The sequence below is a fragment of the Streptomyces sp. CA-181903 genome, from assembly GCF_050937075.1.
In the GTDB taxonomy this organism is placed as follows: Bacteria; Actinomycetota; Actinomycetes; order Streptomycetales; family Streptomycetaceae; genus Streptomyces.
In genome coordinates, this window is the sequence record NZ_JBNJLY010000001.1 from 3,489,802 (window position 1) to 3,546,905 (window position 57,104).

Here is a 57,104-nt window from a genome sequence, read left to right on the forward strand (position 1 = left end):
GAATCGGTGGTGGTGATACGTACCGGACAGTGGTGGTGGCACGTCCGGAATCAGCGGTTGTGAGACATGCCGAGTCACACGAAACCCCTGACGAGCCTCGGCAGTTCCGCGCCCCCACAGCCCAGCGGCGGAGGTCACCGGCCCCGTCGGAGCCGGGCCGGTGACCTCCGCCGCGCAACCCACCCGTCAGACGAGTACCCCGGCGAGCGCCGCCGACGCCTCCGGCGCCGCGTCCGCGGGTGTGAGCCCGAGCACGGAACGGGCGATGGCGTCCGCGTCGGCGAGCGTCACCGAGTCGACGCCGGGGCGGGTGCCGGCGGCCGTGACCCAGTGGACGGCCTCCGTCGGGACGCCGTAGGCGAAGCGGCGCGGGTGCGCGGTGCCGTCGGCGGCGACGACGCGGTACGGGCGTTCGGTGACGGCGAGTCCGCCCGTCTCGTACGCCGGCCCGTCCGCCGCCGGGATCCTGTACGGCGCGCACTGTCCGGTGTCGAGCAGGTGCCGGAGCAGCGGGTCCTCGGTGCGCCGCAGGTCGGGTTCGGGGAGCCGGGCCTCGATCAGCACCCGGGCCCGTACGGGCTCCCCCGGCACCCGCGGCGACGACGCGGTGAACGCGCCGGCCGCCGGGTCGAGGCGTACGTCGGTGCCGGGCCCGGTCACCTCCAGCACGCCGGCCTCGACGAGCGCGGCCATCTCCTCGATGCGGGAGGCGGGCGGGCCGATGGAGAGGAAGGCGTTGAGCGGCGTGTACCAGCGTTCCAGCTCGTCGCGGTGGGAGGCGCCGTCGAGCCCGGCGTGGTCGACGGCGAGCCGGATCTCGTTGCGGAGGTCGCGCAGCACGTCCAGGGCCGCCTTGAGCGGGCCGTCCACGTTGCCCTCGCGGGCCGCGCGCGCGTCGGCGCGCAGCCGGTCGAGCAGCCAGCGGCGGAACGCGCCGCGGTCGGCGAAGTCCCGGCCCTTGTGCGGGGCGGCGAGCCGCTCCCAGTCCCAGCGGTGGTGCGGGGCGATGCCGAGGGCGTCGAGGAGTTCCTCGCGCTCCCCGGCCGCTTGGGCCGCGGCTCCGATCCCGACCCCGGCCGCCTGGGCCGCGGGGTCGGATCCCACCGCCTGGGCCCCGACCCCGTCCGCCCGGGCCTCAGACCCGCGCCCGCCGGCCCCGCCCGCCCCGGCGGCCAGGTACCGCTCCGTGAACTCCGCGCGTTCCGCGTCCCGGCCGAGGGCGGTCAGCAGGGTGCCGTAGTAGACGCTCTCCACCTCGGCGGCGATCAACGGCCAGAGGTCGGCGGTGAAACGGACCGGCTCACCGCTCCGCGCGCGGGCGCGCAGCGCGTCGATGCGCTCCGGCGTGAGCAACCGGGGCAGGTACCTCCCGGAGGCGCCCTTCTGGTTGTCGCCACGCGCGTGGTACGGCACGCCGCGCCGCGAGAACGCGTACAGCCGCGGCTCGCGCCCGGAGGGCCGGTAGACCACAGCCCCGCCCTCCTCGCGGACGTAGGCACCGCCCCGCCCGGTCGTGAACAGGGCCATGTAGTCGAAGAAGTTGAGCCCCAGGCCGCGCAGCAGGACGGGTTCGCCGGGCTCGACGCCGTCCAGGTCGGCGTCGGCCGGGTTGACCGGCGGCAGGTAGGTGAGCCCGTGCAGCCGGGCCAAGTGGGCGGCGCGCGCCTCGGGGACGGTGGGCCGGGCGGGGACGTGCCCCTGCGCGAGGACGACGGCGTCGAGCCCGTCGAGCCGTGTGCCGTCGGCGAGCAGCAGGCTCTGCGGCCCGCCCGCCGCACCGAGCGCGTCCGCCAGCGCGACGGCGCGCGAGCGGTGCGTCCGCACGGTGAGGTGCGCGGGGGCGCCCGAGAGCACGCGCCGGTAGCAGTCGTGCAGATAGCGGCCGTAGAACGCGCGGGTGGGGTACGCGTCGGGGCCGAGCGCCCGCGCCTCGCGCAGCACCCAGTCGTCCTCGCCTGAGCACTCGCCCAGGGAGGCCACGTCCTCGGCCCACTCGTGGAGGGTGGGCCCCGGCTCCACGGGCCCGTCGATCCGCGAACTCCCGTCCGTGAACAGGGTGATCTGCGAGGCGACGGTGTTCATCAGCAGGTGCCGCGACTGGTCCGGGCGCCAGACGGCGCCCGCTCCCGGCAGCGCCGGGTCGACGAGGTGGACGGTGACCGCGCCGTGCGAGGGGCGGCCCGCTCGTTGGCACAGAGCCGTTCCAGGACGGAAAGGCCGCGTGGTCCCGCGCCCACCACGCATGTCTCGAAGGTGTCGGTCTGCGCACGGGGCGCACGGGCTGCCACGGAACGCGCTCCATTCGGTACGCCCGCGCGGGCCGGTCGGGCCCGCGGGGCAGGGGAGGGTGGGGGTGGGGCCGGGGGATCCCCGGCCCCGGATCAGACGGCCGACGTGTCCCCCGCGGCAGTGGCGGACGCGGCGGACTCACCGCCCTCACCGGAGGGCACGGCACCGGCTTCCGCACCGGCCTCGGCCGCCGTCCCGCCCCGCAGCCACACCAGCGCGACGACGGCGGAGAGCAGGCCGATCCCGGCGGTGAGCCACATGGTGGTCTGCAGGGCGTCGAGGAACGCGTCCGCCGCCCGGTCGAGGATGGTCCGGGCCGAACGGACGGCGGGCAGCAGCTCCTTGAGCTCCGCCTGCGACGCGGCGTCCCGGGCGCCCTGGAGCTCCCTCGCCCGCTCGGTCACCTCGTGCAGGGCGCCCGCCGTGCTGCCGAGGGAGTCCCCGGCCTGGTCGCGGACGGAGGCGGGCAGCGGGTCGGTGGTGTCGCCGAGCCTGTGGCGGTACACCGCGCCGAGGACGGCGCCGAGCACGGCGATGCCCAGGGCGCTGCCGACGTGCCGCGCGGTGTTGGCGAGGGCGCTGCCGGCGCCCGCCTTCTCCTCGGGGACCATGGCGACGGTCGCCGCCATCGCCGCGGAGAACGCCAGGCCGAAGCCGAGGCCGCCGAGGAACTGGGCGGCGCCGAAGCGCCAGATGGGCGTGGACGCGCCGAGCAGGCCGATCAGCCCCAGCCCGGCGGACATCAGGACCGCGCCCACCGCGATGGCGGAGGCCGCGCCGAACCGTTTCACCAGTCCGTCGCTCACCCCGGCGCTGATCATCGAACCGACGGCGAGCGGCAGCATCAGCAGTCCGGAGTCCAACGGGCTGTAGCCGCGCAGAATCTGGAGATAGAAGACGACGACGAAGCTGGCGCCCATCGCGGTGAAGAAGATGATCGCGAGGGCCCCGGAGCCCGCCGCGAACCGCGGCCTGCGCAGCAGCCCGAAGTCGACGGCCGGGTTGGCGGCCCGCCGCTCCACCTTCGCCAGGACGGCGTAGAGGACGACGCTCGCGACGAGCGGCACCCAGACGATCGCATCCGCGAGGGTGGAGCGTTCGCCGCCCTCGATGATGCCGAACACCAGGGCGCCGGTGGCCGCGGTGGAGAGCAGGACGCCGGGGAGGTCGATCCGGGCGGTGCTGTTGCCGCCGCGGTTCTCCGGCACGCAGAAGACGATCAGGCCGATCGCCACCAGCACGAACGGCACGTTCACCAGCAGGGCGGAGCCCCACCAGAAGTGCTCCAGCAGGGCGCCGCCGATGATCGGTCCGGCGGCGATGCCGACGCCGGCCGCGGCGGACCAGAGGCCGATGGCCTTGGCCCGCTCGTGCCGCGGCACGGCGGTGGTGATCACGGCCATGGTGCAGCCCGGCACGACGGCGGCGCCGACGCCCATCGCGGCGCGCCAGCCGATGAGTTGGCCCGCGCTCCCGGACCACGCGCCGGCGGCGGAGACCAGGGCGAAGAACACCAGCCCGGCGACCAGCACCTTGCGCCGGCCGTAGCGGTCGCCGAGCAGTCCGGCGGTGAGCAGCAGGGCCGCGAAGGTGAGGGTGTAGGCGTCCATCGACCACTGGAGCGAGGCGTTGGAGGCGTCCAGGTCCTTCTGGATGGAGGCCAGCGCCACGGTCAGGACGGTGTTGTCCATGACGGCGATGAACATGCAGAGCGACATCGCGCCGACGATCAGCCACCTGCGAGGATGGCCGGCCTCCGGCACCCCTGCCGCAGTACCGCCGCTCTCGGTCTGGGTTGTCATGTTTCCTCTCAGCGGGTCGGCCGGACGGACGGCACGGCGCGCGGAGGCGTCCCGGAGGAGTCCCGCGCGCCGCGCCCTCGCGGCCGGTTGACGTGACCGCTACGTCCAGGTGCCGTAACCGATGCCGTCGGCGTCCTCGAGCAGCTGCTCGCGGAGCATGACGCGGCGCACCTTCCACGTGGCGGTTCGGGGGAACTCCTCCCATCGGATGTGGATGGGCTCGGCCATCTCCGGCAGGTCCGCGGTGGCCGCGCACCACTGCGCCTCGGTCACCGGCTGGTCGAACTGGGAGCTGTAGACGGGCTGCGGCTTCCCGCCCGCGACGGCGAGGACGATGACCTCGGTGGTCCGCGGCAGCCGGTCCAGCAGCACGTCCTCGATCTCCAGGGCGCTGGCGCCGGGGATCCGGTCGACCTCGCGGTCGATGAGCCGGACGGCGCCGAGGCGGTTGATCACCGCCATGTCGCCGAGGTTCCACCAGTGGCCCTCGCGCTTGAGGTCGTGCCGCTCCTTCTCGCCGACGTAGGTGAGGCAGCGGCCCGGCGCGGAGAACTGGATCAGACCGACCTCGCCGCGGCGCACCGGCACGCCCGTGTCCGGGTCGACGGCGCGGAGCCTGCCGAAGCCGGGAACGGGCCAGCCGAGGACCTGGGTGGGCGGCGGCCGGTGGCCGCGTCGCTTGACCGAGCCGCGCGTGTACGGGCGGATGGCCACCGCGCCGGCCTCGGTCTGGCTCCAGGACTGCACCCAGACCGGCAGCTTCCGCTCGGTCGCGGCGAGGAAGGTGCGGACGGTGCGGGTGTGGATGGCGTCGAAGGAGTTGACGAAGACGCGGACGTTCGCGAACGGCTTCGCCGGGTCCTGCGCCAGCTCCTCCCAGGCGAGGAAGGCGTTGGGCAGCGTCTCGACGAACGTCGGCTTGTGCTCGACGAGCAGGTCGCGGACGACCGGCGCGAGCGGGTCCGACATCATGACGAGCTTGGGCGCGACGGTCGCCAGCGGCAGCAGCCCGGTGATGATGCGCTGGTGCGAGTACGGCTCGCAGAACGCGACGGTGTCGTCGTCCCGCAGCCGGAAGAACGGCCACCGCTCGGCCTCGACCAGGCCCAGCGAGTACAGCGACTCGGCCGAGTGCAGCACCAGCTTGGGGACGCCGGTGGTGCCCGAGGTGTGGGTGATGACCATCGGTTCTTCCCAGGCCCGGAGCCGGGGTTCGACGACCGGGCCGCCGCGCAGCCCGTCGAAGGAGACGACGTCGGGCCGGTCCTCCGGGGCGTCGTCGACGCAGGCCGTCTTCTCGGTGAGCCCGGCGACGGCCTCCTTGTCGAGGCCCATCCGCTCCAGCGCCTGCCGGTCCGTGATCAGGAACGGCTTCTCCAGCCGGCCGAGCATCACCGCGAGGGTGCGCGCGTCGTGGTGGTCGGTGATCAGCGCGGGCACGGCGCCGATCCGCGCGGCGGCGGAGGCGAGCAGGGCCACGTCGAGGTGGTTCCGCTTCACGACGGCGACCCGGTCCCACTCCCGCACGCCCAGGGCGTGCAGCCGCGACGCGAGGTCGTCGACGAGCGCGGCCCACTGCAGGTAGCTGCGCTCCAGCGGGCCGTCGCGGTCCACGTCGGGGGCGCGGTCGACGATGACCGGGTTGCGGGGGTGACGCTGGGCGGCGAGGTGCCAGACCTCGCCGATGCGGCCGGTGATGGGGACTCGGGAGAGGGGGGTGAGGCGTTTGCGGTAGCGGGTGGGGGTGTAGTCGGTGAGGAAGGTGGGGCGGGGGCGGGTGGCTTGTGTGGTTTCCGTGGTCATGGGTGCACCTGTGTTCGTGGGTGGGCGTGGTCGTGGGGGGTGGGGGTGCCCCGGCCCTCCCCCAGAGGGGGCACCCCCATTCACCGTTTCTTGCGGGAGGGCCCGCGCCCCCGGCATCGCGGCTTCGCCGCGAGGTCCTCAAACGCCGGACGGGCTGGACAGTCAGCCCGTTGGGGGTGCCCCCTCTGGGGGAGTTTGAGGACAACCGCGCGGAGCGCGGTTTCGGGGTCTGGGGCAGCGCCCCAGGAATCGGAGAAGGGGCGGGACTGGGGAACAACCCCGGCTCAGCCGGCCCGCACCCCCGTCTCCTCCGCGATGTACCGGGCCATCCCCTCCAGGGACCCGATCACCGCCTCGTCCACATCGTCGTCCCAGATCAGATCGAACTCGTCCTCGACCGCGACCAGGAACTCCATCAGCCGCACCGACGTCAGCCCGAGGTTCCGCAGCGATTCCGGGCCCGTCTCGGTGACCGGGCGGCCGCCCAGTTCGACGGCGGCGACCCGCTCCAGCAGGGCGACGAGCCGGCTCAACACCTCGTCCGTCATACCAACGCTCCGACCGCCCGCGGCACGAACGTCTCCGGGAAGCCGCCGCCCTCGACGGACGCCACGAACCGGGCGATCGCGTCCTGGAAGTCGTCCGGCCGCTCGAAGTACGGCAGGTGCCCGCACTCCTCGATGATCTCGACGGCGGCGCTCTTCAGCAGCCCCGCGACGTTCCGCAGCGTGGACTCCGTCGTCGAGAAGTCGTCGTCGCCGCTGAGCAGCAGCGTCGGCGCGGGGATCCGCTCCAGCAACTCGGCCTTGTCGTCCGCCTCCAGCGCCTCGCGCAGGTTGGCGGCGAGCTGGGCGGTGGAGTTCATGGCGAGGAAGCGCTCGCGCAGGGCGAGGTAGGCGCCGGAGCCGCCCTCGGCGATGGCCTTCTCGCCGAAGACCAGCGGGTAGATGAGGTCGAACAGGGCCCGCGGCCCGCCCGTCTCCAGCGCGTTCAGCCAGGACTTGGCGATGCGGCGGCGGCGCGACGAGCCCTTCGGGCTGAGCGGCGGGCCGACGAGCACCAGGCCGGCCACCCGGTCGGGGTGGGCGACGGCGAAGTCACGGCAGATCAGGGTGGAGATGGAGGTGCCGACCAGGTACGTCTTCTCGATCCCCAGCCCGTCCAGCAGCGACCGCAGGTCGTCGGCGTGCCGGGCGAAGTCCGCCGGCTTGCTCTCCGACGCGCCCTGGTTGCGCAGGTCGTAGGTGAGCAGCCGGTGGCCGTCCACCAGGGAACCGGTGAAGTTCCGCCAGGCCGTGCTGACCACGTAGATGGTGGAGACGAAGGTGACCACCGGGCCGCTCTCGCCGCGCATCTCGTAGTACAGCTTGCAGCCGTCCTCCGTCTCGTGGAGGTCCTGCTTGCCGTCGTAGGCGAGGTCCCAGGACTCGATGCCTTCGCGCTTCACGCGTTCTTTCCCTTCCGTGCGCGGTGGTGCTCCAGGTACCAGCCGATGAACTCGGCGAGCCGCTCGCGCGGCAGGGCGTGGCCGAGGACGTCGTCGCCGAGCAGCTTCTGCACGTTGGCGACGTCGAAGTCCTTGGTGCCGTTGACGTACGAGCGGTAGAACTCGACGCGCTCGTCGACCCGTTCGTCGATGAGCGTGAACTCGTCGGTGCTGTCGACATACTGCGGGTGCTTGATCGCGAGCTGGTCGCAGAGCTCCGCGAGGGTGTCGCCGACGGTCGGCTGCTCGGTGTTGGCCAGGTGATAGACGTCGGTGGGGCCGTCCGCCAGGGCCACGCCGACGGCCGCCGAGACGACGAGGTCGACGGGGATGAAGTTGACCAGCGCGTCCTCGGTGGCGCGGAGCCGCAGCGGGCGGAAGACGAGCATGTCGCCGAGGGTGGCGCGGACCTCCGAGCGGGCCTTCTGGAGGCCCTTCACAAAGCCGTAGAGGCCGGTGAAGCTGGTCGCCGCGAAGGTGCGGCTGTGGCCGATGACGATGCTGGGGCGGAAGATGCGGGTGCGCTCGAACCCGGCCGCGTAGACCGCCCGTTCGGCCTGGATCTTGCTGTGCTCGTAGGCGTTGTTGCTGACCACGCCCTCGCCGACGCGCTCGGCGGGGATGAAGCCGGTGCGGTCGCCCGCCACGTACGCCGTGGAGACGTAGTTGAACGTGGGCGACTTCAGCGCCCGGGCCAGCTCCAGGACGTGCTGGGTACCACCGAGGTTGTCGCGGAGGATCTCCTCCCGGCGGTGCTCCTCGTAGGCGAGCGAGGCGGCGACGTGCCAGACCTGCTCGACCTCGGGCAGCGCGGCCGCGTCGACGCCGCACGCCTCGGCGGTGAGGTCGCCGGCCACGGCGTGGCAGCGGGTGGCGATGGCCTCGTCGAGGTCCGTGATGCCGTACGAGGCGGCGGCCGTGGCCAGCGCGGTGCGCAGCCGGTCGTCGGCGGAGAGGTCCTCGCGCGGGCGGACGACGCAGTGGATCTCGGCGTCGGTGCGGGCGAGGAGTTCGAGGACGAGGGCGCCGCCGACGAATCCGGTGGCGCCGGTGACCAGGTGGTGGGGGACGTGCGTCATGCCGGGCTCCCGGGGGTGGGCAGGGCCGCGGCGAGCGCGGGCCAGTCGTTCAGGTCGTCGCCGTGGGCGTTGATCAGGGCGAGCGCGACGCGCTCCAGGCCGAAGGCGGCGCAGGCGCTGTGCGCGGTGCCGCCGCCGGGCAGCCGGACGGCGAACCGGGCGCCCAGGTGGTCCTTGTGGCAGTTGGCGGAGGCGATGGCCGTGCCGGGGTCCTCGGGGGACACCTTGGCCACGAACTCGTACTTCAGGTCCTGTTCCAGTTGGCTGGCGCGCATCAGGCGCCCGCCGGGCCCGAAGAACGGGTCGGTGGCCGACTTCACCTCGACGGCCACACCGAGCTCGGCGAAGAGCTTCTCGCCGCGCTCGATCCAGGCGTCCCGCCAGGCGGTCACCGGCTCCTCGGCACCGACGGTGACGAACTCGCGCATCCGGAACGTACGGAACCGGCCGAGCTCGCTGGTGGCCTCGTGGCGGTAGCAGTAGCCGGCCACGTCGAAGTGGGCCTGCTCCTCGACCGTGCCGTCCGCGAGCCCCGGGTAGACCGGGTAGCAGGCGGCGGGCGCGAGCACCACGCCGTCGGCGTCCTCTTCCATGGCGTTCACCGAGCCCAGCAGGTGCGGGAACGATTCCGCGTACTCGGCGCGGTCGATCAGGGGCCGGGAGAGCACCGGCGGGTGCCAGACCGGCCCCTCGGTGCCGCCCAGGGCGGTCAGCCGGGCCTGGAGGCCGGTGATCACCGCCTCGAACTTCGGGGTGAAGCGGTGGGTCCCCACCACGCCGGCGGGCAGCGCCCAGCCCCCGGCCGTCAGGTCGTCGGCGGCGCGGGCCGCCCGGGTGTCGATGCTCGTCATTCCTGTATCAGGTCCCCCGTGAGAAGCAGCAGTTCCGAATTGGCCAGCTCAAGGCGGCCGTTGGCGATCATCAGGCGGGCCGAGTAGAGGTCCCGCAGGTGGCGGGCGACGGAGTACGGACCGGACTCGCTGTAACCGGCCATCCCGCAGATCTCCAGCGCCTGCTCCACCACCCGCACCGCGTCCACCGACACGCCGGTCTTCAGCGCGTTGGCCCGGACCGTCATGGCGGTGGTGTCCGCGTCCTGGGCGGCCTCCCACACGGCGTAGTCGTCGGCGAACCGCGCCACCGTGTCCTGGAGCACCCGCAGGTCGGCGTAGGCCCGGCCGAGGCGCGGGTCGTCCTGCGTGCGCCCGGCCTTCAGCTGGGCGCGCATCCGGATCTTCGAGTAGGCCACCGCGCGGCGCACCGCGTCCGCGGCGACGCCCGTCCACACACCCGACCACAGCAGGTGCGAGAGCGGCACCATGCAGCGGGTGGCGGTCTCCCCGAACGGCTCGGGCAGCACCATGCCGGCGGGCACGGTCGCGCTCATCGTGAACGGCGGGCTGCACGTGCCGCGCATGCCCAGCGGGTTCCAGTCGCCGGTCCGCTCCAGCTCCGCGTGCTCGGCCATGACGAGCACCGCGACCTGGTCGGTGGGCGCCGCGTCGGGGCCCGAGCGGGCGGTGACGAGGAAGCCGTCGGCGTGCTCGCCGTACGAGACGGTGGTGGCCTTCTTGGTCAGCCGGACCGTGCCGTCGCCCGCCGGCTCCACGGCGGCGACGCTGCGCCGCATGTCGCCGCCGACGCCCACCTCGGAGGTGATGGAGGCGATCAGCAGCTGCCGTCCGGCGATGTCCGCCAGGGCCGCCGCGATCTCGGGCGAGGCCACGGCGCCGCGGGCCAGGCAGGCCACCTGGAGCTGGTGCATCGCCCAGATCATGGCGGTGGCGGCGCAGCCGCCGGCCAGTCGGGCGCCGATCCGGGTCAGGGTGCGCGGGTCGAGGCCGTGGCCGCCGTACTCCTTGGGGACGGCGGCGGACAGCAGGCCGTGCTCCCGGAGGGCGGCGACGCCGGCGGCCGGGAAGGCCGCGTCGCGGTCGGTGGCGGCGGCGTGCTCGGCCGCCGCCTTCGCCACCGCGACGGCCGCGTCCAGGGCCTGACGCCCCGTCAGCACGACGCGTTCGGGAGCGGGTGCGGTCATCGGCCGGCCCCCACGGCCTGGTCGCGGTCGCCCGTCAACTCGGTGAGGACGCCGGTGAGATGGGCGATCGAGGCGAACAGGGCGCGGCCGATGCGCTCCTCGGGGATCTCGACCGAGAGCCGCTCCTCCAGGGCGAGCATCACCCGCACGGACGCCAGCGAGGTGAGCCCGGCGGCGTAGAGGTCGCCGTCGGCGAGCAGTTCGTGCGCGGCGTCGCCGAGGTCGGAGTGCCGGGCGAGCGCCTCACGGACGGCCTGCTCGCAGGGTATTGCGCTTTCGGGCACGGGAAGTACTCCTAGCCTTACAGAGAGTGCTGATGCGCGAGTGCGCGAAGCAAAGGGTGGGAGAGTGGAAAGATCGGCCCAGGGAGCGGTCCCTCAGGGAACCGCCCTCGCGGGGTGGGCCGCTTGGGGACTACGCGTCCAGGGCGGCGACGGCTTCGTCGACGTGGGCCGCCAGCCGCTCTTCGCGGCTCCGCAGGTCGCGCAGCATGCGGACCAGGCGCCGCCGTCCCTCCGGCGAACCGCCGGACTCGCGGGACAGCGTGTGCACCAGGTACCAGCGCCGGGTGAGGGACGCGGCCTCGACGGCCACGGCCTCCAACTCCGGTACGGAAGCCGCGAGATGACGGAGGAGTCTGCCGACGAAGTGCCGCTCGGCGGCGGCGCCGCTCACGTCGAGGGTGCCGGCCTCCACCGCGTCGCACGCCTCGACGTACGCCGCGAGGGCCGCGGTGTCGCGCTCGCGGTGGGTGCGCCGGTCCTCGCTCACGGCCCGCGCCAGGTCGTGGGCGGACGGCTTGCGGGTGGGCCCGCCGGACAGCAGGAAGGTACGGAAGCCGTCGGCCGCGTCCGCCGAGCGCAGGGTCCGCCAGCGCTCCTCGGGGTACCGGACGGGCTCCGGGCGGTTCATGGGGTCGACGATGGTGACCCCGTCCGCATCCCGGCCGGTGAGCAGGACGCAGTGGGCGAGGTGTTCGACGCCCTCATACTCCGAGGGCAGCCAGTAGGCGTCGACGGCCGCGGCGAGCGGCCGCCCGGCGGCCAGTTCGGCCTCCTCCAGGGCGCGGAGCTCCTCGTAGGAGCCGAACCGCCGTTCCTGGAGCGGGAGTCCGTGGAGGCGGGCGGCCGCCGTCACCCAGCGGTCGCCGCCCCGCAGGACGGTTCCGCCGTCCCAGCCGAAGCCCCAGGTGGTGACGAGGACGTCCGCGGCGTCGGGCAGCCCGTACCAGGCGGCGAGGTTCGCCACGCACTGCTGGTAGCAGGTGCCGAACGGCGTGGTGCCGGTGTGGGCGGGTATGAGCTCTATGGCTAAACGGTTGACGTGATCGGTGTGCGGCACTGTGCTGTCTCCCCCGTTCCGCCCGGGGCGTCCCGGACGGCGGCGCACCGGCGGCGGTCCGCCGGCTCTGGTCGATGTGGAGCACGTTCCGTTGGTCGGTGGGCCCTGGCGTGACGCGGCACGGCGGGCCCGTAGGTCAGTCCGGCACCGCGAGGAGCTGGGCCCAGCTCTGGGTGTAATGCAACCTGCCGTCGAGAGTGACGGGGCGCATTCCGGACACCGGGCCGCCGGCCAATTCCTCGGCCAATTCGCTTTCGATGCGGGCCGCGGTCTCCGCCGGTGTACGCGCCTGTTCCAGCCAGGGCGCCAACGGCCTTCGGACGTCGATGACTTCGGTATTGCGGACATTGCCGCCGGCGGCGGCGAACAGCTCGGTGATCCGGTCGACCGTGAGCATCGCGCCGTGCGAGGGATCGCGCAGCCGCTCGATGCGGTCGGGGTCGCCGCCCAGCTCGGGACGGCGGACCATGTCGGCGACGACGATGCGCCCGCCGGGCCGGCAGACCCGTACCAGCTCCCGGACGACGGCCTCCGGGGAGGCCACGTGGTGGAGCGAGAAACGGGTGACGACCAGGGAGAACGAGGCGTCCAGGAACGGCAGCCGGGCGGCGTCGCCCTGCTGGTAGACGATCTGGGACAGCCCCTCGGCGTCGGCCTCGCGCTTGCCCGTGGCGAGCATCTCGGGGGTGGCGTCCAGCGCCGTCACATGCCGGACGTGGCCGGCGAGCGCCCTCGACACGAGCCCCGTGCCGCAGGCGACCTCCAGACAGACGTCTTCGAGCCGGGGGGCGGCGAACTCGACAAGTTCCCGCAACCGCATGGTGAACACGGTGTTCAGCCGCGCGTCCTCGAACGTACTCGCCTGACGCGCGAACTCCTGCTGATTACGTGCTAACTGGTCTTCGCCACCGCTCCGGAGCGACATGAAGTCGAGCCTTTCCCTGTACGGAGAGTCACAACTGTTTCACCAAGCACGTATGACCCTACTCGTCCGTAGCAAGCAATTGTCAATACCTGTTGGGAAATAGCTGTATCGAACGGGTTAATACCAACGGAACGCGGCGTCCCGGACCCTGACCCGCAAGGAATCAAGGGACCGGAACGCCGCGCTCCGGAAGGTTGGTTGGGCTCGCCCTGGGGCATTCCGGCCGATCAGGCCTTGGGGGCGATCCTGCTCAGCCCGTTGATCACACGGTCCATGGCATCACCATGCGTCGGATCCGTGAGATTCGCCAGGAGCTTCAGTGTGAACTTCATCAACATCGGGTGGGTCAGGCCGCGTTCGGTGGCCAGCTTCATGATCTTCGGGTTGCCGATGAGCTTCACGAAGGCGCGCCCGAGCGTGTAGTAACCGCCGTAGGTGTCCTTGAGCACCTTCGGGTAGCGGCGCAGCGCGAGTTCACGCTGCTCGGGGGTGGCCCGGCCGAGGGCCTGGACGATGACCTCGGCGGCGATCTGACCGGATTCCATCGCGTAGGCGATGCCCTCGCCGTTGAACGGGTTCACCAGCCCGCCCGCGTCTCCCACCAGCAACAGGCCGCGCGTGTAGTGCGGCTGGCGGTTGAACGCCATCGGCAGCGCGGCGCCGCGGATCGGCCCCGTCATGTTCTCCGGCGTGTAGCCCCACTCCTCCGGCATGGAGGCGCACCACGCCTTCAGCACCTCGCGCCAGTCCAGCTCCTTGAAGGACGCGGAGGTGTTGAGCACGCCGAGGCCGACGTTGCTGGTGCCGTCGCCCATGCCGAAGACCCAGCCGTAACCGGGCAGCAGCCGGTCCTCGGCGCCGCGCCGGTCCCACAGCTCCAGCCACGACTCCAGGTAGTCGTCGTCGTGGCGCGGGGAGGTGAAGTACGTGCGGACGGCCACGCCCATCGGCCGGTCGTCGCGGCGGTGCAGGCCGAGCGCGACGGAGAGCCGCGTCGAGTTGCCGTCGGCGGCGACGACGAGCGGGGCGTGGAAGGTGACCGGCGCCTTCTCCTCGCCCAGCTTCGCCTCCACGCCGGTGACCCGGCCGGTGCGCTCGTCGAGGATCGGCGCGCCCACGTTGCAGCGCTCGTACAGCCGGGCGCCCGCCTTGACGGCCTGCCGGGCGAGCTGCTCGTCGAAGTCGTCGCGCTTGCGGACCAGCCCGTAGTCGGGGAACGAGGCGAGGTCCGGCCAGTCCAGCTGGAGCCGGTTGCCGCCCGCGATGATGCGCAGGCCCTTGTTGCGCAGCCAGCCGGCCTCTTCCGAGATGTCGATGCCCATGGCGATGAGCTGTTTGGTGGCGCGCGGGGTGAGGCCGTCACCGCAGACCTTCTCGCGCGGGAACGCCGTCTTCTCCAGGAGGAGGACGTCGAGTCCGGTCCTGGCCAGGTGGTACGCGGTGGCGGAGCCGGCGGGGCCGGCCCCGACCACGATCACATCGGCGGTGTGCTCGGCAGGGGCGTCGGTCACGTCGGCTCTCCCGTTCGGGTGCGTGGAGGGGACTGCTCGGTCTCCGACGAGTCTAGGAGCCGGACGCGGCGGCCCGGCCGGTGGGCCGGTGCCCTACCGGAGGCGCGCCGGGGCCGGACGCGCGCCGGGGCGCGGGGACGGCCGCCGTCCTCACGCCCCGGGATGTCCCCTACGGGATCCGGCCGGTCCTCGCCTCAGTCCTTCCCGGCCGTCCAGTGGTCAAGCGCGGTGTCGAACGTCCGGTGCCAGCCGTCCTGGCCGCCCATGTCCTCACGGCCCTGGTAGAGGATGGCGTACTCGGTCCCGGAGGCGTCCACGTACGCCTGGTTGACGGCGTGCATGGTGCGGCCGTGGTCGTTCCAGGTCCACTCCCACAGGGCGCCGGGGCGGCCCTTGAAGGTGTTGCGGGTCAACTGGAGCCGCCGGTAGCCGTCCTCCTTGGCGACGGTCCGCTCCAGCTCGCCGAAGTGCTCGTACGCCGGCTGGTCCGCCTTCTTCACGATGCCGACGCGCAGGTGCTCGGGACCGGTGGGGCCGTGCCAGTCGATCTGGCCGCTGCCCTTGTCCTCGCGGCGCCAGCCCTCGGGGACGGCGAGCGCGAAACCTTCCGGGGCGGCGGTCAGCTCGTAGTACTTCGGCGCGGGACGGGTCGGGTCCGTCACGTGCTCGTGCGCGTCGGGCGCGGCGGTCCGGACGCCGGCGGGGACGTCCGGGGTACTCGACGGCGTCCCGGTGCCGGCCGGGTCGCCCGAGGCGGTCGCCGACGGGGTCGCCGGGCCGGCGGACGGGGAGTCCGACGGCGCGGGGGACGCGGAGGCGGCGGCGCGGCCGGCCTCCCCGTCCGGGCGCTGGTCGTGGCTCGCGGACTGCCGGGACGCGCGGTCGTCCTTCCCGCCGTCCTTGCCAGCGTCCTTGTTCACGAGCAGCACGCCGGCCGCGGCCACGCCGCCGACCACGAACGCCGCCGCGCCGACGGCGGCCCACCGCAGGGCCCGGCCGCGGGCGGGGGCCGGCGCGGCGGGGCCGGCGGGCGGGGCGGGGTCCACGGCGGTGGGGGGCTCGGCGTGCGCCGCCCCGGCGGGGCCCGCCGAGGGGCCGGCCCCACCGGCTGCGAGCGGCTCGACGGTGGTGGGCGGCTCACCGACGCTGGACTGCCCGACGGCGGTGGGCGCCTCGGAGGCAGTGGGCGGTTCGACGGCGGTGGGCGCCTCGGAGGCAGTGGGCCGTTCGACGGCGGTAGGCGCCTCGGCGGATGCCGGCGGGCCGGCCGCCGACGGCGCGCCCGCGGGTATAGGCGCGCCCGGGGACGTGGGCGCGCCCGCGGGCGGGGTGTCCCCGGCCGCGGCGCCCGCCCCCGTGCTCCCCGCCGGGGACACGGGCGCCCCGGCGGGCGGGCCGGCCGGAGGGACCGGCGGCGGTGTCACCGGCGGCGCGCCGGGAGACGCGGCCGGAGCAACCGGAGGCATCCCGGGCGCGGAGCCGGGGGCGCCCATCGGGGGCGCGTACGGCGCGTGGAGCGGCGCGGGGGGCCCGGGCGGCGGCCCGTACGGGCCCGCGAACGTCCCGCCGGTCCCGCGACCGCTGCTGAGCAGCACCGCGAGCAGCACCGCGCCGGCCGTCCACAGCATCCCGAAGAGGAACAGCTCGCCGCCGTTGACGCCGAGTTCGGTGTTGGCGAAGGTGCCGATCAGGGCGGCGTGGGAACCGCCCTTCAGCTCGACGGAGATACCGGCGGCGATTCCCAGCAGCCACATCGCCGCCAGGAAGAACACCCCGGACAGCACCTGCTCCTTGCGCCCCTCCCGGGACCGGCGCACGATCATCAGGGTCAGCGACAGGGCGCAGAGCACGCCCATGGCCACGATGCCCGCCTGGGCCCAGCCGCCCCAGAGGTCACCGGCGTCGGAGAGGCCGAAGTCGTGGCTGCGGCCGAAGCCCGAACGGCCGCTGGAGTAGCCCGGGTTCCCGTAGCCGAACAGCCCGTAGTCGTCGCCCCCGCCGGAATCCCCGCGCAGCCCGAACGTGGCGCTCAGGTCGGCGCCCCACGAGCCGCCGACACACACCAGCGCCGCGTTGACCACCACGGCCAGGAAGGTCACGAACGACCAGCCGCCCAGGCCGCCTTCCTTGTTGCCCAGGTAGACGAAGACGGCCAAGAGCGCGGCGGACCACAGCCCCACGGCCAGGGCGGCGGCGCGCAGCGCCGTTCCGCATGCCCGCAGGACCATCCGCGCGCCCGGGCCGAGCCGGGTGAGAACCGTGTCCCGGGCCAGGACGACGCCACTCAGCACGGCGGTGAGCGCGAAGGTGAACAGGGCGGCGAGCACCGGCGTGGTCGAGACCTCCGCGCCGTTCTCCTCCGGCTGCCCGTACAGGCCGAGGACCAGCACCGCGACGCCCGCCAGCAGCCCGATCCGCAGCGCCGCGTCGGGCCCGGCACCGGCCGGCCGGGCCCGGCGGAGCCACCGGGACCCCAGGATGACCGCGACGATCCACAGGACCGTCATGGTCAGCAGCCAGAACGATATGGACCCGCCGGCCTTGGTCGTCCCGAACGACGACCGCTGCGCCACCTCCAGGGTGCCGCCGAGTCCCTGGACCAGGAAGGCGATCACCACCTGGAACCGCCCGGACCAGGGCACACCGTCGTCGCCGGAGCCTCGGGAGCCGAACGTGTCGGAGCCGAAGAGGTCCGCATCACCCGAGCCCGAACCCGAGCCCCAGGACGGCACGGAGAAGCAGATCGCGAGAAGCAACAGCAGTCCCACGGGCCACAGGGCCGCCAGCGCCGAACCCGCCCAGTCGCCGGTGAACACCCGGCGCAGGAACACGGCCGCGGGCCCCGGCGCGGCCGGCGCACCCGGAGGGGCGGCGGGCGGCGGACCGTACGCGCCGGTGTGCGGGGCGTGCGATGCGTACGTGCCCTGAGCGGCGTACGGCGGCGCGGCCGGCGGCGGAGCGAACGGCGGGGGCGGCGCGCCGAACGGAGGCGCCGCGCCGGGCCGGGGCGGTGCGGCGGGCGGTGGGGGCGGCGCACCGGCCGCCTCCGCCGCGGGCCGCTCCTTGCCGCACGCCATGCAGAAGCGGGCATCAGCCACGAAGGCAGCCCCACAAGACGGGCAGAACGACGTCATACAAGCTCCGGTGACTCGGTGTCTCCCCGGCTCTGAACAGGGAAGCCGGGGCCGGAACCTTACCGAACGTCAGCTCGCGGAAGCGGCCGCTTTCCTGCCCCGGTGCAGGGCGACGATCCCGCCCGCAAGGTTGCGCCACGCCACGTCCGTCCAGCCGGCCTGCTGGAGCCGTCCCGCGAGCGCCGGCTGGTCCGGCCAGGCGGGGATGGACTCGGCGAGGTAGACGTACGCGTCCGGGCTGCTGCTCACCGCGCGCGCGACGGTGGGCAGCGCCCGCATCAGGTACTCGGTGTAGACGATCCGGAACGGCTTCCAGGTGGGGTGGCTGAACTCGCAGATCACCACGCGGCCGCCGGACTTGGTCACCCGCAGCATCTCGCGCAGCGCGGCGTCGGTGTCCTGCACGTTGCGCAGCCCGTAGGAGATGGTGACGGCGTCGAACACCTCGTCCGCGAACGGCAGCCGGGTCGCGTCACCGGCGGTCAGCGGCAGCCACTCGTGCCGCTTCTTCCCCTCGCGCAGCATGCCCAGTGAGAAGTCGCAGGGGACGACGTAGGCGCCGTCCGCGCTGAACGGGATGGACGACGTCCCCGTACCGGCGGCGAGGTCCAGCACCTTCTCCCCCGGCCGCCCCGCGACGGCCGCCGCCACGTACTTCCGCCACCGCCGGGCCTGGCCCAGCGAGATCACATCGTTGGTCAGGTCGTACTTGGCCGCCACGTCGTCGAACATCGCGGCGACTTCGTGCGGCTGCTTGTCCAGGGAGGCTCGGGTCACGTCCCCCATTGTTCACCTCCGCCCCCGGCCCCCGGACACAGGGGCCTCTGGACGGCCCGGCCGCTCCGCGACGACGTCACCTCCACGGCACGGTGAGCGCCCCTCCTGCGAGCCCCCGCGCCCCCAGGCCCACCGGCACGCCCCCCGGGACCCGCCACCGCCCGTCGACGGCCGCCGTCCCACACCGATGGCACACGCTCTTCCGACCCGCCGTCGGACGGCCGGGCCCTCAACTCCGCACCGCGGACGACCGGAGCGGCCGGCCCGCGGTGATCACTCTGCCGAGGAAAACGGAGGGGGTGGTTCTCCTTGACGGGCTACTGACGCTTCCGCCGCCGCCCGCTACGCATCCTTGACGGCAGCGCCCCCTCAGAGCTCGACCAGGCTCGCCAGGTCGATGACGACGGGGAACGGCCGGTCGGTCTCCAGCTTGCCCGTGTGCACCGGCCGGTCGAACGCGGAGACGTACTGCCCGGTCTCCTTGCGCAGCCAGAACTCGTGCACCTCCGGCATCCCGTCCTCGCCGCGCTCGACGCACCAGTAGTTCTTCACCCCGGCGGAGGCGTAGAGGGCGGGTTTGCGGACGCGGTCGTCCTGGCGGGAGCAGGGGGCGACCACCTCGACCATGAGAACGGCGTTCCGGGCAGGGATCTCGGCGTCCTCCATGAGGTCCAACCCTGACCTGTCGACGACGATGACGTCAGGCGCCGCCACGTTGCGCTCGTCGACGGGCACCCACTCCCGGGAGAGCACCGCGAGGGTCCGAGGAGCGACGTCCGCCAGGTGCCGGTGGATCCCCTGCCGGACAAGGTTGTGCCAGGGAACCATCAGTCCTCTGGGCGCGATCAGCCCGTCCACGAGCTCCCAGGCGAAGGGCAGCCACAGGTCGGCGACCTGGTCCACCGTCCAGCCGTCGGGCGGCGGGAACGCCCAGTTGTCCGCTGTCGCGGGCCTGTCCTGCCGACCGGCCGTGGTCACTGCTCCCATGAACGCGAGTGTGGACGCGCGTGCGGACCGCGGTCCTGAATACGACGGTACCGTCACCCGATGTGATGAGCGGGGCGCACCGCGCCGCCCTCTCAGGCGCCCCGGTAGACCAGCCGGCCGCCCAGTACCGTGGCCACACACGTACCCGCCCCCGCCGCCACGAGACCCGTCTCGTCCGGGACGTCGAACGCGGCCAGGTCGGCGCGGCCGCCGACGGTCAGGGGGGCGGGGATCACGTCGGCCAGGGCGGACGCGGTGCGGAACGGGTCGAGGTCCGGCGGCGCGGCGGTGATGCCGGGGGCCAGGTTCGACGGGACCTCCCGCAGGCCGGAGCGGGCCACGGCCGTGCGGACCACCGTGTCGCGGAAGGGGCCGCCGACCGCCGTCGTGCCGTAGCGCAGCATGCGCTGGAGGCCCCGGCGGACACTGCCCGACCTGCGGGTCTCCGGCATGTCCAGGGCCGCGAGGCGGTCGCCCGTCAGCGGGCGGTCGCCGAGTTCGTCGTACTCGCGCGGGTCCGGATGGTAGGCGCGGGTCAGCAGCCACAGGCCGTGCCACTGCCGGAGGCCGGGCGTCAGGACGCCCGGCCAGCGCCGTACGCGCGCGCCCGGGTACGCCGCCGTCACCTCGTCGAGCGGGCCGAGGGCCGCGACGGCCCCGCCGTCGACGAGGACCGCGCCGCCGGGCACGGGCTCCGCCGCCGGGTCGCCGGTCAGCAGCAGCCCGGCCGCGTGGATCGTCAGCACCGGAAGGTCCCGCCTCAGTCGGCGGCGACGAGCTTGAGCTCCGGGTGGGCCGTGCCGCCCTCGATCGCCGTGGAGGAGAGGTGCGAGACCACGCGGTCGTCGACCGGGTCGTTCGCCGGGTCGTCGTGGACCACGATGTGCTCGTACGTCGTCGTCCGCTGCGCCGGGACGCGGCCCGCCTTGCGGATCAGGTCGATGATCTCCTGGCGGTTCGAGCGGTGCTTGGCGCCCGCCGACGAGACGACGTTCTCCTCCAGCATGATCGAGCCCAGGTCGTCCGCGCCGTAGTGCAGCGACAGCTGGCCGACCTCCTTGCCCGTGGTGAGCCACGAGCCCTGGATGTGGGCGACGTTGTCGAGGAACAGCCGCGCGATGGCGATCATGCGCAGGTACTCGAAGATCGTCGCCTGCGTCCGGCCCTTCAGGTGGTTGTTCTCGGGCTGGTAGGTGTACGGGATGAACGCGCGGAAGCCGCCGGTGCGGTCCTGCACGTCGCGGATCATCCGGAGGTGCTCGATCCGCTCGGCGTTGGTCTCGCCCGTGCCCATCAGCATCGTGGAGGTCGACTCGACGCCCAGCCTGTGGGCGATCTCCATGATCTCCAGCCAGCGCTCGCCGGACTCCTTCAGCGGCGCGATGGCCTTGCGCGGCCGCTCGGGCAGCAGCTCCGCGCCGGCGCCCGCGAACGAGTCGAGACCGGCGGCGTGGATGCGGCGGATCGCCTCCTCGGCGGAGACGCCCGAGATCCGCGCCATGTGGTCGACCTCGGAGGCGCCCAGCGAGTGGATGACGAGTTGCGGGAACGCCTTCTTGATCGCGGAGAAGTGCTCCTCGTAGTACTCCACCCCGTACTCGGGGTGGTGCCCGCCCTGGAACATGATCTGCGTGCCGCCCAGTTCCACGGTCTCCGCGCAGCGGCGCAGGATGTCGTCGAGGGGCCGGGTCCAGACCTTGTCGCTCTTCGGCGGGGCGTAGAAGGCGCAGAACTTGCACGCCGTGACGCACGAGTTCGTGTAGTTGATGTTGCGCTCGATGATGTACGTCGCGATGTGCTCGGTACCCGCGTAGCGCCGGCGGCGCACGGCGTCCGCGGCCGCGCCCAGCGCGTGCAGCGGGGCGGACCGGTAGAGGACGAGCGCCTCCTCCGGGGTGATCCGCCCGCCGGCGGCGGCGCGGTCGAGGACGGCTGCGATCTCAGAGGGCGAGAGGTCGGCGTGCTCTGTCACCGTGCGTCCCTTCGGAGGGGGTTCGTGAAGTCCGAACCAGCCTACGCCAGGGGTCGGACAGGGCCGGGGGCGGCCGGGGTCAGCCACCGGAGCGGGTGAGGGTGGCGGTGGGCGAGCCGCCCTGCGCGTCGTCGGAGGCGTAGGAGAGCGTGCCGTCGGAGCCGAGGGTGTAGACGAGCGTCGCCTGGCTGCCGGTGCAGCCGACCGCCTTCGGCCCATCGGTCACCTCGGTGAGCGTGATCCTCGTCGCGGTGGCCGACCGCAGCGCCGCCTTGGCGCGGCACTCCAGGACGCCGAGGAGGTCGTAGCTGTTGCGGACGACGTACTCGCCCGTCCGCCCTTGGCTGATGACGGAGGTCACCGAGCCGTTGGCGGTGCCGTCGCGCTGCTTGATCTCGCCCGTCCACTTCCCGAGGAAACCGCGCGGGACGTCCCCTTCCCCAGGGGACGCGGACCCCCGGGACCCCTCCGCCCCGCCGCCGTGCCCGCCGCCCCTCTCGAACGGCCATACCCCCAGCCCCAGGAGCACGGCGAGGACGACCACCACCGCGCCGGCCGCCGGGAGGGCGAGCAGCAGGGCCCGGCGCCGCGCCTTCCGCTCCCCCGGCCCGGCCGGACCGGCCGATCCGCCCGGACCGGCGCCACGGTCCCCGTGCGGTCCCCGATCGCCGTACGGTCCGCGATCCTCGTACGGGCCACGGTCCCCGTAAGGTCCTCGGTCGCTGTACGGCCCCGCGCCCGGCCCGCTCCCCCACCGGCCGTCAGCCGCCGTCGGCGGCCCGCCGCCCCATTCCGTCGGCGCGTAGCCCGTCGCCGGGCCGAAGACGCCGCCGGACCGGCCGAAGGGTGCGCCGTCGGACCGGCCGAAGGGTGCACCGTCGGACCGGCCGAAGGGTGCGCCGTCGGACAGGCCGGACGGGACGCCGCCGCCCTCCAGCCCCAGCAGCTCCACCGCCTGCCGGCTCACCTGCTCCACCAGCGGCGCCGGCAGCCAGCCCGGCCCCACGAGGTCGCCCGCCGGGCGGCCGTCGGTGAGCCGGCGGAGGAGGTCCGCGGGGGCCGGGCGGTCGGCCGGGTCCTTGGCGAGGCAGGCCGTGATCAGCTCTCGGAGTCCACCGTCCAGCCCCGGCGCGAGCTCCGGATCGCCGTGGACCACGCGGTAGTTGATCGACGCGTGGTGCTCGCCGGGGAACGGCGCCGCGCCGCCGGCGGCGAAGGCGAGGACCGCGCCGAGCGAGAAGACGTCCGCCGCCCCGGTCAGCGGGCGCCCCAGGACCTGTTCGGGCGCCATGTACCCGGACGAGCCGATCACGACGCCGGTGGCGGTGAGCGAGGTCGTGCCGTCCATGGCCCGGGCGATGCCGAAGTCGATCAGCCGCGGACCGTCGAGCGGCAGCAGCACGTTGGAGGGCTTGACGTCCCGGTGGACGAGGCCCAGCGCGTGCACGGCGGCCAGCGCCTCGGCCAGCCCGGCGCCCACCGCGCGGACGGCCGGTCCGGGCAGCGGCCCGACGTCGGCGACCGCCCGGTCCAGCGACGGCCCGGCCACGTACCCCGTCACCACCCAGGGCACCGGCGCGTCCGGGTCCGCGTCCAGCACCGGCGCGGTCCAGGCGCCGCCGACCCGCCGCGCGGTCTCCACCTCGCGGCGGAAGCGCGAGCGGAACTCGTCGTCGAGGGCGAGCCGCGGGTGCACGACCTTCACGGCCACCGTCCGGCCGCCGGGATTGCGGCCCACGTAGACCCGGCCCATGCCGCCCGCGCCGAGCACCCCCAGCAGCCGGTACGGGCCGACGGCACGCGGATCTTCCTCCAGCAACGGCCGCATCGGGACCTTCGCCTCCCCCGGGAGGGGCCGTACGCCCCCGTCAAACCCCGATTTTCAGCCTATGACTCAATTCATGGGCTGTCCCAGGAACCCGCCTCCCCGGTTTGCCCATCCACTAGGGAGGAACAAACCGTCATGTCCTTCGGGGCAGCAGAATCGTCCGGAGCGACGCGATGACGCACTCGAGCGGGACCTACCGGTCTCAGGGCCGCCGGCGGGCCTCTGGCCGGAAACGCTGGATCATAGTGGTGGCCTCCATAGCCGTCCTCGGCCTGATAACCGCCGGTGTCATGAAGTACATGGAGATCGGCCCCTTCTCCCGGAAGGGCGAGCCGGTCAGCTTCGGCCAGGACGTTCCGGCGGGCGGCGGTCAGGCCGGGGGGAACGACGGCGGGAAGGGCGCCCAGCAGGCGTCCGACTCCAAAGTCGCGATGCCGACGGGCCCCGCGGCCCCGTTCAAGAACGCCAACACCCTGAGCGACGGCACCGAGATCGGCGTGGTGACGTACCACGGCAAGAAGTCCGGCTTCACCGGCAAGGTGTGGGTCTGGGCCCCGAAGCAGTACAAGGACCCGAAGTACAAGCACAGCGGTTTCCCGGTGCTGATCGCGCTGCCCGGCGGCCCCGGCTTCCCGATGAACTACTGGATGGGCACCGACCTCGGCCTGGAGTCGAGCGTCGCCAAGTGGTCCGAGGAGGGCACGGGCAAGCCCTTCATCATCGCGATGCCCGTCCTCAACCCGCAGAACGCCGACCCGCTGTACTGGGACGGCAGTGACATCCCGGGCCAGCCGAAGATGGGCACCTGGCTGACCGAGGACGTCCCGCAGCTCGTCAAGGAGAACTTCCGGACGATCAAGTCCCGTGACGGCTGGGCGTTCATGGGCTCCTCCACCGGCGGCTTCGCGGGCCTGAAGGCCGTGCTGAAGCACCCGGACAAGTTCAAGGCCGTCATCGCCTCCGGCCCGGACATCGTCCCCGACTCCCGGCTGTGGCAGGGCCACCAGAAGGAGATGGACGCGAACAACCCCGAGCTGCTCTCCAAGAAGCTGATCGCCAAGGGCGGCCCGGACGTCTACCTCGCCTTCCAGTACGGCACCCTTGAAGGCACCGTGAAGGGGAAGGTGGACAAGTACATCGCCACCTACGGCAACAAGGGCCCCATCCACACCCACCTCCAGGTCATCCAGGGCGGTTCGCACAACGCGAAGTCCTATGTGAAGGGGATGGGCGAGGGCAGCATGAAGTGGATCAGTGAGCACATCTCGGGGCCGGTGGACGCCTCCTGACCACCGCCGTGGGGCTCCGCCGGGGCCCCGCGGCGGCACCGCGTCCGGCCCACGCGGCGACGGCCGCGCCCATACGGAAACGACCGCCATGTCCTTCGGGACAGCAGAAACGTCCAGAGGGATCTGAGGGACAGGATGAGCAACTCAGCCAACGGCGCCTACCAGTCACGCGGCCACCGCAGGGCCAAGCGGGCGAAGCGCTGGTTCCTGGTCGCGGTGTGCATAGCCGTGCTCGGGGCCGTCGCCTATCCGGTGCTGAACTACTTCGACGTCTTCTCCGACAAGGGTGACCCGATCTCCTTCGACGACGGGTCCGGCGGCAAGAACGGCGGCGGGAAACCCGGCGCGAAGGCGCTGATGCCGACCGGCCCCAAGGCCGACTTCAAGATCTCCGGCACGGTGCAGGACGGCAGCAAGATCGCCGTCACCACGTACCAGGGCAAGAAGTCCGGCTTCACGGGCAAGGTATGGGTCTGGGCGCCCGAGGAGTACAAGGACCCGAAGTACAAGGACAGCGGCTTCCCGGTGCTGATCGCGCTGCCGGGCGGCGCGGGGTTCCCCAACAACTACTGGATGGGCGCCGACCTCAAGCTGGAGGACTCCGTCCAGAAGTGGGCGAAGGAGGGCAAGAGCCTCCCGTTCATCATCGCCATGCCGGTCCTCAACCCGGAGAACCACGACAAGCCCGGGGACAAGACGCCCGGCCGCTACTGGGACGGCAGTGACATCCCCGGCCAGCCGAAGATGGGCACCTGGCTGACCGAGGACGTTCCCCAGCTGATCAAGGAGAACTTCCGGACGATCAGGTCCCGCGACGGCTGGGCGTTCATGGGCTCCTCCACCGGCGGCACCGCCGGCCTCAAGTCGGTGCTCCAGAAGCCGGACAAGTTCAAGGCCGTCATCGCCTCCGGCCCGGACATCGTCCCCGACTCGCTCCTCTGGAAGGGCCACGAGAAGGAGCAGGCGGACAACAACTCCAAGGTCCTCGCCCAGCGGTTGATCGCCAAGGGCGGCCCGGAGGTCTACCTCGGGCTCCAGGTCGGCGGGAACGAGCCGGTCAAACCGCCGATCGACGCCTTCGTCGCCAAGTACGGCAACAAGGGTCCGGTGAAGACGAAGTACCACGTCATCCAGGGCGGCGAGCACAACGCCAAGACGTATGTGCCCGCCATGGAGGCCGGCGGCCTGATCCAGTGGATCAGCGAGCACATGCAGGGGCCCGTCGCCTGACGCACGCGGCCCGGCGCGGCCGGCGCCCGCCGGCGCCCGGCCCCCGCGGACGCCGGGTCCCCGCGGACGCCGGTCCCCGCGAACACCGCGCCCCGCGAGCGCCGGACCCCACGAGCATGGAGCCCTGCACCCCTCCCCCAAGGGGTCAGGGCTCCAGCAGTTCCACCCGGACGTCGGCGGGGAAGCCGGTCGTCGGCCCGGTCAGGCGGGCGAACTCCGTGACGCCCTCCAGCTGGCGGGGGCCGAAGCGGAAGTCCAGCGTGGTGAAGTAGCGCTCCAGCAGCTCCGCGTCGAACGCCTCCCAGCGCGCCGCCTGCTCCGCGACCTTCCCGACCTCCTCCAGGGACAGGTCCCGCGAGGCCAGGAACGCCTGGTGCACCTTGCGGACGGTCTCCGGCTCACGGGCCAGGTAGTCGCGGCGCACGGCCCACACGGCGAAGACGAACGGCAGCCCCGTCCACTCCTTCCACATCCGCCCCAGGTCGTGGACCTCCAGGCCGAGCTTGGGCGCGTAGTGCAGCGAGGCGCGCAGCGCGGCGTCGCCGATGAGCACGGCGGCGTCGGCCTCGCGCATCATCAGGCTCAGGTCGGGCGGGCAGGTGAAGTACTCCGGCCGCACCCCGATCTGCTCGGCGAGCAGGAGCTGCGCCAGGCGCACGGAGGTGCGGGAGGTGGAACCGAGGGCGACGCGCGCCCCGTCGAGCTCCTTCAGCGGCACCTGCGAGACGATCATGCAGGACATCACCGGGCCGTCGCAGCCGACGGCGATGTCCGGCAGCGCGACCAGCTCGTCGGCGTGGCGCAGGTACTCGACGAGCGTCACCGGGCCGATGTCCAGGTCCCCCCGGATGAGGGCCTCGCTGAGCCGCTCGGGGGTGTCCTTGGACAGGTCCAGGTCGAGCAGGGCCCCGGTCCGGGCGAGCCCCCAGTACAGGGGCAGGCAGTTCAGGAACTGGATGTGGCCGACCCGGGGGCGGCTGCGCCGCCTGGGGTGGGCGCCGTGGTCCTGTGCGTCGCCGTGGGAGGACGCGTCACGGGCCGGCGTGTCGCAGGCCGGTGCGTGGGCGTCCGGGGCGGCGGGGACTGGTGCGTCGGATGCTGAATTGTCCACATCCGGAGGCTAGCCCCGCGGCGTCCGGGCCACCCGTCCGGGGGGTCGGCTCGGGCTCGTGCCCGACAGACGAGTTTTTCCTGCTTTGGCGGACCGAAAACCCACCTTGAGCGTGATCTACGACTCTTCCATCGCGAGAAGGCTACGTGCTACGCTCGCCGCAAGTTGCAGTTTGGTTTCCCTTGCAGTACAGAGCCTGCGGAGCATGTAACCCGCAGGCTTTCGTCGTTTTAGGACTTCTCGCAGGTTCTGGAGCAGGGCAACCCTTTGGGCCCAAGGAGGGCTTTATGGCTACCGGAACCGTGAAGTGGTTCAACGCTGAAAAGGGCTTTGGCTTCATCGCCCAGGACGGCGGGGGCCCCGATGTCTTCGTCCACTACTCCGCGATCAACGCCGCCGGCTTCCGCTCCCTCGAGGAGAACCAGGCCGTGACCTTCGACGTCACCCAGGGTCCGAAGGGCCCGCAGGCCGAGAACGTCACCCCCGCCTGACCCGGGGCCGGCCTCCGGGCCGGCAAGCGGTGACCGGCCGATCGCGGTCGACACACAGCACCACCAAGGAGCCCTGCCCCGCCGTTTCGACGGCGGGGCAGGGCTCCTGCCTTTGCCGGGCCCGGCCCCGGCGTCAGCCCCGCCCCGGCTCCGGGCCGCCGGGCGAACCCGGATTTCCGGATTTCCCCAGTCCCGGGAGCCTCTCCCGTCGCAAAACCCCCACGACGTTCTATTTAACAAATTCTTAACCCCACACATCCATACGCTGTTCGTACAGTGCGTCGATTTCCCCCGCATGCCGTTCGAGGATTACCGAACGGCGCAGTTTGAGGGTGGGCGTCAGCTCCCCGCTCTCCACCCCGAAATCACCCGGCAGGATCGCGAACGCCCGGATCCTGGCCGGCCCCGCCGAGCGGGCGTTCACCGCGTCCACCGCCTCCTGGCACAGTCGCCGTACGGCGGGGTGCCGCTCCGGCCCGTCCGGGCCCAGGTCGACGCCCTCCCGGGCCGCCCAGGCCGCGATCTCGGCCGCGTCCAGGGTGAGCAGCGCGACGGGGTACGGGCGGCGGTCGCCGGCCAGCACCGCGTGGGAGATCCAGCGGGACTCCCGGAGGGCGGCCTCCGGGAGGGCGGGGGTGATGTTCTTGCCGTTCGAGGTGATGACGAGGTCCTTCTTGCGGCCGGTCACCGTGAGGAACCCGTCGGCGTCCAGCGTGCCGAGGTCGCCGGTCCGCAGCCAGCCGTCCGCGTCCAGGACGGCGGCGGTGGCGGCCTGGTCGCCGTGGTAGCCGGGGAAGATCCCGGGCCCCCGGGCGAGGATCTCGCCGTCGGGCGCGATGCGCACCTCGCAGCCGGGCACCGGCCGGCCGACCGTGCCGGGCCGGTACGCCCCCGGCCGGTTGAGCGAGATCACTCCGGCCGTCTCCGTCATCCCGTACCCCTCGTGCACCAGGACGCCGCACGCGCGCAGGAAGTCCAGGGTGGCCGGAGCGATGGGCGCGGCCCCGGTCAGGGCCCAGCGCAGCCGCCCGCCGAAGACCTCCCGCACCGGGGCGAACACCCGCTCCTCGGCGGCCTCCCAGGCGGCCCGCAGCGGCCCCTCGGGCTCCTCCCCGCGCTCGCGCAGGGCGGCGGCCCCGAGCCCCGCCCGTACGGCCGCCGCGAGCCGCGCCCGCCCGTCAGGCCCCTCGGCGTCGGCGAGGGCCAGCGCCATGCCGTGCACCTTCTCGAACAGGCGGGGCACCGACGGCAGGTGCGTCGGCCGGGCGGCGGCCAGCCCGGCGACGATGTCCTCGTTCCGGCCGGCGTGGTAGCAGAGCGTCGCGCCACGCAGCAGGGCGCCGAACTGCACGAGCTGGGCGAGGAGATGGGCGAGCGGGAGGTAGAGGTACGTGCTGTCGCCGGGTGCGTACGTGATGAAGCCGGCCGTCGCGTCGTGGGCGGCGGCGAGGTTGCCGTGGGTCAGCCGGCAGCCCTTGGGGAGGCCGGTGGTGCCGGAGGTGTAGATGATGCCGCAGAGGTCGGAGGAGGTGACCTGGTCGGCGCGGTCGAGGAGTCGGGAGAGGGAGGCGGTGGCCTCGATCCCGGCGAGCGGCGTACCGCCTCCCGCGCCGTCCATGACGACGACGTGCCGGAGGGCGGGCAGCCGGGCGCGGAGGGCGGCGATCCGGTCGGCCTGGGCCGCGTCCTCGGCGACGGCGACGCTCGCGCCGGAGTCGGAGAGCACCCAGCCGAGCTCGTCGTCCCCGGCCGTCGGGTAGACGGGCACCACGACGGCACCGGCGGCGAGCGCCGCGAGCTGGACGTACGTCCACTCGGGCCGGGTGCGGGCGAGGACGGCCACCCGGTCGCCGGGCCGCACCCCGAGGGTGAGCAGGGCGCGGCCCATGGTCCGTACGGTCCCGCGCAGCTCGTCGAAGCCGACGTCCGTCCACCTCCCGTCGTCCGGCCGGCGGAAGCGGAGGGCCGGGCGGCCGGCGTACCGGTCGGCCGTCCACTCGGCGAACAGGGCCAGGGTGCGGGGTCGGTCGGGCATGGCGCCTCCGGCGGTCGGGGTGGCGCGGCCCGTCGGGGAGCGGCCACCGGGCCCTCCGGACCGCGTTCCGGAACCCTACGCACACCGCCGCGTCCCCGGGATTGACCGGAACGCTCGGCACCCCCGTCCGTACCGCTCGGCGCACGATGCCTCCATGCATGAACTCGCCTTCTGCACTACCCCGTTCCCGGCCGGCGGGCCGACGATCGGCGCGCACTTCGTCCGGGCCGCCCTCGCCGGCGCGGTCCGCCTCGGCCACGACCCCGTCCCCCTGCTCCAAGCCGCCCGCATCCCCCCGCTGCTGCCGGGCGACGAACGGGCGCGGGTGACGCCCGAGCAGTTCACGAGCCTGGTCCGGGCGGTGCGCCGGACGACGCGGGACGAGTTCCTGGCCCTGGGGACGGCGCCCAGCAGGCCCGGCACGTTCGCGATGATGTGCCACGCGTGCGTCGGCTGCCCGGACCTCGGCGCGGCCGTCGACCGGGCCGCCCGCTTCTACGGCCTCTTCCCGGGCGGCCCCGCCCTGGCGCTGGAACTCGGCGCGGAGGAGACGGTGTTCGCCTTACGGAACGACCTCCGCCGGCTACCGGAAGGCCGCTTTCTCGCCGAATGCGCGCTGGTCGTCTGGCATCGGCTGGCGAGCTGGCTCATCGGCCGGCGCATCACCCTGAGCTGGGCGGAGTTCACATACCCGGCGCCGCCGTACGCGGCGGAGTACGGACGGATGTTCGGCTGTCCGGTGCGGTTCGGCGCCCGCCGGACGGGCGTCGGGCTGGCCCGGCACTGGCTGTCCGCGCCGCTCCTCCGCGACGAGGCGGGCCTGGCCGACCTCCTCCGCCGCGCCCCGGCCGATCTGCTGCTCCGCCGCGACTACGGCACGACTGTCACCGAACAGGTCCGCAGGGCCCTGGCCGGGGCCCTGCGCGAGGACCGCCGCCCGACCCGCCTCCCGGAGGCCACCGAGACGGCGGCCCGCCTGGCGGTGAGCCCGGCCACCCTCCGCCGCCGGCTGGCCGCGGAGGGCACGTCATACCGCCGCGTCAAAGACCAGGTCCGCCGCGACGCGGCCCTGGCCTCGCTGGCCGCGGGCCGCGAACCGACCACGGAACTGGCGGCCCGCCTGGGCTTCTCGGAGGCGACGGCCTTCCACCGGGCCTTCCACCGCTGGACGGGCACGACACCGGGCACGTACAGACGTCAGACGCCTCCTCCCGCCCCAGCCCCCTCCAGCCCGTCCGGCGTTTGAGGACAGCGCGCGCAGCGTGCTGCGGGGGTGCGGGGGCGCAGCCCCTGCAAGAAACGGTGAGAGGGCGGGGCAGGGGCACCCCCACCCACAAAACGAGCACCCCGGCCACCGAACCCGAGCACCCCGGCCAACCCCATACTTACCAGTCGGTCACTACGGTGCGCCCAACAACCCCTACCAGCCCATCAGTTGGGAGCGCCCCATGCGCCTCCGCACCGCAGCCCGCACCGCGGCAGCCGCACTGACCGCGACCCTCACCTTCACCGCCACGGCGGCCACGGCAACCCCGGCCGCCGCCCAAACCACCAAGGCGGCCACCACACAAACCCCCGCCCCCGGCGACATCCTCACCACCACCCCACCACCTTCCACCCCTCCCCGCCCAGCCCACCCCCACCCGCGCCTGGCACATCACCTACCGCTCGACCACCGCCAAGAACACCCCCAACACCGTCTCGGGCACAGTGATCGTCCCGAGGGACGGCAGACCCGACCGTGACCGCCCCCTGATCACGTACGCGGTGGGCACGGTCGGCCTGGCCGACCACTGCGCCCCCTCAGCCGGCTTCCCGCGAGGCACAACGGTCGAGGCCAATCTCATCCAACTGCTCACCGCACGCGGCTGGGCCGTCGCCGTGACCGACTACGAGGGGCTGGGCACCCCGGGCGACCACACCTACGTCGTCGGCCGCTCGGCGGGCCACGCCGTCCTCGACGCGGCCCGCGCCGCGCTGCGACTCCCCGAGGCGGGCCTGTCCCCGGACGCGCCCGTCGGCATCATGGGCTACTCCCAGGGCGGCCAGGCCACTTCCTGGGCGGCGGAACTGCACGGCAGCTACGCCCCCGAGCTGAACGTGAAGGGCACGGCCACCGGCGGCGTCCCCGCCGACCTCCTCAGGGTCGCGGACTTCGACAACGGCGGCATCGGCGCCGGCCTGATCCTCATGGCGGCGGCCGGCCAGGACGCCGCGTACCCCGAACTCCGCCTGGACGACTACCTCAACGACCGCGGCCGCGCCTACATCCGCTTCTTCAAGGAGCAGTGCGTCGTCGCCGACGTGGCGGCCGGCCTCTTCAAGAGGATCTCCGACGTGACCGTCCGCAACCCCCTGTACGAGGCCGACTGGCAGCGCGTCCTGCGCTCCTCGGACCTCGGCACGCACGCGCCCGACCGCCCCGTGTACCTCTACCACGGGACGGTCGACGAGCTGATCCCGTACGACGTGGGGCAGCGCCTGCGCGCGGACTGGTGCGAGCGGGGCGCGGACGTCCGCTGGACGCCACTGCCGCTCACGGAGCACGTGGGCGGCGCGGTGATCCAGGCGATCCCGGCGGCGAACTGGCTGGCGGAACGTTTCGCGGACCGCCCGGACCGGGGCAACTGCGCCTGAGCCCCAAGGAGCCTCAGCCGGGCGGTACCACTCCGGTCCCGGACGCCGCCTCCCAGCGCCGACCGCTCACCAGGTTCTGCAGCCCCACCCACGCCACGTTCATCAGCGTCTCCGCCGTCTCCTTCGCCGAGGGGACGGCGCCGGCGGGCCCGTTCGCCCACCCGGCGAGCGACTCGGCCGCGCCGACGAGGGCGTGCGCGAGCCCGACCGCCTCCCGCCCGTCGAGCGGCACCCCGCCGGCCGCCTCCCCGGCGGCGTCCTGAGCGGCCTCCTCGATCAACCGCACGACGACCTCCACGATCTCCTCGCGCAGTTCGTCCACCACCCGGTCGAACGGTTCACCGTGCGTACGGGCCCGGCAGCTGAGCACCGCCCACCCCTCCGGGTGCGCCGCGGTGTGCGCGAAGAACGCGCGCAGCCCGTCCCACAGCCGGCGGTCCGCCGGGGCGTGCGGCTCGACGGCGGACCGCACGGCGCCGAGCAGCGCCTCCGCTTCCCGCCGGATGCAGGTTCCGAACAGGTCCTCCTTCGAGTGGAGGTACAGGTAGATGAGCGGCTTGGACGCCCCGGCGAGCTCGGCGATCTCGTCCATCGAGGCGGCGCTGTAGCCGCAGCGGGCGAACACCCGCACGGCGGCGTCGATCATCTGCCGCTCCCGCACCTCCCGGGGCATCCGCCGGACCCGGGGTTTCGCCACCCCGCCCGACCCGGACGCCTTGCCACCGGCCCGGCTCCTGACAGCGTCGGTCTGTGCAGTGGTCACAACAAGCATCCCTCCGCCCCCGCTACAGTACCGGCAGGTAACATCACGCCCGGCGTACCCGTCAAGGCCCGCCCTCCGGCCATGCCGGGCCCTCCCCGCCGAGCCGAACGGCCCGTGGCACCCCACGGCAGGCGACGGCGTACGAGGCGTCGAACGGGCGCGCCACCCCGCGTGACATGCGAAGGCGCCCACCCGGGAGCCGTGCGGGACGATCACGCCGCACCCCGGATCGCCGACGCGACGGCGGGAGCCCCCGGCCTCGTTCGTCCACGAAGGCCGGGGGCTCCCGCCGTCACATGCCGGTCGCCCGGGCGGCCGCGTCAGGCCGCGCTCAGCACCGGCTCCTGCTCGTGGGCGCGCTCGCGCTCCGGCTCGCCGTCGAGCTTGGAGCCGTCGGCCGTGGCGTACGCCTCGCGGTCGAGGATGCCCTCGCGGGAGGCGACGATGATCGGGACGACGGACTGGCCGGCGACGTTGGTGGCGGTGCGGATCATGTCGACGATCGGGTCGATCGCGAGCAGCAGGCCCACGCCGGCCATCGGCAGGCCCAGCGTCGAGAGGGTCAGGGTGAGCATCACGGTGGCGCCGGTCAGGCCGGCGGTCGCGGCCGAGCCGATGACCGAGACGAACGCGATCAGCAGGTAGTCGCGGACCTCCAGCGGCACGTCGAAGACCTGGGCCACGAAGATCGCGGCGATGGCCGGGTAGATGGAGGCGCAGCCGTCCATCTTGGTCGTCGAGCCGAACGGCACGGCGAACGACGTGTACTCCTTCGGCACGCCCAGCCGCTCGGTGACCCGCTGGGTGAGCGGCATGGTGCCCACGGAGGAGCGGGAGACGAACGCGAGCTGGATCGCGGGCCAGGCGCCCTTGAAGAACCGCAGCGGGTTGACCTTGGCGACCGTCGCGAGCAGCAGCGGGTAGACGCCGAAGAGGACGATGGCGCAGCCGACGTAGATGTCCGCGGTGAAGGTCGCGTACTTGCCGACCAGGTCCCAGCCGTACTTGTGGATGGCGTGGCCGACGAGGCCGAGGCTGCCCAGCGGGGCGAGCCGGATGACCCACCACAGCACCTTCTGGAGGAGCTCCAGGACGGACTCGCTGAGGGTGAGCAGCGGGCGGGCCTTCTCGCCGACCTGGAGGACGGCGACACCGGCGACGGCGGCCATGAAGACGATCTGGAGCACGTTCAGCTGGGTGAACGGCGTGATGACGTCGGTCGGGACGATGCCGGTGATGAAGTCGAGCCAGGAGCCCTTCTTCTTGGGGTCGGCGCCGTCGGCCGCGGTGAGGCCGGTGCCGGAGCCCGGGTCCGTGAGGAGGCCGATCGTCAGGCCGATGGTGACGGCGATCAGCGACGTGATCATGAACCAGAGGAGGGTCCGGGAGGCCAGCCGCGCGGCGTTGGAGACGTTCCGCAGGTTGGTGATCGAGACCAGGATGGCGAAGAAGACCAGCGGGGCCACCACGACCATCAGCAGCTGGACGAAGATGTCACCGATCTTGTCGAGCGTGGTCTGCAGCCAGCCGATGTCGCCGCTGCGGGCCGCCCAGCCGAGCAGGGCGCCGAGGACGAGGCCGAGCAGGATCTGTGCCCAGAAGGGCACCTTGGATATCCGGCCGAGGGTCGCGCGGACCCCGGAGGACGGGGTCGCGGGGGAGGGGGGCGTCGAGGACAACGGATTCTCCGGGGACAGACGGGGGGGTGAAGAGGGCGCGAGGCGCCAGGAGGTCCGTACGTACGGGATCTCCGGCCGCGTCGGGGTGATCGGCGAGGAGCGATCAGCGGCGGCGACAGGCCGCGGACAGACAGCGGCAAAGATCGACGTGCAGGCGCGCCACGAGGCCGGGGCCCGTGGGGATTCGGTGCGCTGCTGCTGTCTTCATGTCGACACGTTAACACTGGAACTTTGAGGAACCCAAAGAGTTTCTTTGAGCTGGGGGGTCCCAGGAGCGCCGCAAGGCGCACAAAAGCGCCGCACGTCCCCCCACCGGGCGGTGGCCCGGCGGCGGAACGTGCGGCGCTATGTGACGAAAACTACCCTTGGCGGCGATGGCCGCCCTTGGCGTGAGTTGTCCGGTCGTGCCCGGTCAGGCCCGGTCCTCCTGCCCCGCGTTCGCCTGCAGCCGCTCCCGCGTCCGCTCGACGCGCTCGGCCACCTGCATCGCCATCGCGTCCCGCTGCTTGCGCAGCAGCACCCAGCTCAGCGGCGCCGAGATGACCAGGGCCAGCAGGATCATCCACACGAGGTTGGAGCCGTTCCTCCCGAGCGGGATGGCGCGGAGGTAGCAGAGCACCCACACGACGGCGAAAGAGGCGACGAGCAGGCCGAATCGCAGAGCGGTGTATCGGAGCGAGGCGTACTTCTGGCTACTCACGGGACGGACCTTCTTCTCAACGGCAGCCGAAAGGGTCCCTACCAGTCAAGCACGAGCGCGAGTGGATCTATCCAGAGGGAGCCGCATCGGCCCGGAACGAGCCGTGTCCACCCGAAACGTGGCCCGCCGGCGTGGAACGAGCCACGCCGGCCGGACCGGGCCGCGGCAGTCCATCGGGAGCCGCATCAGTCCAGCGGGAGCCACATCTGGACGTCGTCGCGGTAGTCATCCGCCGCCAGCCGCAGCCCGCCCGGCACCCGGCCGACCTCCTTGAACCCGAGCCGCCCGTAGAAGCTCTCCAGCCCCATGCCGCCGCGCACCTCCAGCCGCAGCGCCTCCAGGCCGGCGTCGCGGGCCATGTCGACCGTCTCCCGCATCAGCCGGAGCCCATGGCCGCCGCCCTGCAGGCCGGGGTCGAGCATCACCAGGACGACCATGGACCAGTGCCGCGTCTTGAAGTCGGTGTGGAGCCGGAGGAACGCCGTGCCGACCAGCCGCCCGCCGGTGGCGTCGGCGCCGGACTCGCCGTCGCCGGCGTACGCGCCGAGCATCCGGTGCTCCCCGGCGGCCACCCGCGCGAACTGCGCGCCGGCAGCCGCGCGCACCTCCTCCTCGGTCACCGAGGGCACGAACCCCACCGACCCGCCCGCGCGCGACACGTCGTACCAGAGGCGGGAGAACTCCTCCCGGAGCCCGGGGGTCACCTGCGGATCACGCACGAAGGTAAGAGACATACGGCCGATGCAAGCATTACGCCCTACGCCCCGGCAAGAGAAAGAGCCCCGGTGAGGCGCGTGCCTCACCGGGGCTCCGGGACCTGCCCGAAGGACGGGACTCGGGAACTCAGACCCGCATCGCCTGCGGCACCTCGCGCCGCGCCGGGTCCGGACCGTCGTACTCCCGGATGATCTCGTACCGCGTGTTCCGCTCCGCCGGGCGGAAGCCCGCGTCGCGGATCAGCTCCAGCAGGTCGTCGCGGGTCAGCTTGTTCGGCGTGCCGTAGTTGTCCGCGTCGTGCGTGATCTTGTACTCGACGACCGAGCCGTCCATGTCGGAGGCACCGTGCTGGAGGGCGAGCTGCGCGGTCTGGAGGCCGTGCATCACCCAGAAGACCTTGACGTGCGGGACGTTGTCGAAGAGCAGCCGGGAGACGGCGAACGTCTTCAGCGCCTCCGCGCCGGTGGCCATGGAGGTCCGCGCCTGGAGCCGGTTGCGGATCTTGCCGTCCTTCATGTCCACGAAGTCGTGCTGGTAGCGCAGCGGGATGAAGACCTGGAAGCCGCCGGTCTCGTCCTGGAGCTCGCGCAGCCGCAGCACGTGGTCCACGCGGTGGCGCGGCTCCTCGATGTGCCCGTAGAGCATCGTGGACGGGCCCTTGAGGCCCTTCTCGTGCGCGAGCCGGTGGATGCGCGACCAGTCTTCCCAGTGGGTCTCGTGGTCGACGATGTGCTGCCGGACCTCCCAGTCGAAGATCTCCGCGCCGCCGCCGGTCAGCGACTCCAGACCGGCGTCGATCAGCTCGTCGAGGATCTCGGAGGCCGGCATGCCGGAGATCTTCTCGAAGTGGTGGATCTCGGTGGCGGTGAACGCCTTCAGGGAGACCTGCGGCAACGCTTCCTTGAGCGCCTTCAGCGACCGCGGGTAGTAGCGCCACGGCAGGGTGGGGTGCAGGCCGTTGACGATGTGCAGCTCGGTGAGGTGGTCGTTCTCCATCGCCTTGGCGAGGCGGACGGCCTCCTCGATGCGCATGGTGTACGCGTCCTTCTCGCCCGGCTTGCGCTGGAACGAGCAGTAGGCGCACGACGCCGTGCACACGTTGGTCATGTTGAGGTGGCGGTTGACGTTGAAGAGGACGGTGTCCCCGTTCTTCCGCGTCCGCACCTCGTGGGCCAGACCGCCGAGCCAGGCGAGGTCGTCGGACTCGTAGAGGGCGATGCCGTCCTCGCGGGTCAGCCGCTCACCGGCGCGCACCTTCTGCTCCAGCTCGCGCTTGAGTCCCGCGTCCATGCGATCGCCTCTCTGGTATGTCCGGAGTACGTACGTCCGGTTTCCTCCGCCTGGCCCGGTCGAGCCTACTCCCCCGCCGGAGACGGCCGTCAGACGCCCTCGGGCCTCGGCCCGCCACCCGTCAGATGTCCTCGGGCAGCTCGCCCACCCGGTTCTCCCACTTGGTGGAGAGCACGATCGTGGTGCGGGTGCGGCTCACGCCCTTGGTCCCGGACAGCCGGCGGATGGTGCGCTCCAGGCCGTCGACGTCGCCGACGCGCACCTTGAGCATGTACGAGTCGTCGCCGGCGATGAACCAGCAGTCCTCGATCTCCTCCAGGTCGCGCAGCCGCTGCGCCACGTCCTCGTGGTCGGCGGCGTCCGAGAGCTGGATGCCGATGAGCGCCGTGACGCCCAGGCCCAGCGACGCGGCGTTGACGGTCGCGCGGTAGCCGGTGATGACACCGGCCGCCTCCAGGCGGTTGATCCGGTCCGTGACGCTCGGGCCGGACAGCCCGACGAGCCGGCCCAGTTCCGCGTACGAGGCCCGCCCGTTCTCCCGGAGGGCCTGGATGAGCTGCCTGTCCACCGCGTCCATGGCTGGAACCTTTCAATAATCAGCGAACTTGCCGTCTTGCATGTAGAATCTAAGGCATTGAAGGGCTGACGCCCCGAAAATCTTTCACCGAACGCTTACGGCACCAACGATCCTTCAGGAGTGAGCCCCGTGTACACGATCGAGATGGCCTACGCCCGCATGCGCGAGCTGCAGGACCTGGCCAACCGCTCGCGTGCCCATCAGTCCGTCACCGCCGCCCGCCGCGCCGAGGCCGCAGGGGCCCCCGCCGCGCGCGCCACGAAGAAGCGCTAACTCCCCTCCGGGGCCCGGCCGCCGCCGAGCTCCCCCTTCCACCTGCGGTAGTACCGGTGCGGCACCCCCGCCGCGTCCAGTACCCGCCCGGCGACGAAGTCCACGAGATCCTGGATGTGCGTCGCCCCCGCGTAGAACGCCGGAGAGGCGGGCAGCACGATCGCGCCCGCCTCGTCGAGCGCCACCAGCTGGCGCAGCGTCTGACCGCTCAGCGGCGTCTCGCGCACCGCGACCACCAGCGGCCGCCGCTCCTTGAGCGTCACGCTCGCGGCCCGCTGCAGCAGGTCCTTCGACAGCCCCAGCGCCACACCCGCCACACAGGCCGTGCTCGCCGGGACGATCAGCATCCCCTTCACCGGGTACGAACCCGACGACGGCCCCGCCGCCAGATCACCGGCGGCCCAGTACCGCACCCGGGCGAGCTCCGCGTCGCCCACCTCGAACGCCTGCGGCTTCCCGTCCGCCCCCATCGACAGCCACTGCCGCAGGTCGTCCCGCCAGTGCGCGTCCCGGAACGAGACCCCGGTCTCGTCCAGCAGCGTCAGCCGCGAGGCCCGGCTGACCACCAGGTCCACGCCCTCCCCCGCCGCCAGCAGCCCGCGCACCACGGCCGCCGCGTAGGGCGTCCCGGACGCACCGGAAACACCGACCACCCAGGGCCGGCGCTCGGATCGTTGCGTTGCGTGTTCGTACGGCTCCACGCCCCCGAGCCTAGTCGGCCGGGGTGACTACACCCCCAGCCCCCGCACCCCCAGATCCAGCAGCGCGCACACGAACAGGGCAATCCCGATGAAGCCGTTGACCGTGAAGAAGGCGCGGTTCAGGCGGGACAGGTCGTGCGGGCGGACGATCGAGTGTTCGTACAGGAACGTCGCGACGACCACCACCAGGCCGGTCCAGAAGAACACGCCCGCGTGGGTGGCCACGCCGTACCAGGCCAGCAGGGCGGAGGTGATCACGTGGCAGACGCGGGCGCCGTGGAGCGCGGCCGGGACGCCGAAGCGGGCGGGGGTCGATTTCACGCCATGTACGCGGTCGGCGGCGACGTCCTGGCAGGCGTAGATCAGGTCGAAGCCGCCGATCCAGACGCCGACCGCGAGCCCCAGTATCACCGCGTCCCAGGACCAGGAACCGGTCACCGCCAGCCAGGCGCCGACCGGGCCCATGGCCTGCGCCAGGCCCAGGATCGCGTGCGGGAAGTCGGTGAACCGTTTCCCGTACGGGTAGACCACCATCGGGATCACCGCGATCGGGGCCAGCGCCAGGCACAGCGGGTTCAGCAGGCCCGCGGCGCCCAGGAAGATGACGACGGCCACCAGCGCGCCCGTCCACGCGGAGCGGACGGAGACCGCGCCGGTGACGATCTCGCGGTTGGCGGTCCGCGGGTTGCGGGCGTCGATCTCGCGGTCGATGATCCGGTTGCAGGCCATCGCGAAGGTGCGCAGCCCGACCATCGCCACGGTGACGAGGAAGAGCTTCCACCAGTGGATGCGCCCGTCCTCCTGGTACATCGCCGTGAACGAGGCGATGTACGCGAAGGGCAGCGCGAACACCGAGTGCTCTATCAGCACCAGGCGCAGGAACGCCCGGGTGCGCCCCGGCTGCGGGACGGCGGCGGCGGAGGCGCTCATCGGCGCCACCCCCGGCCACCCGTGCGAACGGCGGCCGTAGACGTCACAGCCCGTACTCCTTCCAGCGCTTCGTCACCCGGGCGGCGGTCTCCGGGTCCGACTCCACCATCGACGGCCAGCCGCCGTCCCGCGTATAGCCCTCCTCGGGCCACTTCGCGGTGGCGTCGATGCCCGCCTTGCCGCCCCAGAACTGCTGGTACGACGCGTGGTCGAGGTGGTCGACCGGGCCCTCGACGACGGTGAGGTCGCGCGCGTAGTCGACGTTGCCGAACGCGCGCCAGGACACCTCGTGCAGGTCGTGGACGTCGCAGTCCTTGTCCACGACCACGATCAGCTTGGTCAGCGACATCATGTGCGCGCCCCAGACGGCGTGCATGACCTTCTGCGCGTGCTTCGGGTACTTCTTGTCGATCGAGACGATCGCGCAGTTGTGGAACCCGCCGGACTCCGGCAGGTGGTAGTCGACGATGTCCGGGATGATGATCTTGAGCAGGGGCAGGAAGAAACGCTCCGTCGCCCGGCCCAGCGGCCCGTCCTCCGTCGGCGGCCGGCCGACGACGATCGACTGGAGCAGCGGGCGCCGCCGCATGGTGACGCAGTCGATGGTCAGCGCGGGGAACGGTTCCTGCGGCGTATAGAAGCCGGTGTGATCACCGAACGGGCCCTCCGGGAGCATCTTCCCGGGCTCCAGCCAGCCCTCCAGCACCACCTCGGCCGCGGCCGGCACCTGGAGCGGGACGGTCTTGCAGTCGACCATGTCGATCCGCTTGCCCTGCACGAAGCCGGCGAAGAGGTACTCGTCGATGTCCGCCGGCAGCGGCGCGGTCGACGCGTACGTCACGGCGGGCGGGCAGCCGAAGGCGATGGCCACCGGCAGCCGCTCGCCGCGCCGGGCGGCGACCTGGTAGTGGTTCCGGCTGTCCTTGTGGATCTGCCAGTGCATTCCGATGGTGCGCTTGTCGTGGCGCTGGAGCCGGTAGAGGCCGAGGTTGCGGACGCCGGTCTCGGGGTCCTTGGTGTGGGTGAGCCCCAGGTTGAAGAAGGAGCCGCCGTCCTCGGGCCAGGTGAAGAGCGCCGGGAGCGCGTCCAGGTCGACGTCGTCCCCGGTGAGCACCACTTCCTGGACGGGCGCGTCGCCGGGCTTCACCTTGCGCGGCGGCACGTGCGCCATCGCGCCCAGCTTGCCGAACGCCTCCCGGATCCCGACGAAGCCCTGCGGCAGCTCGGGCTTGAGCAGCCCGCCGATCTTCTCGCCGATCTCGTCGTAGGACTTCAGGCCGAGCGACTTGAGCAGCCGCCGGTCGGTGCCGAAGACGTTCATCGCCAGGGGCATCGCCGAGCCCTTGACGTTCTCGAAGAGGAGGGCCGGGCCGCCGGCCTTGTTCACCCGGTCGACGATCTCCCCGACTTCCAGGTGGGGGTCGACTTCGGCCTTGACGCGCTTGAGGTCGCCGTCGCGTTCGAGCGCTCTGAGGAACGAGCGGAGATCGTCATAAGCCATGCGTTCCAGTATCGAGCACGGACTACCCTGGCCTTGTCACGGGGCCGCGGGACGGCCCCACCGCCACGTCCCGGGGGCCTTCGGCCAATGCTCAGGTATCTGCCGTTCCTGCTGGTCCTGGCGTTGTGGATCTACGCGTTCATCGACTGCCTGAACACGCCCGAAGAAGAGGTCCGCAAGCTGCCGAAGACCGCGTGGGTGATCATCATCCTGCTCTTCGGCGAGGTGCTGCTCGGGCCGGTCGCCTGGCTCGCCGTGGGCCGGCCGCGCGCGGCGTCCGGCCGGGCCGGCCGGCGCGGCGCCTCGGGGGCCGGCGGGAGCGGTGGCCGCGGCTGGGTGGCACCGGACGACAATCCCGAGTTCCTGCGCTCGCTGGACGAGGACCGCCGGCCGCGCGGGGAGGGCGAGGACCGGGGCTGAGCGGCGAAGACCGGGGCCGAGCGGGAGCCGGCCGGGCTCGGGCTCGGCCGGGCGCGGGGCTCGACCGGGCCGCCCGTTCGGCGGGCGCCGCGTGCGCCCATCGGCCCAGCGCCTGATCCCCCGATCGGGTAATACGATCACCATCCCATCATTCCCGCGGTCCACAACTCCCCCTCCTTTACGGCCAATTGCCGAGCATTTCACCCGCACTCCCCTATCCCCCGCACTCCCGGGCCGGGAGAGTCGCAACGGCCACACTGTGGCCTGACGCGACCTCAGGGAGGGTGCAATGCCCGGGATGATGAGCAGACGAAGACTCCTCGGCTCGGCCGCGGCCGGCGCCGGCGCCGCCGCGCTCTCGCTGCTTCCGCCCAGCGTGCAGCGCGCCGTGGCGGCCGGGCCGCCACGGCGCGGCTCGCTGGCGGACGTCGAGCACGTGGTCATGCTGATGCAGGAGAACCGCTCCTTCGACCACTACTTCGGCACCCTCAAGGGCGTCCGCGGCTTCGCCGACCCCAAGGCCCTGCGGCTCTCGACCGGCCGCAGCGTCTTCCACCAGCCGGACGCCGAGAACCCCAAGGGCTACCTGCTCCCCTTCCACCTCGACACCCGGAAGACGAGCGCGCAGGCCATCCCGTCCACCAGCCACGCCTGGTCCGTCCAGCACGAGGCGTGGAACGGCGGGAAGATGGACAAGTGGCTGCCCGCGCACCGCAAGGCGGACGGGAAGAACGGCCCGTACGTGATGGGCTACCACACCCGCGAGGACATCCCGTTCCAGTTCGCCCTCGCCGAGACGTTCACCATCTGCGACAACTACTTCTGCTCGGTCTTCGGCCCCACCTGGCCCAACCGTCTCTACTGGATGACGGGCACCATCGACCCCGGCGGCACCAAGGGCGGTCCGGTCATCAGCAACACCATGCCGTCCCCCTACCGCTGGACCACCTACGCCGAGCGCCTCCAGGCGGCGGGCATCAGCTGGCGGGTCTACCAGCAGGCGGACAACTACGGCTGCAACATGCTGGAGTGGTTCAAGCGGTTCCGCGACGCGAAGCCCGGCGATCCGCTGTACGAGCGTGGGATGCGCCGGCAGCCGGAGGGCACGTTCGAGGACGACGCCCGCAACGACCGCCTCCCGGCCGTCTCGTGGATCATCCCCACGGGCCCGCAGTCCGAGCACCCGAACTACATGCCGGCCGCCGGCGCGGACTTCGTCGCCAAGAAGATCGAGGCGATCGCGGACAACCCCAAGGTCTGGGCGAAGACCGTCTTCATCCTCAACTACGACGAGAACGACGGCCTGTTCGACCACGTCCCGCCACCGGTGCCGCCGAAGGGGACGAAGGACGAGTTCGTCAAGGGTCTGCCGATCGGCGGCGGCTTCCGGGTCCCCTGCCTGATCGTCTCGCCGTGGACGGTCGGCGGCTGGGCGGCGGGCGAGGCGTTCGACCACACCTCGGCGCTGCGCTTCCTGGAGCGCTTCACGGGCGTCCGGGAGCCCAACATCAGCGACTGGCGACGGCGTACGTTCGGGGATCTCACCTCGGCCTTCGGCTTCGACGCCCCGGCCTCCCCGGCGCCGCGGCTGCCGAGCGACACGGCGAAGGAGCTGGAGGAGGCGGAGTGGGAGGTCGCCCACCTGCCGAAGCCGACGCTGCCGGGGGCGACGCAGAAGGTCCCGGTACAGGAGAAGGGCACGCGGCCCCGACGGTGAGCGGCCCCAGGGGTGGGCCCCACCGGGCCCGCCCCTAGGGGAGCTCCCGCTTCCCCTTCCCGTACTCCGCCCGGAGCTCCCGCCACCGGTCGAGCCGCCAGTCCGTCCAGTCGGCGGGATGCCCGGCCAGCGCCCGCAGCAGGTACTCGAAGTGGTGGTGCCACCCGGCCAGGCAGTCCAGCCGCTGGTCGTCCGTCCCGGGCATCTCGTTGGTGAAGTGCAGCAGCGTCCCGCCGACGCTCGCCGGCGCCTTCTCCAGCTCGAACCGGATGCGCCCGTGGATCTCGACGGTGTACTCGGCGAGGCTCTCCGGCTCCCAGGCGGTCACCCGGCCCGGCGCGACGGTGGCGTTGCCCCGCGGGTCGGTGTTCTGCCACCGCAGCGTGATCGCCCCGCCCTCCCGCCGCTCGAACGGCTCGGCGGCGGCCAGCCAGGTCGGCAGCCCTTCCGGCGTCGCGACCGCCGCCCAGACCCGCTCCCGGGGGTACGGGAGCGACAGCTCGTAGCAGAGCGTGTGAACGTCACCGTGGGTCTCCGAGGCCCCGTAGGGGGACGGCATCTCCATGCCTCCAGCACACCACAGCCCCCCGCGTCCCGCGCGTCAGTCGCGGGGCCAGGAGGTGCTGTCGATCACGATGCCGGAGCCGGGGAGGGCGAACTTCTCGCCGAAGGTGTGGCTCGTCTCATCCGTGTACGCACCGTCGCGCGGCGCGTGGAAGACGTGCGCCACGCCCGTCTTCGGGTCGGCGATGAGGTACGTCGGGATGCCGGCGGCGGCGTAGACCTTCAGCTTGGCGTCGTAGTCGTCGCGCCTACTGCCCTTGGAGACGACCTCGGCGACGAACTCGACGTCGCGGTAGTCGAAGCACCCGCGATCATCCTCTTCCGCACCCTCCTTCACCAGAGCGATGTCGGGGGCGTAGCCGTTGAGCGTTCCCGGGAAGTCGATACGGACATCCCAGAGAATCTTGGCGTCAATCCCCAGACCGGCTTCCAGGGCGCGATTCAACCCCCGAATGATCATTGCGTGCACCGCGCGCTGCGGATTCATGACGATCTCCCCCTCGATGATCTCCGCCCGATACCCCGCAGGCACATTCATGGCCTCGATGAGGGCGAACATCTCATCCAGCTCGGCCGAGTCCTCAACGGTCACCATCGGCACCTCCCCGTCTGAAATCCGAGTCTAGGAACGCACTCCTGCCCTCACCCTCGCACAAAGGCCCGCTCCCCCCGAAAGAGGGAGCGGGCCCATATGGGTGACGCGGGACGGGTGTCCGTCAGACGCCCGAGTAGGAGTGCTTGCCGCCGAAGAGGAAGTTGACCCCGTAGTAGTTGAAGATGTAGCAGGCGAACGCGGCCAGGCCGAGGTAGGCGGCCTTGCGGCCCTTCCAGCCGGCGGTGGCGCGGGCGTGGAGGTAGGAGGCGTAGGCGACCCAGGTGATGAAGGACCAGACCTCCTTGGGGTCCCAGCCCCAGTAGCGGCCCCAGGCGGCCTCGGCCCAGATCGCGCCCGCGATGATCGTGAAGGTCCACAGCGGGAAGACGGTCGCGTTGATCCGGTAGCCGAACTTGTCGAGCGTCGCCGCGGACGGCATGCGGCTCAGCATGTTGTCCCAGGCCATGTGGAGGCGGACGCCCAGGCGGATGCCCAGGCCGGCGTCGTTCGGCAGGCCCTTGAGCTTGTTCTCCAGGACGCCCGGTCCCGTCTTGCCGGCCGCCAGCCGGAGCTCGTAGCCGTCGCGGAAGCGGTAGAAGAGGGTGGAGACGGCGCCGACGTACAGCGAGGCGCCGGAGACGATCGCACAGGAGACGTGGATCCACAGCCAGTACGAGTGCAGCGCGGGCACCAGCTGGTCGCTGGAGGTGTAGAGCACGCTCATGGCCAGACCCAGGTCGAGCAGGATCGTGGTGACCAGCGGCAGGCCCAGCCAGCGGATGTTCTTCTTGGCGACGAGCAGCCCCAGGTAGACGGCGACGGCGACCATGCCGAAGGTCGTGGAGAACTCGTACATGTTGCCCCACGGCGCCCGCCGCACCGACAGGGCGCGGGTGAGCACCCCGCCCGCGTGCAGCGCGAAGGCCAGCACGGTCAGCGAGACCGCGATGCGGCCGTACAGGTCGCCCTTCTCGCTGGTGCCGGCCGCGCCCGGGCCGTCGGGGACGTCGTCGCGGGTGCCGGGGGCCGACCGGGTGACGACCTTGGGCCGCTCCAGCACCGCCGTGCCGCCCGCCTTGCGGACGGTGACGGCGACGGCGGCCGGGCGGGGCTCCGCCGTGATCGCGGCGGCGGTCCGGCCGACGGCGCTGCGGCTGCCGAAGACCCACTCGGTGATGTGTGCGAGGAAGGCGAGGGTGTAGACGGCCATCGCCGAGTAGATCAGCACATTGCTGGTATGGGCCATGTTCTCGTTGGCCGCGGCAGCGATGTTCACGCGCGCGCTCCTTCGGAGGAATCTGTGGGTTCAGCGGATCGGGGGGATTCTTCGGCGGTCGCGTCGGCGTTCGCTTCGGCGGGCTTCTTCACGGCCCGTTCCTCGGCTGTCTCCACGGCCTTCTCTTCTTCGCTCTGTGCCGAGCTCTTGTCGGAGCTCTCATCGGAGCTCTCGTCGGACTTCTCGCCGGAGGGGGCCTTCCCGTCGGGCTCCCGTTCCTCCTCCTCCGCCACCGGCGGCGCCCCGTTCTGCAGCGCGACCGCCAGCTCGTACAGCTCGTCCGGCACCTTGGCCGACTCGCTGCGCCCGAGGCCGGCCAGCTCGACGACAGTACGCCCGTCCGCCCCGCGCACGGCACGCACCCACACCCGGCGGCGCTGGATGAACAGCGACCCGGCCACGCCGATCAGCGCCGCGACGGCACCGGCCAGCGCCGGCATGTCGCCGGGCTTGTGGGAGATCTGGAAGGTCGCCCAGGTGCCGATGCCGTCGAACTTCAGCGAGCCCGCGCCGTCGGGCAGCGTCATGGTCTCGCCGGGCCTCAGCGCCCGTGCGAAGGGCCGGTCCCCCTCCTTGAACTGCTTCATCCGCTTGGTCTCGAGCTTGTAGACGCTCTGCGGCAGACCCGAGTCGAGGCCCAGGTCGCCCTGGTAGGCGGTGAGGATCAGATACGGGTTGTCCAGCGCCGGGAACACCGACGCCATCCGGCCGGTGCGCAGGTCGAGCGTGGGGACGAAGTTGCCCCGGAAGCCGATCTGGCCCTTCTTGCCGTTCTTGTCCCAGTAGTCGGGGACCTTGATGACGGTGGTCTCGGTGATGTTGTTGTCCAGCGGCAGCGAGGCGACCGCGCCCTGGTAGACCACGGTCCCCTGGCCGTCGCGCACGGTCACCCGGGGCGCGTAGCCGTGGCCCTGGAGGTACACCTTCGAACCGTCGACCTCCAGCGGTTCGTTCACCTTGATCGTGGTGTCGCGCGGCTTGCCGTCCGCGCCCTTCCAGTAGCTGATGTGCGCCCGGTAGTCGCGCGGCGTGCCCTTCTGCGGGCCGGTGCGCTCGTACGTCCCGGTGAAGCCCTTGAGCTCGAAGCCGAACGGGGGCAGGTCATCGGCGTTGAACAGCGTGCCCGACTTGAAGTCGTCGTACTGCGTGAGCGTGTTCGAGAACTTGTCGCCCTCGACGACGAGCTTGCCGCCCTCGTACTTCCACAGCTGCGCGGACGCGAACGCCACCAGCATCACGATCAGGGAGACGTGGAAGAGGAGGTTGCCCGCCTCGCGCAGGTAGCCCTTCTCGGAGGCGACCGAGTCGCCCGCCACGACCGTGCGGAAGCGCTTGCGGCGCAGCGCCCGCCGGGCCGCCGCCAGCACCTCGTCCGGATCGGCGTCGGTGCGCCAGGTGGCGTAGGCGGGCAGCCGGTCGAGGTGGCGCGGCGCCTTCGGCGGCCGGCCGCGGAGCTGGCCGACGAACTGCCAGGTGCGCGGGACGATGCAGCCGATCAGCGAGATGAACAGCAGGAGGTAGATCGCCGAGAACCACACCGAGCTGTAGACGTGGAAGAGTTGAAGCTTCTCGTAGATCGGCGTCAGCGTCTTGTGCGCGTTCTTCCACGTGTCGGCCTTCACCGAGTCGACGCTGGTCTGCGGGATCAGCGAGCCGGGGATGGTCGCGAGGGAGAGCAGGAGCAGCAGGATCAGCGCGACCCGCATCGAGGTCAGCTGCCGCCAGAACCAGCGCAGCCAGCCGAGGACCTCCCGCCCGGTCCAGGCGAGCGCGCCCAGCGCGCCCGGGCGCCGGACCCCGCCGAACGAGCCCAGGACCGCCTGGCCGCGGTCCTCGGCCGGGGCCGTGGACAGCCGGGCGCCGGCGGCGTCGTCCTCCTGCGCCTCGGTGGTGGGCGTGCTATCGGTCTTGGCCATGGTTCAGATCCCGGGTTGGTACTTGTTCGACCACGTCTGCAGGTCCTGGATGAGGTAGTCCCACGCTCCCGTCACCAGCAGGAGGCCGACCAGGACGAGCATGCCGCCGCCGATCCGCATGACCCATGCGTAGTGCTTCTTGACCCAGCCGAAGGCGCCGAGCGCCCGGCGGAAGGCGAGGGCGGTGAGTATGAACGGCAGGCCGAGCCCGACGCAGTAGGCGAGGGTGAGCAGGGTGCCCCGGCCCGGGCTGGCCTCCTTGAACGACAGGGCCTGGACGGCGGCCAGCGTGGGCCCGATGCACGGCGTCCAGCCGACGCCGAAGCCGATGCCCAGCAGCGGCGCCCCGAGCAGCCCCATCGTGGGTTTCACGTGGAACCTGAACTCGCGCTGACCGAATCGGTTCAGCAGGCCCGTGAAGAGGAGTCCGAGGACGATCATGACGGCGCCGAGGACGGTGGAGATCGTCCCCTGGTACCGCTGGAGGGTGGTGCCGAAGTAGCCGAAGGCCGCGCCCATCGAGACGAGGACGGCGCTGAAGCCCAGGACGAAGAGGGAGGAGCCGGCCAGCATCCGGCCCCGGCGGGTCTCCGCCAGATCCGCGCCGCCGACCCCCGTCACATACGAGAGGTAGCCCGGCACCAGCGGCAGCACGCACGGGGAGAAGAACGACACCAGCCCGCCGAGCACCGCCACGGGCAGGGCCAGCAGCAGCGCTCCGGAGAGGATGGTGTGGTTCAGGCCGTCGCCGGAGGCGGCGAGGACGATCGGCGCGGCGTTCACGGCGTCACTTCTCCGCGACCAGCTGGTCGAGGGTCCCGGTCAGCTCGTCCTCGGTCAGCGGCTTGAGCGCCCGGCCGGCGATCTTCCCGTTCCGGTCGATGAAGACCGTGGAGGGGATGGCCTGCGGGTTGAGGTTGCCCTTGGGGAAGCGCAGGATCAGCTTCCCGCCGGAGTCGTGGATGCTCGGGTACGGGACCTCGAAGGTCTTCTCGAAGGCGACGGAGTTCGCCTTGTCGGGGTCGCGGACGTTGAGGCCCACGAACTCGACGCCCTTGCTCTTGTAGTCCCGGGCCGCCTTGACCAGGTTCTTCGCCTCGGCCCGGCAGGGAGCGCACCACGAGCCCCAGACGTTGAAGACAATGATCTTGCCCTTGAACTTCTGGGTGGCGTTGAGCTCCTCGCCCTGGAGGGTCGTGCCGGACAGCTCCGGCGCGTCCTTCCGGGCGCCCTGGTCCTTGACGATGTCGACCCCGCCGGTCCCCTGCACGAACTGGGTCTCACCGCCCCCGCCGGAGGTCCCGCCGGACCCGCACGCGCTCAGCGTCGTCAGCGCCACGAGGACGGCGCCGACGGCCGGCACGGTGGTACGACGGCGGAACGGGCGGAACCGGGTGCGTCGATCGGCGCGGCAGGCACTCATGTGAAAAGTTTCGCATGGCGATTTACGGGATCTTCCGCGCCCCCTTGCCCCACCCGACCCTGGTGCTCAGCGGCCCGGAGTCCACTTCTCCCCGGTCCGCAGCCGGCGCAGCCGTTCCAGCACCGCCGGATCCTGGGCGTCCAGCCAGTCGCACAGCTCCCGGAACGAGACCAAACGGACGTCCGCGTGCCGTTCGTCGGCGATGCGTTTGAGTGCCTCCTCCACGGCGTCCATGTAGATCCCGCCGTTCCAGCGCTCGAAGTGGTTGCCGATGAAGAACGGCGCCCGGTTGGTCTCGTACGCGCGCCGGAACCCGGCGAGGTACGCCTCCGTGGCCTGCCGCCGCCAGCCCGGGTAGTGGGCGGGCGGGGCGTTGGTGGAGTTGCGGGACTGGTTGGCGAGCAGGTTGTAGTCCATGGAAAGCAGCTCGAAAGAGTGACCCGGAAAGGGGATCAACTGCAACGGAAAGTCCCAAATCCCCTGCCGCTTCACCGGCCACACCTGCCGTCCGCCCGGCGAGCTCGCGTCGTACCGCCAGCCCAGCTTCGCCGCCGTGGGCAGCAGGTTCCCCCGGCCCAGCAGACAGGGTGTCCGGCCGCCGACCAGCTCCTTGCGGTAGTCGAAGGGCAGCGGCTCGACGTCGGTGAAGCCGGTGTTCGTCCGCCACGACATGACGAACGAGACGGCCTGCTCGATCTCCGACTCCCACTGCGCCGGCGTCCAGCGGGCCACCGAACCGGGCCCGGAGCAGAAGTGCCCGTTGAAGTGCGTGCCGATCTCGTGGCCCTCCAGCCACGCCGCGCGCAGGTTCCGCAGGGTTTCCTTGATGTGCTCGTCGGAGAGGTAGCCGATGGCCGAGGCGCCGACCGGGTTGTTCGGCGGCCGGTAGAGCGACTTGCGGGACTCCGGCAGGCAGTAGAGGCCGGTGAGGAAGAAGGTCATCCGCACGCCGTGGTCCCGGGCGAGCCCGCGGAAGCGCGGGAAGAGGCCGTCGCCGACCTCGCCGGCGCCGTCCCAGGAGAAGACGACGAACTGCGGCGGGCGCTGCCCGGGCTCCAGCCGCTCCGGCGGCGGGAACCGGCCCGGCTGCCGGCCCGTGTCCGCCGTCGAACCGTCGCCGATCGGCCGCACATGGGCCAGCCCCCGGGCCGGGGCGACCACCGGATGCGCGGCCCGGTCCGGGGCGGACGAACAGCTCGCGGCCGCCGACGCCACGGCCGCGCCCGCGACCGCGCCCAGGAATCCTCGTCGGCCGATGTCCGGCACGCGCGGCCTCCGCTCGTCGTCGACGCGCCCCCGCCCTCCTGTCGTCCATATAAGACGACAACTCGGACGGGGGCGCGTCGGCGTACGGCGGTCGCGGTACTCCCGGACCCGTGCGGTCAGGCCCGAACGCCTTGGCGCCGCCCTTGACCGGCTTGGCGCCCGCCCGCAGGTGGGCCGGGACCAGGTCGCGCGCCGGCTCGCTGTAGCCCACCGAAACGATTTTGTCGCCGCGGTAGGTGAACGTCGTCAGGCTGGCCAGCGTGCACTGCCGCTTCCGCGGGTCGTGCCACAGCCGGCGCCGCTCCACGAAGCTGCGCACGATCCAGATCGGCAGCTGGTGGCTGACACACACCGCCTCGTGCCCGCGGGCCGCGTCCCGCGCCGCGTTCAGCGCGCCCATCATCCGCACCACCTGCTCCACGTAGGGCTCGCCCCACGACGGCCGGAACGGGTTGGTCAGGTGCTTCCAGTTGGCCGGCTTGCGCAGCGCGCCGTCGCCGACGCCGAAGGTCTTGCCCTCGAAGACGTTCTCCGCCTCGATCAGCCGCCCGTCCGTCGCCAGGTCCAGACCGTGCGCCTTGGCGATCGGCGTCGCCGTCTCCTGCGCCCGCTCCAGCGGCGAGGCCACGACATGCGTGACGTCCCGGCCCGCCAGGTGCTCGGCCACCCGGTCCGCCATCTCCCGGCCCAGGTCCGACAGGTGGTAGCCCGGTCTGCGGCCGTACAGCACGCCGTCCGGGTTGTGCACCTCGCCGTGCCGCATCAGGTGCACGACGGTGATGTCGTTGCCCTCGCCACTCACTTCTGCTCCTCCGTCGCCTCGGCCGCCGCCCGCGCCGCCGCGGGCAGGGCCGCCGCGATCCGCTCGATCGCCGCGCTGTCGTGGGCCGTCGACACGAACCAGGACTCGAACGCCGACGGCGGCAGGTAGACGCCCTGCGCCAGCATCGAGTGGAAGAAGGCGGTGTACCGGAACGACTGCTGCCGCTTGGCCAGCTCGTAGTCCGTGACCTCCCGGTCCGTGAAGAAGACCGAGAACATGTTGCCCGCCGTCTGCAGCCGGTGCGCCACGCCCTCCTTCGTCAGCGCCGCCGTCACCAGCCCGCCGACCTCGGCCGACACCGCGTCCACCCGCTCGTACGCCGCGTCGTCCAGCAGCCGCAGCTGCGCCAGGCCCGCCGCCGTCGCCACCGGGTTCCCGGACAGCGTGCCCGCCTGGTAGACCGGGCCCGCCGGGGCCAGGTGCGCCATCACGTCGGCCCGGCCGCCGAACGCCGCCGCCGGGAAGCCGCCGCCCATCACCTTGCCGAACGTCATCAGGTCCGGCTTGACGCCGTCCACGCCGTACCAGCCGGCCTTCGAGACCCGGAAACCGGTCATGACCTCGTCGGAGATGAACAGGGCGCCGTTCTTGGCACACGCCTGCTTCAGGCCCTCGTTGAAGCCCGGCCGCGGCGGCACGACGCCCATGTTGCCCGGCGACGCCTCGGTGATCACACAGGCGATCTCGCCCGGGTGCGCGTGGAACGCCTCGTGCACGGCCTCCAGGTCGTTGTACGGCAGCACGATCGTGTCGCCCGCCTGGGCGCCGGTGACGCCCGGCGTGTCCGGCAGCCCGAACGTCGCCACACCCGAGCCGGCCGCGGCCAACAGCGCGTCCACATGACCGTGGTAGCAGCCCGCGAACTTGATCACCTTGGCCCGGCCGGTGAACCCGCGCGCCAGCCGGATCGCCGACATCGTCGCCTCGGTCCCCGACGAGACCAGGCGCACCTGCTCCACCGGCTCCACCCGCGCCACGATCTCCTCGGCGAGGGCCACCTCGCCCTCGCCGGGCGTGCCGAACGACGTACCGCGGGCCACCGCGGCCTGCACCGAAGCGATCACCTCGGGGTGCGCGTGGCCGAGAATCATCGGCCCCCACGAGCAGACCAGATCCACGTACTCCCGGCCGTCCGCGTCAGTGAGGTACGGACCGGTCGCGGACACCATGAACCGGGGCGTACCACCCACGGCACGGAACGCCCGCACCGGAGAGTTCACGCCACCGGGCGTCACGACCGCCGCGCGCTCGAAGAGCGTCTGGGACACTGGGGCTTCATATGAATAAGGCACTCTGTTCCTGCCTGCGACAGACGTAGGGAGGGACGGCGACGGCCGCCGCACGCCCCGGCTTGTGGGCCCTGCTGGGGTTCACTCGGGTTCGCTGGGTTTTCTCCTGCTTCCGACCGGGTGCCGGCCCCCGCGCATCTGGGACACTGGGGCCGAAGAGGGGTAGCTCACGCTAGCCATGGTCTCAGAGCCCCGTGGGCACGTGTGTCCGGGCGTTTCACACGCTCTCGACGGGGGAGGTGTCTGAGACGATGATCGGGTTGCGCGGCGGGGGCTGTGCTGCGTAAAAAAGCGATCGGGTGGAGATATGCATCGCGGTGGCGGACTGGGTGAGGGCACCGACGACCTGGGGCCCGAGCGAGCCCGGCCGCCCCGCAGGGGCCGGCACCGGCGGGACGACCACCTCAGGGCCGGCGGCGCGGACGGCGTCGGCGGACCCGGCGGGGCGGGCAGGGCCGACAGGACCGACGACAACGACAGGGTCGACGGGGGACACAGCGCGATCAGGAGTGGCCGAGTGGGGGTGACCTACAAGTATTTCGGCGCGCCCAACGGGGCCACCGCGGCACGCGTGCCCATTTCCATGCGCCCCGAAGAGCTCGGCGGTGACGAACTGGGCATGGGCGGCATGTTCACCAGGATCAAGCCGGAGACCGTCGCCGCCATGGTGCTCACCGGCATCCAGGGCATACCCCTGCACAAAGTGCCCCCGCTGGAACTGGTCGTGCTCCACCCCGACTACGCCGTCGTCAAGCTCCCCATGACGGTCGTCGACCCGCTGCGCGGCATCGGCGAGGAATCCGTCGGCGCCGCCGCCTTCATCTGGTCCACCGTCCCCGACCGGGGCGGCCCCCGCGACGCCTTCACGGTCTACCGGCTGCTCCACGAGTGGCAGGACTTCAGCCACCGGCTGCACGAGGCCGGCCACCAGCCGTACTGCCTGGTCTGGCCCTGACCGCACCGGGGCCCGGCCCCGGAACCGAACACCCGTCATATCCTCGGCACCAGCCACGCCCGTCCGTGACGCCACCGCCGCCCGAGGAGGCCCCATGACCACCCCCACCGCCGTGATCACCGGAGCGAGCAGCGGGATCGGCGCCGCCACCGCCCGCGCCCTGGCCGCCGCCGGCTACCGCGTCGTCCTCACCGCCCGCCGCAAGGACCGCATCGACGCCCTGGCCGCCGAACTCACCGAGGCCGGCCACCAGGCCGTCGCGTACGAGCTCGATGTGACCGACCGCGACGCCGTCACCGTCTTCTCCGTCTTCCTCGACGACTACGCCCCGGTCGAGGTCCTGGTCAACAACGCCGGCGGCGCCATCGGCACCGAGACGGTCGCCACCGCCGACCCCGCCGACTGGCGCACCATGTACGAGGTCAACGTCCTCGGCACCCTCCAGACCACCCAGGCTCTCCTCCCCCTGTGGAAGGACTCCCCCGGCACGGTCGTCATCGTCTCCTCCACCGCCGGCCTCGCCACCTACGAGGGCGGCGGCGGCTACGTCGCCGCCAAACACGGCGCCCACGTCATCGCCGAGACCCTGCGCCTGGAGCTCAACGGCCTGCCCGTGCGCGTCATCGAGATCGCCCCCGGCATGGTCCGCACCGAGGAGTTCGCCCTCAACCGCTTCCGCGGCGACGAGGGCAAGGCCGACAGCGTCTACACGGGCGTCAGCGAACCGTTGACAGCCGAGGACGTGGCGGAGACGATCACCTGGGCGGTCACCCGGCCGCACCACGTGAACGTCGACCTGCTCGTGCTGCGCCCCCGCGCCCAGGCGTCCAACTACAAGGTGCACCGCGAGCCCCAGGAGAACTGACTCATGCGCGTCACCGGCTTCGACCACCTCGTCCTCAACGTCACCGACGTCGAGCGCTCCCTGGCCTTCTACACCGGCCCGCTCGGCCTGGAGCCGGTGCGCGTCGACGAGTGGCGCGCCGGAAAGGTCCCGTTCCCGTCGGTCCGCGTCTCCTCCGGCACCATCATCGACCTGTTCCAGCGCGACCGCGGCGAGACCAACGTCGACCACTTCTGCCTGGTCGTCGAGCCCCTCGACTGGCAGCAGGTCATCGACGCCGGCACCTTCGACGTCGTCAGCGGCCCCTCGAACAACTTCGGCGCCCGCGGCCAGGCGGAGTCCCTCTACGTCCGCGACCCGGACGGCAACACGATCGAGCTCCGCTGGTACCCGCAGGACGCGTGACGGGCGGGGCGGCCGCGCGGTGTGCGCGGCCGCGGGTCAGCCCTTGACGCAGACGATCTGCTTGAGCTTGGCGACCACCTCGACGAGGTCCCGCTGCTGGTCCATGACCTGCTCGATCGGCTTGTAGGCCGCCGGGATCTCGTCCACCACGCCGCGGTCCTTGCGGCATTCCACGCCCTGGGTCTGCTCCGCCAGATCCCGCTCGGTGAACCGCTTCTTCGCCTGGTTGCGGCTCATCCGGCGGCCGGCGCCGTGGGAGGCCGAGTTGAAGGACGCGGCGTTGCCCAGGCCGCGCACGATGTACGAGCCCGTGCCCATCGAGCCGGGAATGATGCCGTACTCGCCGCCGCCCGCGCGGATCGCGCCCTTGCGGGTGACGAGCAGGTCCATGCCCTCGTAGGTCTCCTCCGCCACGTAGTTGTGGTGGCAGGAGATCACGGGCTCGAAGGCGACCTTGGCCTTCTTGAACTCCTTGCGGACGACGTCCTGGAGGAGGGCCATCATGATCTCGCGGTTGTGGCGCGCGTACTCCTGGGCCCAGAAGAGGTCGTTCCGGTAGGCCGCCATCTGCGGGGTGTCCGCCACGAAGACGGCCAGGTCACGGTCGACCAGCCCCTGGTTGTGCGGCAGCTTGCGGGCCTCGCCGATGTGGTACTCGGCCAGTTCCTTGCCGATGTTGCGGGAACCGGAGTGGAGCATCAACCAGACCAAACCGGTCTCATCCAGACAAACTTCGACAAAGTGGTTGCCACCACCGAGCGATCCCATCTGCTTCAGCGCCCGATCCCGACGGAATTTGACCGCCTCCGCGATCCCGTCGAACCGCCGCCAGAAGTCGTCCCACGGCGCCGTCGGGAAGCCGTGCAGCCGGCCCGGATTCACGGCCTCGTCGTGCATCGCGAAGCCCACCGGGATCGCCCGTTCGATGCGGGAGCGCAGGTGGGAGAGGTCGCCGGGGAGGTCGTTCGCGGTCAGGGAGGTCTTCACGGCGGACATGCCGCAGCCGATGTCCACGCCGACGGCGGCCGGGCAGACCGCGCCGCGCATGGCGATCACCGAGCCGACGGTCGCGCCCTTGCCGTAGTGCACGTCCGGCATCACGGCCAGGCCCTCGATCCACGGGAGGGTGGCGACGTTCCGCAGCTGCTGCATCGCGCCGTCCTCGACCGTCGCCGGGTCCGCCCACATACGGATCGGCACCCGGGCGCCGGGCAGCTCGGTGTACGGCATGATTTCCTCATTCCCCCATAAAAGGCAGATAACGCAAAAGCCGGATCAATCCGTGGATTCACGACAGCGGACCAGCGGTGCGGCGGCGCGTGCGGTAGACATTGTGTCCAGCGGCCCCCCGGCCGCGACAACCGGTTTTCGGCCCCCGAGCGGGCCGGGAGCCCGTGGACGAGCGGGCGAAGGGAGCCACGGACAGTGCAGCGAAAGGCGCACCGGCTGGTAGCTGCACCGGTGGCCGGACTGGCCGCCGCCGTGCTCGCGGCGGGGCTGGCCGGATGCAGCGGCGGCTCGGGAGGGGCGGGCGGGGACGACGATCCCAAGCCCGGCCTGGGCGAGTCCGCGGCACCCGCGGCCGAACCGGGCAAGTACCACAGCCTCCCCGAGCCGTGCGGCTACGTCAGCCGCGACACGCTCCGCCGGATGCTCCCCGGCGGCGGCGACGACGGCGATCCGGACGCCGAGAAGCTCTACCGGGGGCAGCCCACCCTCACCTACGACGCGGACCGCCGTGTCGGCTGCCGGTGGAACCAGGAGACCCCGGACGGCACCCGCCGGCTGTCGGTCGACTTCGAGCGGGTGGTGTCCTACCAGGCCGGGGTCAGCGACGAGGAGCGGGCGCGGCAGCTGTACGACAAGCTGGCCGACGCCGCGCACATCCCCGAGGCGTCGTCGGGTTCCTCGCCGTCCTCCCCGGCGAAGACGCCCTCGTCGCCCCCGTCGTCGGGCAAGGGCACCCCCAAGGGCGCCTCGAAGAGCACCAAGGGCGGGAAGAACGAGCCGAAGACCACCGACGCCTCGTCCCGCCCCGCCGCCTCGGCCACCCCGCCCGCCGCGCAGGAGGAGCCGGAGCTGGGCTCGCGGCCGCTGGACGACGTGGGCGACGACGCGTTCGTCAGCGACCGGCTGACGTCCGGCGGCGCCGACGTGCACCGGGACGTGACGGTGGTCTTCCGCGCCGCGAACGTCCTGGTGACGATCGTCTACCACCAGCAGCCCACCGACCGGACCCGCGTCCCGGGCAGCCAGGACCTCCAGGGCAAGGCGCACAGCCTGGCCCGTGAGATCGAGGCCGGGCACTTCAGCAACTGACCCGGCGAGTACCACCCCTTTCCGGCCGCCGCCGCGGCCCGGCCGCGTACCGTGCCAGTAGCCCTGTCCGGCCCCGCACCGATTGAGCGAAGGACCCATGCACCGACCAACAGCTCCGCGCCTCGCCCGACTCCTCGCCTGCGCCGCAGTACCGGTGATGCTCGTCGCCGGCTGCTCGGACTCGGACGGCGGGAAGAAGAGCTCCTCGAACTCCGCGACGCCCTCGGCCTCCGCCCCGGCCAAGTCCAGTGCCACGCCGCCGGTCACCACCGGGAAGTACGCCAAGGTCCCCGACCTGTGCAAGGCCCTCTCGGGCAAGACGATCGACAAGCTGGTGCCGAAGGCGAAGAACGAGCAGCTGACCGGCAGCTGCTTCTGGAGCGGGCTGGACAGCGA

Annotated in this window: 50 protein-coding genes and 2 pseudogenes (1 of these 52 running past the window's edge); 13 read left to right on the forward strand and 39 right to left on the reverse strand. The window is 72.2% G+C overall.

All coding sequences use genetic code 11. The annotated features are described in order from the left end of the window. Positions 1–186: 186 nt before the first annotated feature. From ACQEVS_RS15585 to ACQEVS_RS15670, 18 genes are all read right to left on the reverse strand, one after another. Entirely contained in the window at positions 187–2,244 is a 2,058-nt protein-coding gene (locus ACQEVS_RS15585) for an FAD/NAD(P)-binding protein (protein ID WP_433020791.1), read from the reverse strand. 137 nt (positions 2,245–2,381) lie between these two features. Continuing rightward, positions 2,382–4,091, reverse strand: a complete 1,710-nt coding sequence (locus ACQEVS_RS15590; protein WP_433020794.1) for an MFS transporter — start codon at positions 4,089–4,091, stop codon at positions 2,382–2,384. 99 nt (positions 4,092–4,190) lie between these two features. Next, entirely contained in the window at positions 4,191–5,894 is a 1,704-nt protein-coding gene (locus tag ACQEVS_RS15595) for a class I adenylate-forming enzyme family protein (RefSeq protein WP_433020797.1), read from the reverse strand. 284 nt (positions 5,895–6,178) lie between these two features. After that, the gene (locus ACQEVS_RS15600; RefSeq protein ID WP_433020800.1) at positions 6,179–6,442 is read right to left on the reverse strand and encodes a phosphopantetheine-binding protein; all 264 of its coding nucleotides are present in this window, start codon (positions 6,440–6,442) and stop codon (positions 6,179–6,181) included. Next, complete coding sequence (locus ACQEVS_RS15605) at positions 6,439–7,341, reverse strand: alpha/beta fold hydrolase (RefSeq protein WP_433020803.1); 903 nt, start codon at positions 7,339–7,341, stop codon at positions 6,439–6,441. The genes ACQEVS_RS15600 and ACQEVS_RS15605 overlap by 4 nt, the downstream gene beginning before the upstream one ends. After that, positions 7,338–8,459 (reverse strand): SDR family oxidoreductase, encoded by a 1,122-nt coding sequence (locus ACQEVS_RS15610; protein WP_433020806.1) that lies wholly within the window; start codon positions 8,457–8,459, stop codon positions 7,338–7,340. The genes ACQEVS_RS15605 and ACQEVS_RS15610 overlap by 4 nt, the downstream gene beginning before the upstream one ends. Beyond that, positions 8,456–9,310 (reverse strand): hypothetical protein, encoded by an 855-nt coding sequence (locus ACQEVS_RS15615; RefSeq protein WP_433020809.1) that lies wholly within the window; start codon positions 9,308–9,310, stop codon positions 8,456–8,458. The genes ACQEVS_RS15610 and ACQEVS_RS15615 overlap by 4 nt, the downstream gene beginning before the upstream one ends. Then, on the reverse strand, positions 9,307–10,497 hold the full coding sequence (locus ACQEVS_RS15620; protein ID WP_433020812.1) for an acyl-CoA dehydrogenase family protein: 1,191 nt from the start codon (positions 10,495–10,497) through the stop codon (positions 9,307–9,309). The genes ACQEVS_RS15615 and ACQEVS_RS15620 overlap by 4 nt, the downstream gene beginning before the upstream one ends. Continuing rightward, positions 10,494–10,781 carry an acyl carrier protein gene (locus tag ACQEVS_RS15625; RefSeq protein WP_433020815.1) on the reverse strand — a complete coding sequence of 96 codons (288 nt, stop codon included), beginning with the start codon at positions 10,779–10,781 and terminating at the stop codon, positions 10,494–10,496. Before ACQEVS_RS15625 ends, ACQEVS_RS15620 begins: the two co-directional genes overlap by 4 nt. Before the next feature lie 130 nt (positions 10,782–10,911). Further along, positions 10,912–11,838 carry a BtrH N-terminal domain-containing protein gene (locus tag ACQEVS_RS15630; RefSeq protein WP_433020818.1) on the reverse strand — a complete coding sequence of 309 codons (927 nt, stop codon included), beginning with the start codon at positions 11,836–11,838 and terminating at the stop codon, positions 10,912–10,914. Between the two features lie 136 nt (positions 11,839–11,974). Continuing rightward, positions 11,975–12,763, reverse strand: a complete 789-nt coding sequence (locus ACQEVS_RS15635) for a class I SAM-dependent methyltransferase (protein ID WP_433020821.1) — start codon at positions 12,761–12,763, stop codon at positions 11,975–11,977. Positions 12,764–12,990: 227 nt separating this feature from the next. Continuing rightward, on the reverse strand, positions 12,991–14,274 hold the full coding sequence (locus ACQEVS_RS15640; RefSeq protein WP_433020824.1) for a geranylgeranyl reductase family protein: 1,284 nt from the start codon (positions 14,272–14,274) through the stop codon (positions 12,991–12,993). A gap of 194 nt (positions 14,275–14,468) precedes the next feature. After that, entirely contained in the window at positions 14,469–17,372 is a 2,904-nt protein-coding gene (locus ACQEVS_RS15645; protein WP_433020827.1) for a hypothetical protein, read from the reverse strand. A 105-nt stretch (positions 17,373–17,477) separates the two neighbouring features. Continuing rightward, positions 17,478–18,185: a demethylmenaquinone methyltransferase gene (locus ACQEVS_RS15650; RefSeq protein ID WP_433020830.1), complete on the reverse strand. Its 708-nt coding sequence runs from the start codon at positions 18,183–18,185 to the stop codon at positions 17,478–17,480. Between the two features lie 369 nt (positions 18,186–18,554). Then, entirely contained in the window at positions 18,555–19,172 is a 618-nt protein-coding gene (locus ACQEVS_RS15655) for a Uma2 family endonuclease (protein ID WP_433020833.1), read from the reverse strand. Between the two features lie 92 nt (positions 19,173–19,264). Further along, a complete protein-coding gene (locus tag ACQEVS_RS15660) occupies positions 19,265–19,918 on the reverse strand; it encodes an amidohydrolase family protein (protein WP_433020836.1) in 654 nt (217 codons plus the stop codon). Positions 19,919–19,932: 14 nt separating this feature from the next. After that, the gene (gene mqnC / locus ACQEVS_RS15665; protein WP_433020839.1) at positions 19,933–21,144 is read right to left on the reverse strand and encodes a cyclic dehypoxanthinyl futalosine synthase; all 1,212 of its coding nucleotides are present in this window, start codon (positions 21,142–21,144) and stop codon (positions 19,933–19,935) included. 79 nt (positions 21,145–21,223) lie between these two features. Next, positions 21,224–22,972 carry a serine/threonine-protein kinase gene (locus ACQEVS_RS15670; protein WP_433020842.1) on the reverse strand — a complete coding sequence of 583 codons (1,749 nt, stop codon included), beginning with the start codon at positions 22,970–22,972 and terminating at the stop codon, positions 21,224–21,226. Between the two features lie 299 nt (positions 22,973–23,271). Between ACQEVS_RS15670 and ACQEVS_RS15675 the strand changes: the two genes are divergently transcribed. Together ACQEVS_RS15675 and ACQEVS_RS15680 are read left to right on the forward strand one after the other, a co-directional pair. After that, on the forward strand, positions 23,272–24,261 hold the full coding sequence (locus ACQEVS_RS15675; RefSeq protein ID WP_433027572.1) for an alpha/beta hydrolase: 990 nt from the start codon (positions 23,272–23,274) through the stop codon (positions 24,259–24,261). Between the two features lie 135 nt (positions 24,262–24,396). Beyond that, on the forward strand, positions 24,397–25,491 hold the full coding sequence (locus ACQEVS_RS15680) for an alpha/beta hydrolase (RefSeq protein WP_433020845.1): 1,095 nt from the start codon (positions 24,397–24,399) through the stop codon (positions 25,489–25,491). Between the two features lie 145 nt (positions 25,492–25,636). On the opposite strand, the gene ACQEVS_RS15685 is transcribed toward ACQEVS_RS15680, so the two are convergent. Then, positions 25,637–26,449, reverse strand: a complete 813-nt coding sequence (locus ACQEVS_RS15685; RefSeq protein WP_224347443.1) for a menaquinone biosynthetic enzyme MqnA/MqnD family protein — start codon at positions 26,447–26,449, stop codon at positions 25,637–25,639. Between the two features lie 440 nt (positions 26,450–26,889). Between ACQEVS_RS15685 and ACQEVS_RS15690 the strand changes: the two genes are divergently transcribed. After that, on the forward strand, positions 26,890–27,093 hold the full coding sequence (locus ACQEVS_RS15690) for a cold-shock protein (protein ID WP_126914791.1): 204 nt from the start codon (positions 26,890–26,892) through the stop codon (positions 27,091–27,093). A gap of 244 nt (positions 27,094–27,337) precedes the next feature. Here the strand turns inward: ACQEVS_RS15690 and ACQEVS_RS15695 are convergent, their stop codons facing one another. Further along, the gene (locus tag ACQEVS_RS15695; protein WP_433020849.1) at positions 27,338–29,128 is read right to left on the reverse strand and encodes an AMP-dependent synthetase/ligase; all 1,791 of its coding nucleotides are present in this window, start codon (positions 29,126–29,128) and stop codon (positions 27,338–27,340) included. Positions 29,129–29,282: 154 nt separating this feature from the next. On the opposite strand from ACQEVS_RS15695, the gene ACQEVS_RS15700 reads away from it, so the two are divergent. Further along, complete coding sequence (locus ACQEVS_RS15700) at positions 29,283–30,374, forward strand: AraC family transcriptional regulator (protein ID WP_433020852.1); 1,092 nt, start codon at positions 29,283–29,285, stop codon at positions 30,372–30,374. Positions 30,375–30,576: 202 nt separating this feature from the next. Further along, a pseudogene (locus ACQEVS_RS15705) lies at positions 30,577–31,765 on the forward strand (lipase family protein). 13 nt (positions 31,766–31,778) lie between these two features. On the opposite strand, the gene ACQEVS_RS15710 reads toward ACQEVS_RS15705, so the two are convergent. The 6 genes from ACQEVS_RS15710 to ACQEVS_RS15735 all read right to left on the reverse strand — a co-directional run bounded on the left by ACQEVS_RS15710 (position 31,779) and on the right by ACQEVS_RS15735 (position 37,491). Further along, positions 31,779–32,438, reverse strand: a complete 660-nt coding sequence (locus ACQEVS_RS15710; RefSeq protein ID WP_433027576.1) for a TetR/AcrR family transcriptional regulator — start codon at positions 32,436–32,438, stop codon at positions 31,779–31,781. Positions 32,439–32,848: 410 nt separating this feature from the next. After that, positions 32,849–34,207 carry a dicarboxylate/amino acid:cation symporter gene (locus ACQEVS_RS15715; protein WP_433020855.1) on the reverse strand — a complete coding sequence of 453 codons (1,359 nt, stop codon included), beginning with the start codon at positions 34,205–34,207 and terminating at the stop codon, positions 32,849–32,851. A 412-nt stretch (positions 34,208–34,619) separates the two neighbouring features. After that, entirely contained in the window at positions 34,620–34,907 is a 288-nt protein-coding gene (locus tag ACQEVS_RS15720; RefSeq protein ID WP_433020858.1) for a DUF4229 domain-containing protein, read from the reverse strand. 185 nt (positions 34,908–35,092) lie between these two features. Beyond that, complete coding sequence (locus tag ACQEVS_RS15725) at positions 35,093–35,641, reverse strand: N-acetyltransferase family protein (protein ID WP_433020861.1); 549 nt, start codon at positions 35,639–35,641, stop codon at positions 35,093–35,095. Positions 35,642–35,750: 109 nt separating this feature from the next. After that, a complete protein-coding gene (mqnE, locus tag ACQEVS_RS15730) occupies positions 35,751–36,914 on the reverse strand; it encodes an aminofutalosine synthase MqnE (protein ID WP_433020864.1) in 1,164 nt (387 codons plus the stop codon). A gap of 121 nt (positions 36,915–37,035) precedes the next feature. Beyond that, positions 37,036–37,491, reverse strand: a complete 456-nt coding sequence (locus tag ACQEVS_RS15735; protein WP_004943663.1) for an Lrp/AsnC family transcriptional regulator — start codon at positions 37,489–37,491, stop codon at positions 37,036–37,038. Between the two features lie 129 nt (positions 37,492–37,620). On the opposite strand from ACQEVS_RS15735, the gene ACQEVS_RS15740 reads away from it, so the two are divergent. Continuing rightward, a complete protein-coding gene (locus ACQEVS_RS15740) occupies positions 37,621–37,764 on the forward strand; it encodes a hypothetical protein (protein ID WP_433028175.1) in 144 nt (47 codons plus the stop codon). On the opposite strand, the gene ACQEVS_RS15745 is transcribed toward ACQEVS_RS15740, so the two are convergent. Genes ACQEVS_RS15745 through ACQEVS_RS15755 form a run of 3 tightly spaced genes read right to left on the reverse strand, consistent with a single transcriptional unit; the run spans position 37,761 to position 40,896 of the window. Further along, a complete protein-coding gene (locus ACQEVS_RS15745) occupies positions 37,761–38,465 on the reverse strand; it encodes a UbiX family flavin prenyltransferase (protein ID WP_433020868.1) in 705 nt (234 codons plus the stop codon). The genes ACQEVS_RS15740 and ACQEVS_RS15745 overlap by 4 nt on opposite strands. A gap of 27 nt (positions 38,466–38,492) precedes the next feature. Then, the gene (gene mqnP, locus ACQEVS_RS15750) at positions 38,493–39,395 is read right to left on the reverse strand and encodes a menaquinone biosynthesis prenyltransferase MqnP (RefSeq protein ID WP_433020871.1); all 903 of its coding nucleotides are present in this window, start codon (positions 39,393–39,395) and stop codon (positions 38,493–38,495) included. A gap of 43 nt (positions 39,396–39,438) precedes the next feature. Continuing rightward, positions 39,439–40,896: a menaquinone biosynthesis decarboxylase gene (locus tag ACQEVS_RS15755; protein WP_004943649.1), complete on the reverse strand. Its 1,458-nt coding sequence runs from the start codon at positions 40,894–40,896 to the stop codon at positions 39,439–39,441. Between the two features lie 87 nt (positions 40,897–40,983). Between ACQEVS_RS15755 and ACQEVS_RS15760 the strand changes: the two genes are divergently transcribed. Together ACQEVS_RS15760 and ACQEVS_RS15765 are read left to right on the forward strand one after the other, a co-directional pair. Then, entirely contained in the window at positions 40,984–41,316 is a 333-nt protein-coding gene (locus ACQEVS_RS15760) for a PLD nuclease N-terminal domain-containing protein (protein ID WP_433020875.1), read from the forward strand. A gap of 301 nt (positions 41,317–41,617) precedes the next feature. Beyond that, a complete protein-coding gene (locus ACQEVS_RS15765) occupies positions 41,618–43,033 on the forward strand; it encodes a phosphocholine-specific phospholipase C (protein WP_433027579.1) in 1,416 nt (471 codons plus the stop codon). Positions 43,034–43,067: 34 nt separating this feature from the next. Here the strand turns inward: ACQEVS_RS15765 and ACQEVS_RS15770 are convergent, their stop codons facing one another. The 9 genes and pseudogenes from ACQEVS_RS15770 to hemL form a co-directional block, all read right to left on the reverse strand. Continuing rightward, a complete protein-coding gene (locus tag ACQEVS_RS15770; RefSeq protein ID WP_433020879.1) occupies positions 43,068–43,598 on the reverse strand; it encodes an SRPBCC domain-containing protein in 531 nt (176 codons plus the stop codon). Between the two features lie 36 nt (positions 43,599–43,634). Next, complete coding sequence (locus ACQEVS_RS15775) at positions 43,635–44,192, reverse strand: Uma2 family endonuclease (RefSeq protein ID WP_433020881.1); 558 nt, start codon at positions 44,190–44,192, stop codon at positions 43,635–43,637. A gap of 121 nt (positions 44,193–44,313) precedes the next feature. Then, positions 44,314–45,468: a c-type cytochrome biogenesis protein CcsB gene (gene ccsB, locus ACQEVS_RS15780; protein WP_433020883.1), complete on the reverse strand. Its 1,155-nt coding sequence runs from the start codon at positions 45,466–45,468 to the stop codon at positions 44,314–44,316. Beyond that, positions 45,465–47,384: a cytochrome c biogenesis protein ResB gene (gene resB, locus ACQEVS_RS15785; protein ID WP_433020886.1), complete on the reverse strand. Its 1,920-nt coding sequence runs from the start codon at positions 47,382–47,384 to the stop codon at positions 45,465–45,467. The genes ccsB and resB overlap by 4 nt, the downstream gene beginning before the upstream one ends. 3 nt (positions 47,385–47,387) lie before the next feature. Beyond that, positions 47,388–48,167: a cytochrome c biogenesis CcdA family protein gene (locus ACQEVS_RS15790; protein ID WP_433020889.1), complete on the reverse strand. Its 780-nt coding sequence runs from the start codon at positions 48,165–48,167 to the stop codon at positions 47,388–47,390. A 4-nt stretch (positions 48,168–48,171) separates the two neighbouring features. Continuing rightward, positions 48,172–48,807: a TlpA family protein disulfide reductase gene (locus ACQEVS_RS15795; RefSeq protein WP_433020892.1), complete on the reverse strand. Its 636-nt coding sequence runs from the start codon at positions 48,805–48,807 to the stop codon at positions 48,172–48,174. A 66-nt stretch (positions 48,808–48,873) separates the two neighbouring features. Further along, entirely contained in the window at positions 48,874–50,073 is a 1,200-nt protein-coding gene (locus ACQEVS_RS15800; RefSeq protein ID WP_433020895.1) for a hypothetical protein, read from the reverse strand. Positions 50,074–50,194: 121 nt separating this feature from the next. Then, positions 50,195–50,836: pseudogene (locus ACQEVS_RS15805) on the reverse strand (histidine phosphatase family protein); the annotation flags it as partial. 35 nt (positions 50,837–50,871) lie between these two features. Beyond that, positions 50,872–52,164, reverse strand: a complete 1,293-nt coding sequence (gene hemL, locus ACQEVS_RS15810; protein WP_433020898.1) for a glutamate-1-semialdehyde 2,1-aminomutase — start codon at positions 52,162–52,164, stop codon at positions 50,872–50,874. Between the two features lie 328 nt (positions 52,165–52,492). Between hemL and ACQEVS_RS15815 the strand changes: the two genes are divergently transcribed. The 3 genes from ACQEVS_RS15815 (at position 52,493) to ACQEVS_RS15825 (ending at position 54,389) form a co-directional block, all read left to right on the forward strand. Further along, the gene (locus ACQEVS_RS15815; RefSeq protein ID WP_433020901.1) at positions 52,493–53,140 is read left to right on the forward strand and encodes a hypothetical protein; all 648 of its coding nucleotides are present in this window, start codon (positions 52,493–52,495) and stop codon (positions 53,138–53,140) included. Between the two features lie 94 nt (positions 53,141–53,234). Continuing rightward, the gene (locus tag ACQEVS_RS15820) at positions 53,235–54,005 is read left to right on the forward strand and encodes an SDR family oxidoreductase (protein ID WP_185943829.1); all 771 of its coding nucleotides are present in this window, start codon (positions 53,235–53,237) and stop codon (positions 54,003–54,005) included. A gap of 3 nt (positions 54,006–54,008) precedes the next feature. Continuing rightward, positions 54,009–54,389 (forward strand): VOC family protein, encoded by a 381-nt coding sequence (locus tag ACQEVS_RS15825; protein ID WP_351506692.1) that lies wholly within the window; start codon positions 54,009–54,011, stop codon positions 54,387–54,389. 36 nt (positions 54,390–54,425) lie between these two features. Here the strand turns inward: ACQEVS_RS15825 and ACQEVS_RS15830 are convergent, their stop codons facing one another. Then, positions 54,426–55,619 (reverse strand): RtcB family protein, encoded by a 1,194-nt coding sequence (locus ACQEVS_RS15830; protein ID WP_433020905.1) that lies wholly within the window; start codon positions 55,617–55,619, stop codon positions 54,426–54,428. Positions 55,620–55,814: 195 nt separating this feature from the next. Here ACQEVS_RS15830 and ACQEVS_RS15835 point away from each other — a divergent pair, with 195 nt between their 5' ends. Next, positions 55,815–56,708, forward strand: coding sequence for a hypothetical protein (locus ACQEVS_RS15835; RefSeq protein ID WP_433020908.1), 894 nt, complete (start codon positions 55,815–55,817; stop codon positions 56,706–56,708). A 97-nt stretch (positions 56,709–56,805) separates the two neighbouring features. Continuing rightward, a protein-coding gene (locus tag ACQEVS_RS15840; protein WP_433020911.1) for a hypothetical protein crosses the window boundary here: on the forward strand, positions 56,806–57,104 show its 5' end (the start). Its footprint extends 397 nt past the window's final position; the window shows 299 of its 696 coding nt (coding positions 1–299); its start codon is at positions 56,806–56,808; its stop codon lies beyond the right edge, outside the window.

Coding starts and splice junctions, on each gene's coding strand:
- ACQEVS_RS15590 (WP_433020794.1), bottom strand. CDS start 4,091: ATGACAACCCAGACCGAGAGCGGCGGTACTGCGGCAGGGGTGCCGGAG.
- ACQEVS_RS15635 (WP_433020821.1), bottom strand. CDS start 12,763: ATGTCGCTCCGGAGCGGTGGCGAAGACCAGTTAGCACGTAATCAGCAG.
- ACQEVS_RS15735 (WP_004943663.1), bottom strand. CDS start 37,491: ATGGACGCGGTGGACAGGCAGCTCATCCAGGCCCTCCGGGAGAACGGG.
- ACQEVS_RS15620 (WP_433020812.1), bottom strand. CDS start 10,497: ATGACCGCACCCGCTCCCGAACGCGTCGTGCTGACGGGGCGTCAGGCC.
- ACQEVS_RS15585 (WP_433020791.1), bottom strand. CDS start 2,244: ATGCGTGGTGGGCGCGGGACCACGCGGCCTTTCCGTCCTGGAACGGCT.
- ACQEVS_RS15795 (WP_433020892.1), bottom strand. CDS start 48,807: ATGAGTGCCTGCCGCGCCGATCGACGCACCCGGTTCCGCCCGTTCCGC.
- ACQEVS_RS15755 (WP_004943649.1), bottom strand. CDS start 40,896: ATGGCTTATGACGATCTCCGCTCGTTCCTCAGAGCGCTCGAACGCGAC.
- ACQEVS_RS15595 (WP_433020797.1), bottom strand. CDS start 5,894: ATGACCACGGAAACCACACAAGCCACCCGCCCCCGCCCCACCTTCCTC.
- mqnE (WP_433020864.1), bottom strand. CDS start 36,914: ATGGACGCGGGACTCAAGCGCGAGCTGGAGCAGAAGGTGCGCGCCGGT.
- ACQEVS_RS15725 (WP_433020861.1), bottom strand. CDS start 35,641: ATGTCTCTTACCTTCGTGCGTGATCCGCAGGTGACCCCCGGGCTCCGG.
- ACQEVS_RS15825 (WP_351506692.1), top strand. CDS start 54,009: ATGCGCGTCACCGGCTTCGACCACCTCGTCCTCAACGTCACCGACGTC.
- ACQEVS_RS15675 (WP_433027572.1), top strand. CDS start 23,272: ATGGAGATCGGCCCCTTCTCCCGGAAGGGCGAGCCGGTCAGCTTCGGC.
- ACQEVS_RS15775 (WP_433020881.1), bottom strand. CDS start 44,192: ATGGTGACCGTTGAGGACTCGGCCGAGCTGGATGAGATGTTCGCCCTC.
- ACQEVS_RS15695 (WP_433020849.1), bottom strand. CDS start 29,128: ATGCCCGACCGACCCCGCACCCTGGCCCTGTTCGCCGAGTGGACGGCC.
- ACQEVS_RS15600 (WP_433020800.1), bottom strand. CDS start 6,442: ATGACGGACGAGGTGTTGAGCCGGCTCGTCGCCCTGCTGGAGCGGGTC.
- ACQEVS_RS15655 (WP_433020833.1), bottom strand. CDS start 19,172: ATGGGAGCAGTGACCACGGCCGGTCGGCAGGACAGGCCCGCGACAGCG.
- ACQEVS_RS15770 (WP_433020879.1), bottom strand. CDS start 43,598: ATGGAGATGCCGTCCCCCTACGGGGCCTCGGAGACCCACGGTGACGTT.
- ACQEVS_RS15710 (WP_433027576.1), bottom strand. CDS start 32,438: ATGCCCCGGGAGGTGCGGGAGCGGCAGATGATCGACGCCGCCGTGCGG.
- ACQEVS_RS15615 (WP_433020809.1), bottom strand. CDS start 9,310: ATGACGAGCATCGACACCCGGGCGGCCCGCGCCGCCGACGACCTGACG.
- ACQEVS_RS15820 (WP_185943829.1), top strand. CDS start 53,235: ATGACCACCCCCACCGCCGTGATCACCGGAGCGAGCAGCGGGATCGGC.
- ACQEVS_RS15815 (WP_433020901.1), top strand. CDS start 52,493: ATGCATCGCGGTGGCGGACTGGGTGAGGGCACCGACGACCTGGGGCCC.
- mqnP (WP_433020871.1), bottom strand. CDS start 39,395: ATGAGCGCCTCCGCCGCCGCCGTCCCGCAGCCGGGGCGCACCCGGGCG.
- ACQEVS_RS15760 (WP_433020875.1), top strand. CDS start 40,984: ATGCTCAGGTATCTGCCGTTCCTGCTGGTCCTGGCGTTGTGGATCTAC.
- ACQEVS_RS15700 (WP_433020852.1), top strand. CDS start 29,283: ATGCATGAACTCGCCTTCTGCACTACCCCGTTCCCGGCCGGCGGGCCG.
- ACQEVS_RS15765 (WP_433027579.1), top strand. CDS start 41,618: ATGAGCAGACGAAGACTCCTCGGCTCGGCCGCGGCCGGCGCCGGCGCC.
- ACQEVS_RS15830 (WP_433020905.1), bottom strand. CDS start 55,619: ATGCCGTACACCGAGCTGCCCGGCGCCCGGGTGCCGATCCGTATGTGG.
- ACQEVS_RS15690 (WP_126914791.1), top strand. CDS start 26,890: ATGGCTACCGGAACCGTGAAGTGGTTCAACGCTGAAAAGGGCTTTGGC.
- resB (WP_433020886.1), bottom strand. CDS start 47,384: ATGGCCAAGACCGATAGCACGCCCACCACCGAGGCGCAGGAGGACGAC.
- ACQEVS_RS15610 (WP_433020806.1), bottom strand. CDS start 8,459: ATGACGCACGTCCCCCACCACCTGGTCACCGGCGCCACCGGATTCGTC.
- ACQEVS_RS15680 (WP_433020845.1), top strand. CDS start 24,397: ATGAGCAACTCAGCCAACGGCGCCTACCAGTCACGCGGCCACCGCAGG.
- ACQEVS_RS15670 (WP_433020842.1), bottom strand. CDS start 22,972: ATGCGGCCGTTGCTGGAGGAAGATCCGCGTGCCGTCGGCCCGTACCGG.